This is a genomic window from Streptomyces zaehneri (assembly GCF_032248645.1).
Taxonomy (GTDB): Bacteria; Actinomycetota; Actinomycetes; order Streptomycetales; family Streptomycetaceae; genus Streptomyces; species Streptomyces coriariae.
The window spans coordinates 1-57671 of the sequence record NZ_JASTTJ010000026.1 but is presented as its reverse complement, the minus strand read 5'-3'; the positions used below and the strand labels follow the sequence as shown (position 1 = coordinate 57671).

At 69.8% G+C, this 57671-nt stretch carries 43 protein-coding genes (1 of these 43 running past the window's edge); 24 read left to right on the top strand and 19 right to left on the bottom strand.

The window, feature by feature from the left end:
- Positions 1 to 89: the 3' end of a lytic polysaccharide monooxygenase auxiliary activity family 9 protein gene (locus QQM72_RS33475; protein WP_314224585.1), read on the top strand. Its footprint begins 976 nt before the window's first position; the window shows 89 of its 1065 coding nt (coding positions 977–1065); its start codon lies beyond the left edge, outside the window; its stop codon occupies positions 87 to 89.
- Positions 90 to 473: 384 nt separating this feature from the next.
- Here the strand turns inward: QQM72_RS33475 and QQM72_RS33470 are convergent, their stop codons facing one another.
- Complete coding sequence (locus QQM72_RS33470) at positions 474 to 1466, bottom strand: acetylxylan esterase (RefSeq protein WP_314224584.1); 993 nt, start codon at positions 1464 to 1466, stop codon at positions 474 to 476.
- 270 nt (positions 1467 to 1736) lie between these two features.
- Between QQM72_RS33470 and QQM72_RS33465 the strand changes: the two genes are divergently transcribed.
- The 6 genes from QQM72_RS33465 (at position 1737) to QQM72_RS33440 (ending at position 9792) form a co-directional block, all read left to right on the top strand.
- Entirely contained in the window at positions 1737 to 2729 is a 993-nt protein-coding gene (locus QQM72_RS33465; RefSeq protein WP_314224583.1) for an ABC transporter permease, read from the top strand.
- On the top strand, positions 2726 to 3640 hold the full coding sequence (locus QQM72_RS33460; RefSeq protein WP_399079591.1) for an ABC transporter permease subunit: 915 nt from the start codon (positions 2726 to 2728) through the stop codon (positions 3638 to 3640). Before QQM72_RS33465 ends, QQM72_RS33460 begins: the two co-directional genes overlap by 4 nt.
- Before the next feature lie 33 nt (positions 3641 to 3673).
- The gene (locus QQM72_RS33455) at positions 3674 to 5329 is read left to right on the top strand and encodes an ABC transporter substrate-binding protein (protein ID WP_314224582.1); all 1656 of its coding nucleotides are present in this window, start codon (positions 3674 to 3676) and stop codon (positions 5327 to 5329) included.
- Entirely contained in the window at positions 5326 to 6834 is a 1509-nt protein-coding gene (locus tag QQM72_RS33450; protein ID WP_314224581.1) for a GH39 family glycosyl hydrolase, read from the top strand. The genes QQM72_RS33455 and QQM72_RS33450 overlap by 4 nt, the downstream gene beginning before the upstream one ends.
- A 205-nt stretch (positions 6835 to 7039) precedes the next feature.
- The gene (locus QQM72_RS33445; RefSeq protein WP_314224580.1) at positions 7040 to 7726 is read left to right on the top strand and encodes a hypothetical protein; all 687 of its coding nucleotides are present in this window, start codon (positions 7040 to 7042) and stop codon (positions 7724 to 7726) included.
- Positions 7723 to 9792: a beta-galactosidase gene (locus tag QQM72_RS33440; protein ID WP_314224579.1), complete on the top strand. Its 2070-nt coding sequence runs from the start codon at positions 7723 to 7725 to the stop codon at positions 9790 to 9792. The genes QQM72_RS33445 and QQM72_RS33440 overlap by 4 nt, the downstream gene beginning before the upstream one ends.
- Here the strand turns inward: QQM72_RS33440 and QQM72_RS33435 are convergent.
- The 3 genes from QQM72_RS33435 to QQM72_RS33425 all read right to left on the bottom strand — a co-directional run bounded on the left by QQM72_RS33435 (position 9786) and on the right by QQM72_RS33425 (position 16344).
- Positions 9786 to 11783: an alpha-glucuronidase gene (locus tag QQM72_RS33435; protein ID WP_399079585.1), complete on the bottom strand. Its 1998-nt coding sequence runs from the start codon at positions 11781 to 11783 to the stop codon at positions 9786 to 9788. The two genes, QQM72_RS33440 and QQM72_RS33435, sit on opposite strands and share 7 nt — an antisense overlap.
- A 97-nt stretch (positions 11784 to 11880) precedes the next feature.
- Complete coding sequence (locus QQM72_RS33430; protein ID WP_314224578.1) at positions 11881 to 12405, bottom strand: hypothetical protein; 525 nt, start codon at positions 12403 to 12405, stop codon at positions 11881 to 11883.
- Positions 12406 to 12513: 108 nt separating this feature from the next.
- Positions 12514 to 16344 (bottom strand): GH92 family glycosyl hydrolase, encoded by a 3831-nt coding sequence (locus QQM72_RS33425; RefSeq protein WP_314224649.1) that lies wholly within the window; start codon positions 16342 to 16344, stop codon positions 12514 to 12516.
- Between the two features lie 449 nt (positions 16345 to 16793).
- Here QQM72_RS33425 and ngcE point away from each other — a divergent pair, with 449 nt between their 5' ends.
- From ngcE to QQM72_RS33380, 9 genes are all read left to right on the top strand, one after another.
- A complete protein-coding gene (ngcE, locus tag QQM72_RS33420; RefSeq protein ID WP_314224577.1) occupies positions 16794 to 18257 on the top strand; it encodes an N-acetylglucosamine/diacetylchitobiose ABC transporter substrate-binding protein in 1464 nt (487 codons plus the stop codon).
- A 45-nt stretch (positions 18258 to 18302) separates the two neighbouring features.
- Positions 18303 to 19229, top strand: a complete 927-nt coding sequence (locus QQM72_RS33415) for a carbohydrate ABC transporter permease (protein WP_314224576.1) — start codon at positions 18303 to 18305, stop codon at positions 19227 to 19229.
- Positions 19230 to 19231: 2 nt separating this feature from the next.
- Entirely contained in the window at positions 19232 to 20164 is a 933-nt protein-coding gene (locus tag QQM72_RS33410; protein WP_314224575.1) for a carbohydrate ABC transporter permease, read from the top strand.
- A gap of 661 nt (positions 20165 to 20825) precedes the next feature.
- Complete coding sequence (locus QQM72_RS33405; protein ID WP_020125212.1) at positions 20826 to 22025, top strand: ROK family transcriptional regulator; 1200 nt, start codon at positions 20826 to 20828, stop codon at positions 22023 to 22025.
- Positions 22026 to 22159: 134 nt separating this feature from the next.
- A complete protein-coding gene (locus QQM72_RS33400) occupies positions 22160 to 23248 on the top strand; it encodes a sugar ABC transporter substrate-binding protein (protein ID WP_314224574.1) in 1089 nt (362 codons plus the stop codon).
- Positions 23249 to 23544: 296 nt separating this feature from the next.
- Positions 23545 to 24336, top strand: coding sequence for an ATP-binding cassette domain-containing protein (locus QQM72_RS33395; protein WP_082412952.1), 792 nt, complete (start codon positions 23545 to 23547; stop codon positions 24334 to 24336).
- Positions 24333 to 25688 (top strand): ABC transporter permease subunit, encoded by a 1356-nt coding sequence (locus tag QQM72_RS33390; protein ID WP_399079579.1) that lies wholly within the window; start codon positions 24333 to 24335, stop codon positions 25686 to 25688. Before QQM72_RS33395 ends, QQM72_RS33390 begins: the two co-directional genes overlap by 4 nt.
- Before the next feature lie 193 nt (positions 25689 to 25881).
- On the top strand, positions 25882 to 27807 hold the full coding sequence (gene dxs / locus QQM72_RS33385; RefSeq protein WP_314224647.1) for a 1-deoxy-D-xylulose-5-phosphate synthase: 1926 nt from the start codon (positions 25882 to 25884) through the stop codon (positions 27805 to 27807).
- Positions 27808 to 27978: 171 nt separating this feature from the next.
- On the top strand, positions 27979 to 29502 hold the full coding sequence (locus tag QQM72_RS33380) for an amino acid permease (protein ID WP_314224573.1): 1524 nt from the start codon (positions 27979 to 27981) through the stop codon (positions 29500 to 29502).
- Positions 29503 to 29580: 78 nt separating this feature from the next.
- Here the strand turns inward: QQM72_RS33380 and QQM72_RS33375 are convergent, their stop codons facing one another.
- The gene (locus tag QQM72_RS33375) at positions 29581 to 29952 is read right to left on the bottom strand and encodes an NTP pyrophosphohydrolase (RefSeq protein WP_314224572.1); all 372 of its coding nucleotides are present in this window, start codon (positions 29950 to 29952) and stop codon (positions 29581 to 29583) included.
- Between the two features lie 79 nt (positions 29953 to 30031).
- Here QQM72_RS33375 and QQM72_RS33370 point away from each other — a divergent pair, with 79 nt between their 5' ends.
- On the top strand, positions 30032 to 31048 hold the full coding sequence (locus QQM72_RS33370; protein ID WP_314224571.1) for a hypothetical protein: 1017 nt from the start codon (positions 30032 to 30034) through the stop codon (positions 31046 to 31048).
- A 178-nt stretch (positions 31049 to 31226) separates the two neighbouring features.
- Here QQM72_RS33370 and QQM72_RS33365 read toward each other — a convergent pair whose 3' ends face one another.
- From QQM72_RS33365 to QQM72_RS33350, 4 genes are all read right to left on the bottom strand, one after another.
- Positions 31227 to 33353, bottom strand: coding sequence for a 3-hydroxyacyl-CoA dehydrogenase NAD-binding domain-containing protein (locus QQM72_RS33365; RefSeq protein WP_314224570.1), 2127 nt, complete (start codon positions 33351 to 33353; stop codon positions 31227 to 31229).
- Complete coding sequence (locus tag QQM72_RS33360; protein WP_314224569.1) at positions 33350 to 34576, bottom strand: thiolase family protein; 1227 nt, start codon at positions 34574 to 34576, stop codon at positions 33350 to 33352. The genes QQM72_RS33365 and QQM72_RS33360 overlap by 4 nt, the downstream gene beginning before the upstream one ends.
- A 158-nt stretch (positions 34577 to 34734) precedes the next feature.
- A complete protein-coding gene (locus tag QQM72_RS33355; protein WP_314224567.1) occupies positions 34735 to 35772 on the bottom strand; it encodes a LacI family DNA-binding transcriptional regulator in 1038 nt (345 codons plus the stop codon).
- On the bottom strand, positions 35769 to 38177 hold the full coding sequence (locus QQM72_RS33350) for a glycoside hydrolase family 2 protein (RefSeq protein WP_314224566.1): 2409 nt from the start codon (positions 38175 to 38177) through the stop codon (positions 35769 to 35771). Before QQM72_RS33350 ends, QQM72_RS33355 begins: the two co-directional genes overlap by 4 nt.
- 182 nt (positions 38178 to 38359) lie before the next feature.
- Here QQM72_RS33350 and QQM72_RS33345 point away from each other — a divergent pair, with 182 nt between their 5' ends.
- The 3 genes from QQM72_RS33345 to QQM72_RS33335 are packed head-to-tail and all read left to right on the top strand — an operon-like array spanning position 38360 to position 41480.
- Positions 38360 to 39679 (top strand): ABC transporter substrate-binding protein, encoded by a 1320-nt coding sequence (locus tag QQM72_RS33345; RefSeq protein WP_314224565.1) that lies wholly within the window; start codon positions 38360 to 38362, stop codon positions 39677 to 39679.
- A complete protein-coding gene (locus QQM72_RS33340; RefSeq protein ID WP_314224564.1) occupies positions 39679 to 40653 on the top strand; it encodes a carbohydrate ABC transporter permease in 975 nt (324 codons plus the stop codon). Before QQM72_RS33345 ends, QQM72_RS33340 begins: the two co-directional genes overlap by 1 nt.
- On the top strand, positions 40650 to 41480 hold the full coding sequence (locus QQM72_RS33335; protein ID WP_314224563.1) for a carbohydrate ABC transporter permease: 831 nt from the start codon (positions 40650 to 40652) through the stop codon (positions 41478 to 41480). Before QQM72_RS33340 ends, QQM72_RS33335 begins: the two co-directional genes overlap by 4 nt.
- A 66-nt stretch (positions 41481 to 41546) precedes the next feature.
- Here the strand turns inward: QQM72_RS33335 and QQM72_RS33330 are convergent, their stop codons facing one another.
- From QQM72_RS33330 to QQM72_RS33320, 3 genes are all read right to left on the bottom strand, one after another.
- Positions 41547 to 42833 carry a ribonuclease D gene (locus QQM72_RS33330; protein ID WP_314224562.1) on the bottom strand — a complete coding sequence of 429 codons (1287 nt, stop codon included), beginning with the start codon at positions 42831 to 42833 and terminating at the stop codon, positions 41547 to 41549.
- 208 nt (positions 42834 to 43041) lie between these two features.
- Entirely contained in the window at positions 43042 to 43701 is a 660-nt protein-coding gene (locus tag QQM72_RS33325) for a helix-turn-helix transcriptional regulator (RefSeq protein WP_307165895.1), read from the bottom strand.
- A gap of 242 nt (positions 43702 to 43943) precedes the next feature.
- The gene (locus QQM72_RS33320; protein ID WP_314224561.1) at positions 43944 to 44570 is read right to left on the bottom strand and encodes a DUF3000 domain-containing protein; all 627 of its coding nucleotides are present in this window, start codon (positions 44568 to 44570) and stop codon (positions 43944 to 43946) included.
- 239 nt (positions 44571 to 44809) lie between these two features.
- Here QQM72_RS33320 and hemE point away from each other — a divergent pair, with 239 nt between their 5' ends.
- The gene (gene hemE / locus QQM72_RS33315; protein WP_314224560.1) at positions 44810 to 45877 is read left to right on the top strand and encodes a uroporphyrinogen decarboxylase; all 1068 of its coding nucleotides are present in this window, start codon (positions 44810 to 44812) and stop codon (positions 45875 to 45877) included.
- 16 nt (positions 45878 to 45893) lie between these two features.
- Here hemE and QQM72_RS33310 read toward each other — a convergent pair whose 3' ends face one another.
- Positions 45894 to 46706 (bottom strand): rhomboid family intramembrane serine protease, encoded by an 813-nt coding sequence (locus QQM72_RS33310; protein WP_314224559.1) that lies wholly within the window; start codon positions 46704 to 46706, stop codon positions 45894 to 45896.
- A 125-nt stretch (positions 46707 to 46831) separates the two neighbouring features.
- Between QQM72_RS33310 and QQM72_RS33305 the strand changes: the two genes are divergently transcribed.
- Entirely contained in the window at positions 46832 to 47101 is a 270-nt protein-coding gene (locus QQM72_RS33305; RefSeq protein ID WP_028806059.1) for a hypothetical protein, read from the top strand.
- A gap of 141 nt (positions 47102 to 47242) precedes the next feature.
- On the opposite strand, the gene QQM72_RS33300 is transcribed toward QQM72_RS33305, so the two are convergent.
- Together QQM72_RS33300 and QQM72_RS33295 are read right to left on the bottom strand one after the other, a co-directional pair.
- The gene (locus QQM72_RS33300; RefSeq protein ID WP_314224558.1) at positions 47243 to 48625 is read right to left on the bottom strand and encodes an FAD-dependent oxidoreductase; all 1383 of its coding nucleotides are present in this window, start codon (positions 48623 to 48625) and stop codon (positions 47243 to 47245) included.
- A gap of 27 nt (positions 48626 to 48652) precedes the next feature.
- The gene (locus tag QQM72_RS33295) at positions 48653 to 49675 is read right to left on the bottom strand and encodes a DUF4349 domain-containing protein (protein WP_314224557.1); all 1023 of its coding nucleotides are present in this window, start codon (positions 49673 to 49675) and stop codon (positions 48653 to 48655) included.
- Positions 49676 to 49835: 160 nt separating this feature from the next.
- Between QQM72_RS33295 and hemG the strand changes: the two genes are divergently transcribed.
- A complete protein-coding gene (hemG, locus tag QQM72_RS33290; RefSeq protein ID WP_314224556.1) occupies positions 49836 to 51311 on the top strand; it encodes a protoporphyrinogen oxidase in 1476 nt (491 codons plus the stop codon).
- Between the two features lie 5 nt (positions 51312 to 51316).
- Positions 51317 to 52048 carry a hydrogen peroxide-dependent heme synthase gene (gene hemQ / locus QQM72_RS33285; protein WP_314224555.1) on the top strand — a complete coding sequence of 244 codons (732 nt, stop codon included), beginning with the start codon at positions 51317 to 51319 and terminating at the stop codon, positions 52046 to 52048.
- Here hemQ and QQM72_RS33280 read toward each other — a convergent pair whose 3' ends face one another.
- From QQM72_RS33280 to QQM72_RS33265, 4 genes are all read right to left on the bottom strand, one after another.
- Positions 52049 to 53659, bottom strand: a complete 1611-nt coding sequence (locus QQM72_RS33280) for an alpha/beta hydrolase (protein ID WP_314224554.1) — start codon at positions 53657 to 53659, stop codon at positions 52049 to 52051.
- Positions 53660 to 53792: 133 nt separating this feature from the next.
- Positions 53793 to 54569: a TIGR04222 domain-containing membrane protein gene (locus QQM72_RS33275; protein ID WP_314224553.1), complete on the bottom strand. Its 777-nt coding sequence runs from the start codon at positions 54567 to 54569 to the stop codon at positions 53793 to 53795.
- A 202-nt stretch (positions 54570 to 54771) separates the two neighbouring features.
- Entirely contained in the window at positions 54772 to 55548 is a 777-nt protein-coding gene (locus tag QQM72_RS33270) for a DUF4142 domain-containing protein (protein ID WP_314224552.1), read from the bottom strand.
- 270 nt (positions 55549 to 55818) lie between these two features.
- Positions 55819 to 57306, bottom strand: coding sequence for a DUF692 domain-containing protein (locus QQM72_RS33265; protein WP_314224551.1), 1488 nt, complete (start codon positions 57304 to 57306; stop codon positions 55819 to 55821).
- Positions 57307 to 57671: the final 365 nt, after the last annotated feature.

Here is a 57671-nt window from a genome sequence, read left to right as displayed (position 1 = left end):
TGAGTCCGGGCCAGAGTGCGACGTTCGGATACGTCGTCTCCGGTTCGGGCGGCGACAGCGCGACGAGCCTTCCCTGCCGGGTCGGCTGAGCGGGAGCAGCTCAGGGCGGGCCCGGTGGGTGGTGAGCCGCACACCCACCGGGCCCGCGAGCCGGGCCTGCCCCAGGGGGGGGAGCGGGGCGGTCCGGGGTGTCCCCGCCCGGACGGTGTCACGGACGGGGATCGCGTTGCGACAACGTTGTCTGAACGTCGCTCGGAAGACCCTACCGGGTCAACGCGTGTAGGAGCCAGCTGAGTTGGAAGCAGGTTGGCCGGGACACGTCTGCCCGTGCCCAGGTGCCTTCGTACCTTCTCGCGCCGGGGTGCGTGATCGCTTCGGTCCCGAGCGTGGAGCCATTCATCGCGGCAGCACCCGGATTCCGGCGGGACGCGCAGCACCGGCTGTCGCGGGAGGGTGGTGGCGTGATGCGGACGTCAGCTGTTCAACGTCGCCACGAGCCAGTGGAGTTGGCGTGCCACCTGCTCTGCCTCGCCGCCCTCGTGACCGTTGAACGGATACGCGTGCATCTCCCGCCGGGGATCGGGACCGCCGCTCAGCTCCCCGTACCGGTTGAACGCGGCGTACGCCCCGCTCGGCGGGCAGACCGTGTCGCGCAGGCCGGTGCCGAAGTGGGCGGGAGCCTGGGCGCGGCGGGCGAAGGAAACGCCTTCCATGTAGGAGAGCGTGCGGTAGGCGGTTTCTTCGGCGCCCCGGTGAACAGAGAGAAAGGTGGCGATCTCGCCGTACGGACCTGTGTCGGTGAGGTCCAGGGCGCGCCGGATCCCGCACAGGAGCGGGGCCGTGACCACGAGGGCGGACAGGTCGGGGATCAGGCCCGCGACAGCGAGGGCGAGTCCGCCGCCCTGGCTGTTGCCGGCGGCGACCGTGCGGGTGGGGTCGACTCCGGGTAGCTCCCGAGCAGCCGTCACCGCTCGCACCGCGTCCGTGATCAGGCGGCGGTAGTGGTAGTCGTGCGGGGAGCGCAGGCCGTGAGCGGCCGGACCGGGGCCGCCGGGTGCGGTGGCGTGCGGGTCGGGGGTGGCGCCTCCGTTGCCGTACTGGTCGCCCTGGCCGCGGTTGTCCATCAGCAGGTGCGCGTAACCGGCGTTCACCCAGGTCAGGCGTTCGTGGGGGAGACCGCGACCTCGTCCGTAGCCGACGTATTCGACCACCACCGGAAGCGGTTGCCGAGCGCCTGCAGGCAGGCTGAACCAGGCGCGCACCGGATCCCCCGCGAAGCCCCGGAACGTCACGTCCCAGGTGTTCGTGAGGCGGAGACCGGTTTCGACGGGCTGCACCGCCACCAGGGGGGCCGGCTGCCCGGCCTCCCTCAGGGTGTCCCTCCAGAAGGCGTCGAAGTCGTCGGGCTCGTCGGGTTCGGGGCGGTGGCGTTCCAGCTCCGGCAGCGGCAGGTCGAACGCGGGCACGGGGCACCTCGCAGAGGTTGTGGGCGATCGATCGTTGCGTAGATCAGACAGAAATTTGCGGTGGACCGTAGCACTCAATTTCCCGGTTCTACCCTGCCGGTGACGGAATCCAACACCTTGCTCCGTCCCACCAGTCCGCCGTGCAGCACCCATTGACAGCGCTTTCCATGAGCCCTTACGTTGCCGCAGAGTTACCGGTAAGGGCACGAAAGTTTCGAGATCACGCGCTGCGAATCGAGCGTTTCGAACACCGCCCCGGGAGGCCCGAGCATGAGCACCTCCACCACATCGGCTCCACCCCCAGGAACGCAGGACCCGCCGCCCAAGACCCGGCACGGTCCAGAGCATCCGGTCACCGCGCGCCGCGGCTGGCGGCGGGCGCTGCGCCGGGACTGGCAGCTGTACTCGCTGGCCGTGCTGCCGCTGCTGTTCTTCCTGGTCTTCCGTTACCTGCCGATGATCGGAAACGTGATCGCGTTCCGCCGCTTCGAACCCGGCGGTTCGATCCTGGGGGAGCGGTGGGTGGGGCTGCGCTATGTGCGGATGTTCCTGACCGACCCCACCTTCTGGCAGGTCTTCCGCAACACCCTGTGGCTCGGCGGACTGACGCTCGTGTTCTGCTTCCCCATCCCGATCGTCCTGGCACTGCTGCTCAACGAGGTGCGCCGACGCTCGCTGAAACGGTTCGTGCAATCGGTTTCGTACCTTCCGCACTTCCTGTCGGTCGTGATCGTCGCGGGCATCACCATGCAGATGCTGGCCACGGACGGCCCGGTCAACCATGTGCTCGACTGGTTCGGCCACGATCCGGTCCGGTTCATCCAGGAACCCGGCTGGTTCCGTACGATCTACGTCGGCTCGGAGATCTGGCAGACCGCGGGATGGGGCACGATCCTCTACCTCGCCGCGCTCACCACGATCGACGAAGACCTCTACGAGGCTGCTCGGATCGACGGCGCGAGCCGCTGGCGGCAGATCTGGCACGTCACCCTGCCCGGTATCCGCCCCACCATGATCACGTTACTGATCCTGAACATCGGCACGTTCCTGGCGGTCGGCTTCGAGAAGGTCCTGCTGCTCTACAACCCGCTGACCTACCCGACGGCCGACGTGGTCTCGACCTACCTCTACCGAGCCGGCGTCGAGTCCAACAGTTTCAGTTACGCCGCCGCGATCGGTCTGTTCGAGGCGATCATCGGGCTGGTGCTGGTCACGGGCGCCAACCAACTGTCGCGTCGCGCGGTGGGGACGAGCCTGTGGTGAGCCTCCTGACGTCCCGTGCTCCGCGCCCGCGCACCTCCGTGAACCAGCCCACGCGTGGCTACCGCGTCTTCCAAGGCGTGAACGGCGTGATCCTCACCCTGGTCGTGCTGGTGACCCTCTATCCCTTCGTCAACATCATCGCCCGGTCGTTCAGCGGAGAACGTCAGATCCGCGCCGGTGAGGTGACCCTGTGGCCCGAGGGGTTCAACCTCACCACGTACAGAATCGTTTTCCACGACTCGATGTTCTGGCGAAACTACGGAAACACCGTGCTCTACACGGTCGTATCCACCGTCATCGCGATGGTTCTGACGACCTGTTACGCCTATGTCCTGTCGAAGAGGAGCCTCAAGGGGCGGGGTGTTCTCGTCGGCGTCGCCGTGTTCACCATGTTCTTCACCGGCGGGCTGATCCCGAACTACGTCCTGGTCACCAGCCTCGGCCTGAAGAACTCCGTCTGGGCGATCGCGCTGCCCAACGCGATCAGCGTGTTCAACCTGCTGGTGATGAAGGCGTTCTTCGAGAGCCTGCCGACCGAACTGGAGGAAGCCGCGGAGATCGACGGTCTGAGCACCTACGGCATTCTGCTCAGGGTCGTGCTGCCGCTGTCCAAGGCGGTCATCGCGACGATGGTGCTCTTCTACTCCGTGTCCTTCTGGAACTCCTGGTTCTCCGCATACCTCTACATGGACCGGACCGAACTCATGCCGGCCACCGTCTATCTGCGCAACCTCATCTCCGGTGCCACCACGGGTGGCAACGCGGGCGCCGGTACGGAGCAGCTGAGTCAGGTGGGGGCCAACATCCAGGCGGTCACGATCGTCCTGACGTCGCTGCCCATCCTCTGCGTCTACCCGTTCGTCCAGCGCTACTTCGTCTCGGGCGTGATGCTCGGCGCGGTCAAGGGCTGAGAGTCGTCCCTCTTACGGAACAAGGGAGTATCCGTGAAGAACGCCGGTCAGCTGTCCCGACGTCAGATCCTCACCGCCGCAGGTTTCATCGGCCTCGCCACCCTCACCGGGTGCGGCAGCGGCGACGACGCAGAGGACTCCAAAGACCTCTCCAAGAAGCAGAACGGCGCGATGAAGGAGTACCGGGCGGGCCAGCAGTTCAAGGCGTCGAAGCCGCTTTCCTTCTCGGTCCTGCACAACAACAACCCGGTCTACCCGTTGAAGGGCGGCTGGCTGTTCTGGAAGGAACTCACCAAGCGCACCGGTATCACGCTGAAACCCGTAGCGGTCCCGCTGAGCGACTACGAGAAGAAGCGCAGTGTCCTCATCGGCGCGGGCGACGCCCCGTTCCTGATTCCCAAGACGTATCACCCGTCGGAGGTCGCCTTCGTCTCCTCGGGCGCGATCCTTCCGGTCAGCGAGTACGTGCACCTCATGCCCAACTTCCAGGACAAGGTCAGAAAATGGAAGCTGGAACCGGAACTCGACTCCATCAGGCAGTCCGACGGCAAGTACTACCTTCTCCCCGGGCTGCACGAGAAGGCCAAGTCCGGCTACTCGCTGTCCTTGCGCACGGACGTCCTCGACCGGCTCGGCCTGAGCCTGCCCACCACCTGGGACGAGGTGTACGACGTCTTCAAGGCGATCAAGGGCGAGTACCCCGATCGATACCCGTTCACCGATCGCTGGAGCACCAACACCCCTTTTCCGGCGGCCGCGCTGCTCAGCTACCTCGGCCAGGCCTACGGCGTGAGGGCGGGCTGGACCTACGACAACATCAGTTTCGACGCGAAGGCCGGTGAGTTCGTCTTCACCGGCACCACGGACGGCTACCGCCAGATGATCGAGTACCTGCGGAAACTGGTCGCCGAGAAGCTGATAGACCCGGAGAGTTTCACCCAGACAGACGACGACGCCGTGCAGAAACTGCTGGGCGAGAAGTCCTTCGCGATCAGCGCCAATCCGCAGGAGCTGGTCCAGAACTACCGCTACAACCTGGAGAAACAGGTCAGCGGAGCGAAGATCGAGATGGTGCCGGTGCCGCTCGGTCCGGCCGGGCCGGTGGTGATGGGCGGCGCCCGGCTGGAAAACGGTGTCATGGTCTCCAGCAAGGCGCTCAAGAGCGACACCTTCGTCGCGATGATGCAGTTCGTCGACTGGCTGTGGTATTCGGACGAGGGGCAGCGGTTCGCCAAGTGGGGTGTCCAGGAAGTCACTTACACCCGCGCCGGCGACCAGTACAAGCTGGAGCCGGGCATCACCCTCATGGGCTCGGACCCGGATGCCCCGAAGGACCTGCAAAAGGACTACGGCTTCTTCAACGGTGTGTTCACCTACGGCGGCAGCTGGGCGCTGGTCTCCTCTTCCTTCAGCCCGGACGAGAAGAAGTTCCAGGACGCGATGGCCCGACGCGAGCAACTGCCGATCGGCCCGGCCCACCCGTTGCAGTCCGTGGAGCAGGAGCAGGCATCGCTGTGGGACACGCCCCTGAGGGACCACGTCACCCAGAACACGCTCAAGTTCGTCATGGGCAAGCGCTCGCTGTCCGAATGGGACGACTACGTGACCGAGTTGAAGGCCAAGAACATGGATCAGCTCGTCGGGTTGCACAACAAGGCGCGTGAACGCTTCAAGAAGGAGAACGGGTGAGCACTGTTCCCGCCGAGCCGACAGGCCGACTTTCCGAGGCCTGGCGATTCTGTGTGGGCACCGGACGGATCGAACTCGCCCTGCGTCGCGACTACCAGGACTCCCTCGCCCTGATCCAGCGCGAAATCGGCTTCCGATACATTCGCGGCCACGGCCTGCTCAGTGACGGTATGGGCGTGTACCGCCCGTACGACCATGAGGGAACCCGCCGCACCCATCACTCCTTCACCTACGTCGACCAGGTCGTCGACGCCCTTCTGGCGGCGGGCATCCGCCCCTTTCTCGAGCTCGGTTTCATGCCCGTGGAACTGGCCTCCGGAACCCGGACCGTCTTCTGGTGGCACGGCAATGTCACCCCGCCCCGCTCACACCGCGAGTGGGCCGACCTGGTGCGTTCCACCCTCGCTCACCTTGTCGACCGCTACGGCCTCGACGAGGTGAGCACCTGGCCGATCGAGGTGTGGAACGAGCCGAACCTGCCCGACTTCTGGCAGGACGCGGACGAAAAGGCGTATCACCGCCTGTACGAGGTCACCGCGCACACGGTGAAGGAGGTGGACGCCGGTTTCCAGGTCGGAGGCCCGGCCATCTCCCCGGGCGCCGACGACTGGCTGGAGCGGTTCGCCGAGTTCGCAGAGCTTCGGGACGTGCCCGTCGACTTCGTGTCGAAGCACGCCTACACTTCCGGCCCCGCGCAGCACGTGCCGTTCGGCGTCCACCAGACCCTGGCCCCGGCCTCCGGCCTGCTCGACCAGTTCGCCACACCCCGCGCACTCCTCAAGGGAACCCGGCTGGCCGGGCTACCGGTGCACATCACGGAGTTCAACTCCTCCTACCGCCCGGACAACCCGATCCACGACACCGCTTTCCACGCCGCATACCTGGCGCCGGTGCTCGCACACGGCGGTGACCTCGCCGACTCCTTCTCGTACTGGACATTCAGTGACATGTTCGAGGAAACCGGTGTCCCCACGTCTCTCTTCCACGGCGGGTTCGGACTGCTCACCCACCGGCAGATCAGGAAACCGACGTACCACCTGTACGCGTTCATGGCGCGGATGGGCCCCGCCCTGCTCGCGCGCGGCGACGACCACTTGGCCACCCGCCACCCCGACGGCAGGATCACGGTCCTGGCCTGGGCGCCCGTCGACCCGACCGGCGAGACCCCCGGCCCCGGGCGGCATGCGCTGCGGCTGTCCCTTCCGGTCGTGGCGCGTGAGGTCTTCGTCCGCCGGTCCACCGTCGACGACGAGCACGGAAACGCTTACAGCGCCTGGCGCCACATGGGCAGCCCACGGTCACCACGGCCCGGGCAACTCGACATCCTGCACGAGGCCGCCGAACCCGCCCGCAGCCACCGGCGGCTCACCACCTTGGAGGGCCGCGCCGAACTGGACCTCACCCTGTCCCGCCACGAGATCACCCTCGTCGAACTCACCCCTGTCACCGACGAGACCCCGCCCTGGTGGGACGAACGACGGCTGCTCGGCGAGGCGGCGGCATGAGCGCGGTAAGCGCTTCGACACCGATTTCCGCCCCCGCCGCGTATCCGGCGGAGAGACCTCACGAAGCGCCCCGCGCGGGATTTCGATACCGGTTACCCGCCCTGCTGTCGCCGACCACCGCGCAGCAGGGCCGCCCGGGCCGCGGGCCGAAGGATTCCGGAACCGGTTACCCCCGCCGCAGCCCGCCGACGGCAAGGAAATCCTCATGAGCACCGCGACCACCGCCGGCGGATTCGGCACCGGACCTCTGTCCCGGGCCGCCGCCCTCCTGCACACCCTCCTCACCGTCGAGGCCCTGCTCCTCGCGACGGCCGCCCCCGGACTCGTCGGCCTGCTCCTCCTCGACCCCGAACCGGCGAACCTGCCCCTCGCCGCCTGCTGCCTGCTGCCGCTCGGCCCGGCCCTGTCCGCCGCGCTGTACGCCCTGCACCACCGCAGCCGCGACCTCACCGACCTCCACCCGGCCCGCTGCTACCTGCGCGGCTGGCGCCTCAACGCCTTGCCCGCGCTGAAGCTCTGGGCACCGCTGCTGGCCTGGCTCACCATGATCGTGTTCACCCTCACCCACTTCGCCGCCACCGGGCTGCCCCGCTGGTGGGCGGTGCTCCTCACAGTGATCGGCGTGGCCGCGCTCCTCTGGGGCGCCCACGCGCTCGTGCTCACCTCGCTGTTCGCCTTCCGCGCCCGTGACACCGCCCGGCTCGCCGCGTACTTCCTGCTCCGGCGGGGCCGCGCCACCCTCGCCGCAGCCTCCCTGCTCGTCCTGGCCGGAGCTCTGACCGCCCTGCTCACGGAAGCCCTGCCCGCTCTGCTGGCCGCACCCCTGCTGCTCTCTCTGCTGAGGTCGAGCGGCCCGGTGATCGTCGAGACCCAGGAGGACTTCACCGTATGACCGACCCCGGCACCGGCCCCGAGACCCGACCCGACACCGGAAACGACGGCCGGCTCCCACGCACCGACAGGATCCCGTACGGCGGCGACTACAACCCCGAGCAGTGGCCGCAGGACGTCCGGGACGAGGACCACCGCCTGTTCACCCGGGCCGGAGTGGACACCCTGACCGTCGGCGTCTTCATCTGGTCGCTCACTCAACCTGACGAAAACGCTTACGACTTCACGATCCTCGATGACATCCTCGACCGCGCCGCCGCCGAGGGCCGGCAGGTCTGCCTGGCCACCGGGACCGCCGCCCTCCCGCCCTGGCTCGCCAGGAAGTACCCCGAGGTGAACCGCACCGACTTCGAGGGCCGTCGGCACCGCTACGGTCAACGGCACAACTTCTGCCCCAGTTCGCCCGCGTACCGTCGACTCGCCGCGGCTCTGGCCGGCCGCCTCGCCGAACGGTACGCCGATCACTGCGCGTTGCTGGCCTGGCACATCAACAACGAGTACGGCGGCGCCTGTTACTGCGACCTGTGCGCCGACGCCTTTCGCGGCTGGCTGCGCGAGCGGCACGGCACGCTCGACGCGCTCAACGACGCATGGTGGACGACCTTTTGGTCGCACCGCTACACCGACTGGGACCAGATCGAGCCGCCGAGCGCTCTGACCGAACACTGGCGCGGCCCCGACCACACCGCCTTCCAGGGCATCACCCTCGACTACCAGCGCTTCATGACGGAGGCCCTGCTCGGCTGCTTCACCGGCGAGAAGGAGGCGATCCGCGCCCGTGACCCCGACACCCCCGTCACCACCAACCTCATGGGCACCTACCGCCCGCTCGACTACCACCGCTGGGCGCCCCACCTCGACTTCGCCTCCTGGGACAACTACCCGCCCCTCGACGCCCCGCCCACCCGGCCTGCCCTCGCCCACGACCTGATGCGCGGCCTCAAGGACGGCGCCCCCTTCTGGCTGATGGAGCAGACCCCGTCCACCACCGCCTGCCGCGACGTCAACCCCCTGCGCCGACCGGGCGAACTCCGCCTCGCCACCTGGCAGGCCATCGCTCACGGGGCGGACGCCGCCCTCTACTTCCAGATGCGCGCCTCACGCGGCGCCTGCGAGAAGTACCACGGTGCGGTCATCGGCCACGCGGGCCGCGACGACACCCGCGTGTTCCGTGAAGTCGCCGCCCTCGGCCGGGAACTGGGAGAGCTCGGCGCGGCCACTCTGGGCGCCCGGACCCCGGCCCGCACCGCGCTCCTCTTCGACTGGGACAGCTGGTGGGCGCTGGAGATCTCCGACGGCCCCTCGCGGCTGGTCCGTTACCAGGACGTCGTACACGCATACTACCGAGCCGCCCGCGAGGCAGGAGCCGACGTCGATGTCGTGGCGGTGACCGCCGATCTCACGCCGTACGACGTGGTCCTGGCCCCCGTACTCCACCTCGTCAAGGGAGACCTGGCGCAACGCCTGGAGGCGGTGGCCCGACGAGGCGGAACCGTCCTCGCCACCTTCCTCACCGCCCGCTGCGACGAACACGACCGCGCCTTCCTCGCCGACGTCCCCGGTCCGCTGGCCCCCCTCATGGGTATCCGCATCGACGAATGGGACGCCCGGCCCGACGACGTCGAACAGCCCCTCCAGCTCGGAGATTTGGTGGTGCGGGCCCGGCTCGTCTTCGAGCTCGTCCAGCTCCGCGGCGCCGAAGCGGTCGCCACCTACGGCGCCGACTTCTACGCCGGCACCCCGGCCGTCACCCGTCACCACTTCGGCGCTGGACAGGCCTGGTACGTGGCGACCGCCCTCGACCAGCCCGGCGTCGCCCACGTCGTCCGCCGGATACTCGCCCGCCACGACCTGATCGGCCCCTACGCCGACCACCACACCGTGGAGACCACCACCCGCGTCGCACCCGACGGAACCCGTCTCCTCTTCCTCCTCAACCACGCCGCGGAGCCGTCCTCGTTGCCCGCCCACTCCGCCGCGACCGACCTCCTCACCGGCAAACGGCTCGAGCCGGGCGATGTGCTCACCCTGGACCCGCTGGGCGTGGCAGTCCTGCGGCTTCAGTAGATCGTGCGTCCCCGGGCGTCCGGGATTCCTGACTTCCGCAGGAAGTAGCTGTTCACCTGGTCCCGCCACTCGCGTGCGCCGCGCACCTGCTCCTCGTACCGTTCCGCCACGCGCGCGTGCCACGCCGGCTCCACCAGGTCCGCGAGGCCCGCCCACACCCGGCGGGCCTCCTCGGCTTCCTCCACGCCCTCGAAGTGCGTGTCGTAGATATGCTGCACAACCGTTTTCCCGCTGCTCAGCACATGCCCGTACGGCACATGGTGGAAGAACAGCAGAAGCTCGTCGGGACACGACGCGGCCGACTCGTACAGTTCGGCCCAGGGCCTGGCGTACTGCGCCGTGTACCCCGTGCCGGTGGCCGCGCTCCGGTCGACGCCGATCCCGTCCCGGTCGGCGAAGTGGTACGTCCCCCACGGGCTGTACTCGTAGCCGTCGACACTCGGTCCGTAGTGGTGGCCCGGCTGCACCATGAAGCCGACGCCGAGCGGAGCGGTGTACCTCTCGTACGTCCGCCAGGAGCCGTGGAGCACCGCCCGCAGCCCGGCGGCCAGCCGCTCCGAGGCCGAGGGGAAGGTGAGCGCGATCCACTCGTCCAGGACCCGATGAGGGTCGGCGGCCGGTTGCCAGGCGAGCCGGCCGAAGGTGTAGAGGTTCGCCTGTGCCAGTGGATGCCCGGTCCAGAACGGGTCGTCCCCGACGTTGGCCACCGCGACCAACCCGCCCAAGGCCAAATCCCCTACGCTCGGGTGCTGTTCTCCATCGGGCCGGAAGCGCAGGGCCTCACTCCACATGGGCCCCAGCCAACACGCGTGCCGTTGCTGCCCGGTGTACTCCTGAGTGGCCTGCACCTCCACAGCGACCCGGGTGCGCGGCAGGGCTCCCAGCACCGGCGAGACCGGCTCACGCACCTGGAAGTCCATCGGCCCGTGCTTCACCTGGAGCACGGCGTTGTCGGCGAACTTCCCGTCCAACGGGGCGAAATGGTCGTACGCGGCCCGCGCCCGGTCCGTCGAGCGGTCCCGCCAGTCCTGGTGGTGGTCGTACACGAACGCCCGCCAGTGCACGGTGCCACCGTGCGGCGCGAGCGCCGCGGCCAGCATGTTCGCGCCGTCCGCGTGCGAGCGGCCGTAGGTGAACGGGCCCGGCTGGCCCTCGGAGTCGGCCTTCACCACGAACCCGCCGAAGTCGGGGATCACCGAGTACACCTCCCGCACGGCCTGCGCCCACCAGCCGCACACCGTCTCGTCCAGCGGGTCGGCGGTGGTCAGGCCGCCGAGCACGATCGGCGCGGCGAAGGTCACGGACAGATGGGTGCGGATCCCGTACGGACGCAGCGTTTCTGCGATCTCGGCGACTTCCGCGATCCGGTCGGTCAGCAGGTGCGCCTCGGTCTCGTGCACGTTGACGTTGTTGACCGAGACGGCGTTGATCCCGCAGGCCGCAAGAAGTCTGGCGTACGCCCGTACCCGCTCCGAGTGCTGCCGGGCCCGCCCGTTCTCCCAGAAGAGCGAGCCGCCCGCGTACCCGCGCTCCACCTGGCCCATCACCGGATGCACGGCCACGTTGTCCCAGTGGTCCAGCATCCGCAGCGCTGTCGACGGACGGTGTGCCTCACGCGCTCGAGTGCCCCGGAAAGCGTTCTCACCGAGCCGTATGACATGGAACAGGCCGTACAGCAGGCCGCGTTGACCGATCGCCGTGACGAAGGTGGTTTCGTCGGCGCGCTCGATCACGAACCCCTCTGCCCCGAGTTCACCGACATCCGCCGGGCCACCGAGGTCACCGACACCACCGTGACCCGGACCGATGCCGCCGGAGTCACCGGCCACCGCCACCCGCAGCACAAGGTCGTACGAGGACCGGGCGCCCGACTCGCCTCGATCTCGTACGACCACCTCGCCACCGAACTGTGCGCAGGCGTGGACCAGTTCACCGTGCACCGTGCCCACCACAGGGCCCGAGCCGCCGACCAGCGTTCGCCGGCTGCCCACCGGCCGGAAGGCCTCCGGTGGCAGCCAGGCGGGGTCGATTCCCTCGGGCAGGACGGCACGGTGAGCGGCATGGTCCCTCCGGGTGGTCCGGGCCTGCCTAGGCGATCGCCGAGCCGGTGCCGCGGGCGGCGCCGATGAGGTCGGTGAGGGCCGCGTCGTCGTAGACGGAGATGTCGACGTAAGCGCCTTCGGGCAGATCGAAGTCGATGACCTGGTAGTCCAGCACCGCCGTGGTCCCGGGCGGGCTGAAGGTGCCCAGGTTGTGGCTCACGCCGCCAGAGGTGTAGCCGACCTTGACGTAGTACGTGTCACCGTCGTTGGCGGTGTCGTACACCCACAGCTTCTCGTCGTTGGGGTGGAACTCCACCTTGCCGACGAACGCCCCCGAGTTGGTCAGCTCCATCTTCACGGCTTGGCCGCCGGCGTCGTTCGCGAAGTACGTGTTGTCGAACGGGTCGGTGAGGTTGCCCCCGCTGCACGGGCAGTTGTCGGTGTCGTAGTAGTAGGCCTGGAACACCGGGTTGGGGCTGTACGCCTGCGCCGGAGCCGCCGTCGCGAACAGGGCCCCCGCTCCCAGCGCCGCACCCGCGAGCAGTCCTGTGAACCGTCTGATGATGCTCATGTTCCGTTTCCCCCTCCATGACGGGCCGCCCGGTGTCCGCGGGCGGCCTGATCATTCTGGAAGACGAGTGACGCCCGGTACAGCACGCCATCGCTGTTGGTTACCAGATCAGGACAACAACTCCACTTCGGCGAGGCTGACTTGACCCGCGCCGGCATTGGCGGGCGTGTTGTTCGTCGCGCTCTCGGTGCCAGGACCTCCCGGTTCGCCCTCGGCGCCCGTCCCTCCCGTGCCGCTGTCGAGGACCAGCCGGTAGTGCGCGTACGTGCCCGGCCGCTCGAGCGTGAAGGCGCGTGTCTGCCGGTCCCACGGGAAGGTCTCGCCGGCGCGCCGGTCCAGGTCGGTCCACGTCAGGCCGTCAGCGGAACCCTGGAGTACCCAACCCGTCGGTGCCTGAGTGTGGTCGGCCGACGTGAGGGTGTACTGCACCGCTCTGGTGCCGGTGGTGACCGGCAGGGCGAGCGCGCCCGACACCGTTTCCTGCGTCGCCGACGTGTCGTCGAACAGCGCGCCCGCTCCCTTCAGCGCGTCCGTGCGCGGCGCCGGCGCCTTGTCGTCCTGCGTGATCGAAACCGGCCCCGCGTTCTTTCCGGACCCCCACGACGAGGGCCGCGGTCCCATGTCGAACTCCAGGACACCGCCGTTGGCAAGCAGCGCGTGGGGCAGAGAAGTCGTCTTCCAGGCACGGCCGTTGACCTTCAGGTCCTGTACGTACACGTTCTCGGCGCTGTTCTTCGGCGCCTTGACCACCAGGTCCTTGCCGTTCTCCAGGTGCACGGTCGCCTTGGTGAACAGCGGGGACCCGACGGCGTATTCGCCGCTTCCCATCACCAGCGGGTAGAAGCCGAGTGCGGAGAACAGGTACCAGGCCGACTGCTCGCCGTTGTCCTCGTCGCCGTGATACCCCTGCCCGATCGAGCTGCCTGTGTAGAGCCGTGCGAGCACCTCGCGGGCCTTCGCCTGCGCCTTCCACGGCTGCCCGGCCGCGTCGTACATGTAGATCGCGTGGTGGGCGACCTGGTTGGAGTGCCCGTACATGCCCATCCGCACGTCCCGCGCCTCCGTCATCTCGTGGATGACGCCGCCGTACGAGCCCACAAACTCTGGGGAAGCGGTTTCCGGTGTGGCGAAGTAGGCGTCGAGCTTCTTCGCCAGACCGTCCCGGCCGCCGTACAGGTTGGCAAGGCCACGGCTGTCCTGCGGGGCGGTGAAGGCGTAGCCCCAGCCGTTGGTCTCGGTGTAGTCGTAACCCCACACGCGCGGGTCGTAGGTCGGCGACGGCACCCGCCAGTCGCCCTTCTCGTCCTTCCCCTGGAAGAACCCGGCCTTCGTGTCGAAGAGGTGCACATAGCCCTGCGCGCGGTTCAGGAAGTAGTCGGCTTCCTCCCGGTAGTGCTTCTCACCGGTCTGCCGGTACAGGCCCTGGCCCATGCGGGCGATGCCGTAGTCGTTGAGGTAGCCCTCCAGCGCCCACGACAGGCCCTCGTGCGTGGCCGTGCCGGTGTAGCCGAGGAAGGGCGAGGTGGCCATGCCCTTGCGGCCCACTCCCGACGCGGGGGGCACGACCGTCGCGTTCTTCAGGGCCGCCTCGTACGCGGCCTTGGCGTCGAAGCCGACTCCCTTGACGAACGCGTCCGCGAAGGCGACGTCGGACGAGGTGCCGGTCATCAGGTCGGCGTACCCGGGCGAGGACCAGCGCGAGGTCCAGCCGCCGTCCTTGTACTGCTGGACGAACCCGTCGGTCAGCGCCCCGGCCTGAGTGGGTGTCAGCAGGGAGTAGGCCGGCCAGGTCGTCCGGTAGGTGTCCCAGAAACCGTTGTTCACGTACACCTTGCCGTCCACGATCTTCGCACCGGTGTGCGTCGGGGTGTCCGGGCCCGGCATGGGAGAGAAGGGCGACGCGTACTTGTACGTCGAACCGACCTTCTCGAAACCGGAGTTGGGGTACAGGTAGAGCCGGTACAGGCTGGAGTACAGCGTGCTGAGCTGGTCCTGGCTCGCGCCCTCGACCTCCACGGTGCCGAGGAGCTTGTCCCACTGCTGCCGGGCGCGCTGCTTGACCGTGTCGAAGTCGGTGTCCTGCGGGATCTCCTGTCGGAGGTTGTCACGGGCCTGGTCGACACTGATGAGGGACGTCGCCAGGCGCAGGGTGACCGTGCGGTCGGCGCCCGCGTCGAAACGCAGGTATCCCTTGACCCCGCTCGATGAACCCTCCGTCACCGGGGCGTCGAACTCGCCGTACACGAACAGCCGGGTCGCACCCGTCGACAGTCCCGACTTCACGTCCGAGTAACCGGTGACGACCCCTGCTTCCTTGTCCAGGGTCAACCCCGCCTGGTCGGTCACGTTGTCGAAGACGACGCTCGCGTCCGAGCCCGGGTAGGTGAAGCGCAGGGCGGCCGCATGGTCGGTAGGCGTCATCTCCGCTGTGAGACCGTTCTCGAAACGGACTCCGTAGTAGTACGGGCGGGCGGTCTCGTTCACATGCCGGAAGGGCAGGGCCCGTGCCGTCCGCCCGGTGTCCGGGACGCCTGCCGCGGCCGACGGCATCAGCTGGAAGGTCTGCCGGTCGCCCATCCACGGACTCGGCTCGTGACTCGCGCTGAACGCCTGGATCGTCGGCAGGTTGTCCGCGTTGTTGGCCCGCGCGTAGTCGTACAGCCAGCCGAGCGAGGACGCGTTGGTCACCGGCGTCCAGAAGTTGAAGCCGTGTGGCACGGCCGTGGCGGGAAACGTGTTTCCGCGCGAGAAGCTTCCGCTCGAGTTGGTGCCGCGGGTGGTCACCGCGTAGTCCGACAGATGCGCCTTCGCCGCCTCAGGGGCGGGGGTGCGCAGCGCGATGTCGTCCACCCAGCCCCTGAACCGGGACGGCCCGCCGGGGGAGTCGTAGGCGATGAGAATCCGGTCGACGGTCTTCCCGGCCGCCACCGTCCCGATCGCCGACTTCACGTCGTTCCACTGGTTGACGTACAGCACCTTCGCGGCGCCCTGCCCGCGAGGCGACAACGGGAAGCCGTACTGATCGCTCGCCCCGAGTCCGCTCAGGTACGTGCCGTCCGTGAAAGCAAGGTCCACGGAAACGTTTGTCGCGGCGTAGTCACGGTCGCCGTCCGCCATCCCGGGAAAGATCCGGTACGCCAGTTGTGTGCGGGCACCGACCCGGACATTCACGTCGAAAACCTTGTTGTACGAGTACGCGTGGCCGGAAGCGGTGTGCCGACCCGCGTAACGCAGCGCACGTCGCCCGCTGAACCCGGCGCCCGCCTTCGCGGTCGGTGAGCCGCTCGGGCCCCGGTCGACGACGGTGAGCATGTCCGGCGGGACGGGCCCGTCGCTGCCGCCCGTGCCGAACCGCACGTCGGCGAGCTGGAGGATCCCGGCGCCGTGGTTGCGGGTGACCTCCAGCCGGAAGTGCCGGTACTCGGCCGGGGCCGCGAGGGTGTACGTACGGGTCTGGAACCGTCCGGTGAAGGACTCCCCGGAGCGGGTGTCGAGGGGTGTCCAGGCGGTGCCGTCCGCCGAGCCCGAGAGGGTCCAGTCGGCGGGGTCGCGCTCGGCGGAGTCATTGGCCGAGGTGAGTGCGTAAGCGTTTACCCGCGCGGGCTCGGCGAGGTCGAACTCGACCCACCCGGTGGACGCGAACGCCAGCCACTTGGTGCTCGCCTCGCCGTCGACGAGGTTCTCCTTCACCTCGCCGCCGGCCGTGTTCTCGGCGCTCGCCCGGACGTCCGTGACCCGGTCGGTCACATCGCCGGGGAGCCCGCCGCCGTAGCCGCCGTCCACCCCCGAGGCCCGCTTGGCGCCGCCCGGCGTGGTGTCGACGGTGCTCTGCCAGTCGGGGGCGTGTTCACCCGCCTCGAAGGACGAGGCGAACCCCCGGCCCGGTACCGGCACCGGGGAAGGCAGCGCGACCGCCGTCCCCTGTGCGCCGACCGTCATGACCAGAGCAGCCGTGATCACGACTGCCCGCAACCGTCTCAACCGTCGCATGCGAGAGCACCCTCCCCGCGCCGGACAACGCCCCGGACAACGTTGTCTTCCTATGGCGCAGGAATCAGTAGGTGGCCAAGTGGACAGTGATGTCAAGGATGTTGATTGCGTCAGGCGGGGCCCATGTCATGCAATTTTCCGGCAAGCCACCCACCGGCCGGTCATATTTCCGGGAGGTCTCAACTCGGAAAAGACCAACGGCCAACCTTGCATTCGATCTTGCTCCGTTGGCAAGAAGTGGACTATACCTGTCGGCGATTCACTGTCGAATCCGGCGATGGCGTCCGACCGCATGATCCGTACGACCGCATGATCCGTACGACCCTGCTTGACCTGACCGCGGTGCCGGGAAGGATCCGGTGCACCGCCTGAGTCCTGGAGAAGGCGAGGACTTGAGCATGGGATCCCACTCCGAGAACATCGGCTCCGACAAGAACGGCTCCGTAGGGGTCGGCCGCCGAGACCTGATCAGGAGATCCGCGGCGCTCGGCCTGATCTCCGTCCCCACGATGAGCTTTCTGTCCGCCTGTGCCAGCAGCGGCGGGGGCGACGAGGACAAGGCCAAGGCCGGCAAGAAGACCGCGAAGAATCCCCTCGCGGTCAACGAAACCGCCCAGCTGGAATTCGTCCTGTTCGACGGCGGTTTCGGCAAGGAGTACGCCGAGGACGCGGTCAAGATCTACGAGAAGAACTTCCCCGACGCGAAGGTGAAGTTCTCGGCCACCCAGAAGATCCAGTCGACCCTCCAGCCCCGCTTCAACCAGGGCACGCCGCCCGACCTCATCGACAACTCCGGCGCCGAGCAGATGGACATGGGCGTGCTGGTCGGCAAGAAACAGCTTGCCGACCTCACTCCGCTCCTGGACGCCGCGTCCTACGACGACCCGAACAAGAAGGTGCGCGACACCCTGCGGCCCGGCATCGTCGAGATGGGCCAGTTCGACGGCGACCCGGTCTGGATCATGTACTACGCCTACACCGTCTACGGCGTCTGGTATTCGCAGAAGGCCCTGGACTCGCTCGACGCCACGTACCCCGAGACCTGGGACGAGATGCTCGCGGTCTGTGAGAAGGCCAGGAAGAAGGGCATCGCGGGTTGGACGTACGCGGGCAAATACCCGTACTACCTCCCCTTCTCGCTGTACCCGATGATCGGCAAGGTGGGTGGTCGCGAGGTCCTCGACGCCATCGACAACCTGGAGCCGAACGCCTGGAAACACCCGGCGGTAAAGGCTTGCTTCGACGCCTACTACGAGCTGTTCGCGAAGGGTTACGTCCTCAAGGGCACCCCGGGCCTGGACCACATCCAGTCGCAGACGGCGTGGGCCAAGGGCAAGGCCCTGTTCATCCCCAACGGCTCCTGGGTGGAGAACGAGTCGGCGAACGTCATCCCCGCCGACTTCGACCTGGCCGTCTCCGCGCCCACCGGCATCGACTCCTCCGACAAGATGCCCTTCGGCACCATCTGGGCCTCGGGCGGCGAGCCGTTCGTCGTACCGGCCAAGGCGAAGAACACGGCGGGAGGCATGGAACAGCTGCGCATCATGCTCAGTGAGGCGTCCTCCAAGAACTTCACCTCGAAGGTCAAGTCGCTCACCGCGTACAACGGAGGCACCGACGGCATCACCCTCACGCCCGGCCTCAAGTCGGGCGTGGCGGCTCTGGACAAGGCCGGCGAGAACGTGGTGAATCCGCGGCTTCAGGACTGGTATGTCCAGCTGCAGAAGGAGAAGATCGGGGTGTCCGGCCTCGGCGAGATGATGGCCGGCCGGCTCACTCCGGCCGAGGCGATCAAGAAGATCCAGGGCTACGCCGACGAGGCCGCCAAAGACACCTCGATCAAGCATTACAAGCACCAGTGACGGTGGGAATCACGGCGAAGTATCCATAAAAGCACCGGAGTGGCGATGCAGCACGGCAAGTACCGGTTCATCGTGGGGTTCCTGGCGCTCCCCCTGGGACTGTACGCGCTCTTCGTGGTGTGGCCGTTCATCCAGTCCATCTACTACTCGTTCACGGACTGGACCGGCCTGAGCCCCGAATTCAAGATGGTCGGCCTGGACAATTACCGGAGGATGCTGGACGACGAGATCTTCTGGAAGTCCTTGCAGCACAGCTTGATGTTCGCGGTCGCGCTGCCGGTGGTGACGATCGGCCTGGCGCTGTTCTTCGCCTTCATGATCAATGTCGGTGGACGGCGAAGGAAGGGCGGCCCCGTGATCTCCGGGGTCCGGGGCTCTTCCTTCTACAAGATCGTGTACTTCTTTCCGCAGGTGTTGTCGATCGCCATCGTGGCGCTGCTGTTCGCCTTCGCCTACAACCCGGACAGCGGCGCGATCAACTCCTTCTTCCGGGGGATCGGGCTGGACGGCCTCCAGCCGCTCTGGCTCGGCGACCCGGATCTCGCGCTGTGGTGCGTGATGGCGGTGCTGGTCTGGTCCACGGTCGGTTTCTTCGTGGTCCTGTTCTCGGCGGGCATGGCCTCCATCCCGGCGGACCTGTACGAGGCCGCACTGCTCGACGGCGCGGGCCGGGCCGCGACGTTCTTCCGCATCACCCTGCCCCTGCTCTGGGACACCGTGCAGTCGGGCTGGGTCTACATGGGGATCCTCGCGCTCGGCGCCGAGTCGTTCGCGGTCGTGCAGATCATGACGACCGGACCGGGCGGCCCCGACTACTCGACCACCGTCATGGTCCTGTACGTGTACCAGAAGGCCTTCCGTGACGGTCAGGCCGCCTACGCCACCACCATCGGCGTCGCCCTGCTCGTCGTGACGCTGGCGTTCGCCGCGGTCGTGATGCGGCTGGGACGGCGCGAGCGGCTGGAGTACTGACGATGAAGACGACCGAAACCCCCGCGCCTCCGCCGGCCGAGTCCGGCTCGGCTGTTCCTGTCACGAAGGTCGACCTGGCCGCCAAGAAACCGCCTACGAAGAAGAAAACGGAAGGAAACGTCCTCAACGCCTTCTCGCACGGCATCCTGGTCATTTGGGCGATCATGGTCGTACTGCCTTTGCTGTGGGCGGTGATGACCTCCTTCAAGGACGACAGCTCCATCTTCGGTTCACCCTGGTCTCTGCCGGACAGGCTGCACTTCGACAACTGGTCACGGGCCTGGACCGAGGCCAACATGGGCGACTACTTCCTCAACACCATTCTGGTGGTGGGCGGTTCACTCGTCGGGACGCTGGTCCTCGGCTCCATGGCGGCCTACGTCCTCGCGCGTTTCGACTTCCCGGGCAACCGTTTCATCTACTACCTCTTCATCGGCGGCATGAGCTTCCCGATCATGCTGGCGCTGGTCCCGTTGTTCTACGTCGTGAACAACATGGGCCTGCTCAACTCCATCCACGGCCTGATCCTCGTCTACATCGCCTACTCGCTGCCGTTCACGGTGTTCTTCCTGACGGCCTTCTTCCGCACGCTGCCGACCTCGGTGGCGGAGGCGGCCTTCGTGGACGGCGCCTCACACAGCCGTACGTTCTTCCAGATCATGGTGCCGATGGCCAAGCCGGGCCTGATCAGCGTCGGTATCTTCAACTTCCTGGGCCAGTGGAACCAGTACATGCTGCCCACGGTCCTCAACACCGATCCGGACAAACGCGTCCTCACCCAGGGACTGGTCCAACTGGCCGTGAGCCAGGGCTACAAGGGTGACTGGTCGGGGCTCTTCGCGGGCCTCGTGATGGCGATGCTGCCGGTACTCGCCGCATACATCGTCTTCCAGCGGCAGGTGGTGCAGGGGCTGACCGCGGGGGCGCTCAAGTAGGAGCGCGGAAGCAGGAGCGCGTCCGGAGGGCGGCCGGCGCCCGCGTCGAGACACCCCCTCAGGTCTGCGCGGCCGCCCGCTGCACGGCCGCCCGCTGCACGGAACCGCCCGCGCAGACCCGGCCAGACCCGGCCGCTACGGTTTGCCGTCGCTCCTGCCCCTCCCGCCGCGGTTTCGACGCGAGCCCGCGCCCCCTGACTCTTTGCCGGGCATCGGCTTCCGCCCCGGCTCCGGGTCGGCGCGGCCCGCGAGCTTCGATCTCGATCGTGGCTGCGGGCCGCGGCATACGGGTCGGCGGCAGAAGATGAGACGAAACCGGCTTCGCCTTCATTACCTGGCCCCCTGGCGTCCACCGTCACACCCACCGGGCCGCCTTCCCCAGGCGCTCACCGGGAGCCCACGCAGCGCTCACGCCGTCCCACCCCCTGTCACCACCTGTTCCCAAGCCGACCCCGCCCCGGTCGAGGCCCTGGTCGCAACGCCCCGCAGCCGCTCCCGTACGCCCCGCAACCCCGGATCCGCCACCCTCCGTGTCGCTTCGCACGCATGCGGATACTGTTCAACCTCTTGACGGGAGGCGACCCGAACGGCTCAGCTTAGAGTTCACTAGTTGGACATAGACGGGGCCTCATCGAAGCGGTCCCGCGCGCAGGAGGTCGTCGTGGAGACTCCGGGGTCGCAGTCGTCGCTGCACCGAGCCAACCTGGAGCGAGTCGTACGCGCCGTGCGTCTGGCCGGGTCCCTGACACAAGCGGAGATCGCCCGGAGCACGGGCCTGTCCGCCGCGACCGTCTCCAACATCGTGCGCGAGCTCAAGGACGGCGGAACCGTCGAGGTGACGCCCACCTCGGCCGGCGGGCGCAGGGCGCGCAGCGTCAGTCTGAGCGGCGACGCGGGCATCGTCATCGGGGTGGATTTCGGACATACCCACCTGCGTGTCGCGGTGGGCAATCTGGCCCACCAGGTCCTGGCCGAGGAGTCCGAGCCGCTGGATGTGGACGCCTCCTCGACGCAGGGCTTCGACCGGGCGGAACAGCTGGTCACCCGGCTGATCGAGGCCACCGGGGTGGACCGTACGAAGGTCGCGGGAGTCGGTCTCGGCGTGCCCGGGCCGATCGATCTGGAGTCCGGATCGCTCGGTTCGTCCGCCATCCTGCCCGGCTGGATCGGCACCAGACCGGCCGAGGAGATGAAGGACCGGCTCGGCGTGCCCGTGCACGTGGACAACGACGCCAACCTGGGCGCCCTCGGCGAGATGGTCTGGGGCAGCGGCCGAGGTGTTCGTGATCTTGCTTACATCAAGGTCGCGAGCGGTGTCGGCGCCGGCCTGGTGATCGAGGGGAAGATCTACCGGGGGCCCGGTGGCACTGCGGGAGAAATCGGACATATTACACTTGACGAGTCCGGCCCCGTCTGCCGCTGCGGAAACCGCGGCTGCCTGGAGACCTTCGCGGCGGCGCGCTACGTGCTCCCGCTCCTCCAGTCCAGCCACGGCACGGATCTGACGATGGAAGGCGTCGTGCGGCTGGCGAGGGACGGTGATCCGGGCTGCCGTCGGGTGATCGCCGACGTCGGCCGACACATCGGCAGTGGAGTCGCCAATCTCTGCAACCTGCTGAACCCGAGCCGGGTGGTGCTGGGCGGTGATCTCGCCGAAGCCGGTGAGCTGGTGCTCGGGCCGATCAGGGAGTCTGTCGGCCGCTACGCGATCCCGAGTGCGGCGCGCCAACTTTCCGTTCTCCCAGGGGCACTTGGGGGCCGCGCGGAGGTGCTCGGAGCGCTCGCTCTCGCACTCAGCGAGATGGGCGATTCAACCCTTTTGGACGGCACGCTGACCGCGGCGACACCTGTCTTCACTTAGAGAACGAATGAGGCCGTTGCCATCTCGTTAAGTATTTACTTCTTGACGTCGAACTTGCGGCCGAGTTGACTTCGAGCCACCTCGGCCGCAGCGTTGCGGCCCTGTCAGGGAGGCACACCCCAATGAACGCAACGATGCGTAGAGTCGTGATCGGCGCCACCGCCGTGTCCATGGCGCTGTCGATTGCCGCGTGCGGCAAGGCGGGCGACGACAAGGACAGCGACTCCGGCAGCAGCAGCTCGGGCAACAAGTCCATCGGCCTGCTGCTCCCCGACAGCGTCACCGCGCGGTACGAGAAGTTCGACAAGCCGTACTTCGACGCCAAGGTCAAGGCGCTCTGCTCCGACTGCAAGCTCGAGTACGCGAACGCCGCGGCCGACTCGGCCAAGCAGGCCCAGCAGGTCAGCAGCATGGTGACCAAGGGTGTCAAGGTCATCGTGATCTCCGCCCAGGACTCCGCCGCGATCAAGTCCTCGATCCAGTCCGCGGTGGACAAGGGCGTCAAGGTCGTCGCGTACGACCGCCTCGCCCAGGGCCCCGTCTCGGCCTACGTCTCCTTCGACAACGTCAAGGTCGGCGAGCTCCAGGGCCAGGCCCTGCTCGACTCCCTCGGCGCCAAGGCCACGCCCAAGGCGAAGGTCGTCATGATCAACGGTGACGACGCCGACCCGAACGCCGGCCAGTTCAAGGAAGGCGCGCACAAGGCCCTCGACGGCAAGGTCGACATCGCCTACGAGCAGTCCGGCCTCTGGAAGGACACGGTCGCCGCGCAGAAGATGTCCGCGGCCATCACCCAGCTCGGCGCCAAGAACATCGCGGGCGTCTACGCCGCCAACGACGGCATGGCCGGTGGCATCGCCAACACCCTCAAGGGTGCGAAGATCAGCGGCATCCCGCTGACCGGTCAGGACGCGGAGCTCGCGGGTATCCAGCGCATCGTCGCCGGCACCCAGTCCTCCACCGTCTACAAGGCCTTCAAGCCCGAGGCCGAGGCGGCCGCCCAGCTCGCCGTCGACCTGCTGGAGGGCAAGGACATCAAGTCCCTGGCCACCGAGACGCTGACCAGCGGCTCCGGCGACAAGGTCCCCTCGCAGCTGCTGACCCCGGTGTCGGTCACCAAGGCCAACATCAAGGACACGGTGGTCAAGGACGGTCTGTACACCGTCGCCGACATCTGCGCCGGCGAGTACGCCGCCGCCTGCAAGACCGCCGGTCTCCAGTAGCCCAGCCGGTCCAGCCGTAGTCACCCGGTCCCGAGGGCCCCTCTCGAGTCGCATCTCGAGCCGGCCCTCGGGTCCCACCGACCGCCCGGCGGTCCCGTGAGACCTGTCCGACGCCCGCCCCACCTCACACCCCGCTGCCGGGGCGGGCGTCGGACGGAACCGTTGCCAAGCGCAGCGGATTCACGCATGTTCATCTTGTAAACCTCGTGCGTCGGCATGCGTACCCCGCCTGTCGCGCACATCCCTCCGCGCCTGTCTATGAGCGCGGCATCCCCGCCGGTCAGGCGGCGAAGGAGATGGTTCACGTGTCCGCTACGCCCGTGCTGGCGTTGCGCGGAGTCTCCAAGCGATTCGGTGCGGTGCAGGCACTCACCGACGTCGAGCTGGAGGTCCACGCCGGAGAAGTGGTCGCCCTGGTGGGCGACAACGGCGCAGGAAAGTCCACCCTGGTCAAGACGATCGCGGGTGTCCACCCCATCGATGAGGGCGTCATCGAGTGGGAGGGGAAGCCGGTCAGCATCAACCGGCCGCACGACGCGCAGGGACTCGGCGTCGCGACCGTCTACCAGGACCTCGCCCTGTGCGACAACCTCGACGTGGTCGGCAACCTCTACCTCGGACGCGAGCTGCTGCACCGCGGCGTCATCGACGAGGTGACGATGGAGAAGAACGCGCGGGAGCTGCTGTCCACGCTCTCCATCCGCATCCCGAGCGTGCGCATCCCGATCGCCAGCCTCTCCGGCGGTCAGCGCCAGGTCGTCGCCATCGCGCGCGCCCTGATCGGTGAGCCGAAGGTCGTCATCCTCGACGAGCCCACCGCCGCCCTCGGCGTCGAGCAGACGGCGCAGGTCCTCGACCTGGTCGAGCGGCTGCGCGAGCGCAACCTCGGTGTCATCCTCATCAGCCACAACATGGCCGACGTCAAGGCGGTCGCGGACACCGTCGCCGTCCTGCGCCTGGGCAAGAACAACGGCTCCTTCCCCGTGAAGGACACCAGCCACGAAGAGATCATCGCCGCGATCACCGGGGCCACGGACAACGCCGTGACCCGTCGTGCGGGGCGTCGCACCGCGGAGGCGGCAAAGTGAGCGACACGTCCAAGACCGTGAAGAGCGACTCCTCGGAGCCCCGGAAGGTCGGGAAGACCGGGGGCGTCATCGAGGACCAGACCACCGTCGCCCCCGCCGACGACCCGACGGCAGCGCCGGTTTCCGTCGTCGACCCGCGCCTGCTGGTGCGGGAAGAGGGCTTCAAGGGCTACATCACCGAGTTCAAGCGCAAGGTCAAGGGCGGCGAACTCGGCCAGATCCCGGTCGTCATCGGCCTGATCGTCATCTGGACGATCTTCCAGGTGAAGAACGACCTGTTCCTGAGCGCGGACAACCTCTCGAACATCAGCTACTTCATGTCGGCCACCGGCATGCTGGCCATCGGCCTGGTGTTCGTCCTGCTGCTGGGCGAGATCGACCTGTCGGTCGGTTCCGTCAGTGGTCTGGCGTCCACGCTGTTCGCCGTGTTCGTGGTGGACCACACCATGAACCCCTGGCTGTCGCTGACCCTGACGGTCCTCACCGGTGCCGTCATCGGCGCACTGCAGGGCTGGTTCTTCGCGAAGATCGGCGTACCGGCCTTCGTGGTCACCCTGGCCGGCTTCCTCGGCTGGAACGGTCTGATGCTGTGGCTGCTGGGCTCCAGCGGCACGATCAACATCCCGTCGGACTCCGGCCCGGTGCACCTGCTCGGCCAGAACTCCTTCTTCATGGACCAGGCCATCATCGGCGCCTACCTGCTGGCCGGTCTCGCGGTCGTGCTGACCGCCGTCGGCAACTTCGGTGAGCAGCGTCGCCGCCGGGCCGCCGGTGTGCCGTTCCGGCCGACCACGGAGATCCTGCTGCGCGTCGGCGCGCTGGCCGTCGCGTCCTTCCTGGCGGCGAGCGTGCTGAACAACGCCTCCGGTGTCTCCAACGCGCTGGTGATCTTCCTGGCCGCGCTGGTGATCGTCGACTTCGTGCTCCGTCGCACCACGTACGGCCGTAAGGTCTTCGCGGTCGGCGGCGGCATCGAGGCGGCGCGTCGTGCCGGCATCAACGTGCCGATGGTCCGCATCACCGTGTTCGCCATCTCCGGTGGCTTCGCGGCGGTCGGCGGCATGTTCTTCGCGGGTCAGACGGCGTCCGCGACGCTGAACGCCGGTGGCGGCAACACCCTGATGCTCGCCATCGCGGCGGCGGTCATCGGTGGTACGAGCCTCTTCGGCGGCCGCGGCACGGTGTGGTCCGCCCTCCTGGGCATGCTGGTCATCCAGTCCATCCAGACCGGCCTCGACCTGCTGAACATGAACACCTCGATCCAGTACATGATCACCGGTGGTGTTCTGCTGGGCGCGGTCGTCATCGACTCCATCTCCCGCAAGAGCCAGAAGGCCGCCGGTCGCGGCTGACGCTCCGTGTGACCCGCTGTGCCCGGCATCCGTATCGATGCCGGGCACAGTCGTGTCATAGGAAAGGCTCATTCTGGGTACGGCCGTTCGCGTGACCTATGACGCATGGGCCGGAGTCGATCCGCCCGGGCGGAACATTAGACTCGACAAGCCCGGCAACAGCTCGATCAGCTTTTACTGCAAGGAGGCACGGGTGCCGCTGCTGACCCGCATCAGGGGACCGCGCGATCTGGACCGGCTCAGCCTGGAGGAGCTGGACCAGCTGGCAGGGGAGATCCGGACCTTCCTCGTCGACGCCGTCTCCAAGACCGGTGGCCACCTCGGCCCCAACCTCGGCGTGGTCGAGCTCACGATCGCCCTGCACCGGGTCTTCGAGTCCCCGAAGGACAAGGTGCTCTGGGACACGGGCCACCAGTCCTATGTCCACAAGCTGCTCACGGGCCGGCAGGACTTCTCCCGGCTGAAGATGAAGGGCGGCCTGTCCGGCTACCCCTCGCAGGCCGAGTCCGAGCACGACGTCATCGAGAACAGCCACGCCTCCACGGTGCTCGGCTGGGCCGACGGCCTCGCGAAGGCCAACCAGATCCTCGACCGCGACGACCACGTCGTCGCCGTCATCGGTGACGGCGCCCTCACCGGCGGCATGGCCTGGGAGGCGCTGAACAACATCGCCGACGGGGACCGCCCGCTGGTCATCGTCGTCAACGACAACGAGCGCTCGTACGCGCCGACCATCGGCGGCCTGGCCAACCACCTCGCCACCCTGCGCACGACGGACGGCTACGAGCGCTTCCTCGCCCGCACCAAGGAGGTGCTGGAGCGCACCCCCGTCGTCGGCAGACCCCTCTACGAGACGCTGCACGGCGCCAAGAAGGGCCTGAAGGACTTCATCGCCCCCCAGGGCATGTTCGAGGACCTCGGCCTGAAGTACGTCGGCCCGATCGACGGCCACGACATCGAGGCCCTGGAGTCCGCGCTGGCCCGCGCCAAGCGCTTCGGCGGCCCGGTCATCGTGCACTGCCTCACCGAGAAGGGCCGCGGCTACCAGCCCGCCCTCCAGGACGAGGCCGACCGCTTCCACGGCATCGGCCCCATCCACCCCGACACCGGTCTGCCGGTCAAGGCATCGGGCGCCGACTGGACCTCGGTCTTCGGCGACGAGATGGTCGAGCTCGGCAAGGAGCGCGAGGACATCGTCGCGATCACGGCGGCGATGCTTCAGCCGGTCGGACTGAAGAAGTTCGCGGACACCTTCCCGAACCGCATCTACGACGTCGGCATCGCCGAGCAGCACGCCGCGGTCTCCGCCGCGGGCCTGGCGGCGGGCGGGGTGCATCCGGTGTTCGCGGTGTACGCCACATTCCTCAATCGTGCCTTCGACCAGGTCCTGATGGATGTCGCCCTCCACAAGTGCGGTGTGACGTTCGTACTGGACCGGGCCGGGGTGACCGGCACCGACGGCGCCTCCCACAACGGCATGTGGGACATGTCGATCCTCCAGGTCGTCCCGGGCCTGCGACTCGCGGCCCCCCGCGACGCCGACCAGGTCCGCGCCCAGCTGCGCGAGGCGGTCGAGGTCGAGGACGCGCCGACCGTCGTCCGCTTCTCCAAGGGCGCCGTGGGCCCCGCCGTACCCGCCGTGGGACGCGTCGGCGGCATGGACGTGCTCCGCGAGAGCGGCACCGACACCCCGGACGTGCTGCTGGTCTCCGTCGGCGCCCTCGCGCCGATGTGCCTGGAGATCGCGACCCTCCTCGACCGGCAGGGCATCACCACCACGGTCGTCGACCCGCGCTGGGTCAAGCCCGTCGACGAGGCCATGGCCCCGCTCGCCGAGCGGCACCGCGTGGTCGTCACCGTCGAGGACAACTCCCGTGTCGCAGGCGTCGGCTCGGCGATCGCGCAGGCCCTGCGCGACGCGGGCGTCGACGTCCCGCTGCGCGACTTCGGCATCCCGCCCCGTTTCCTCGACCACGCCTCCCGTGCCGAGGTCATGGCCGAGATCGGGCTGACCGCCCCCGACATCGCCCGTCAGGTCACCGGCCTGGTCTCCAGGCTCGACGGAAAGTACGGCAGCACGGCCGCCGAGGTCGACTCCGTGGAGTCCGCGCGCGACTGACGCCGACGCGATCGACGTCGTCCCGGCCACGCCGACACACCCGGATGGGCCGGTTTCACCACTGTGAAGAGTGGTGAAACCGGCCCATTCGCGTTAACCCGCCCGCGTCGGGGCATACGGTCTACGCCCCCTCTCGATCATGTCGAGGACGACACAGCGTGGGAGGTCCCCGTGAGCAGCACCCTCTTCCGGACGAAGAAGGTCGAGCAGTCCATCCTCGATACCGAGGAACCCGAGCACGCGCTCAAGAAATCCTTGTCCGCGCTCGATCTCACCGTCTTCGGCGTCGGCGTCATCATCGGCACCGGCATCTTCGTCCTGACCGGCACGGTGGCCAAGAACAACGCCGGTCCCGCCGTCGCCCTGGCCTTCGTCGCGGCCGGGGTGGCCTGCGCGCTCGCCGCGCTCTGCTACGCCGAGTTCGCCTCGACCGTGCCGGTGGCCGGCTCGGCGTACACCTTCTCGTACGCATCCCTCGGGGAGCTTCCCGCCTGGATCATCGGCTGGGACCTGGTCCTGGAGTTCGCGCTCGGCACGGCGGTGGTGGCCGTCGGCTGGTCGGGGTACATCGCCTCGCTGCTCGACAACGCGGGCTGGCACCTGCCGGCGGCGCTCAGCGGCAGAGAGGGAGCCGACGGCTTCGGCTTCGACATCCTCGCCGCCGCCCTGGTCCTGGTGCTGACGGCCATCCTCGTGATCGGCACGAAGCTCTCCGCGCGGGTCACCACCGTCGTGGTCGCCATCAAGGTGACCGTCGTCCTGACCGTGATCATCGCGGGCGCCTTCCTCATCGACGGCAAGAACTACGACCCGTTCGTCCCGAAGGCGCAGCCCGTGCCGGCCGGCGACAGCCTGCAGTCCCCGCTCATCCAGCTGATGTTCGGCTGGGCGCCGTCCAACTTCGGTGTGATGGGCATCTTCACCGCCGCCTCCGTGGTCTTCTTCGCGTTCATCGGCTTCGACGTCGTCGCCACGGCCGCCGAGGAGACCAAGAACCCGCAGCGCGACATGCCCCGCGGCATCATCGGCTCGCTGATCATCTGCACGGTCCTGTACGTCGCCGTGTCGATCGTCGTCACCGGCATGCAGCACTACACGAAGCTGTCCGTGAGCGCCCCGCTCGCCGACGCCTTCAAGGCCACCGGGCATCCCTGGTTCGCGGGCTTCATCAGCTTCGGCGCCGCCGTGGGCCTGACGACGGTCTGCATGATCCTGCTCCTCGGCCAGACCCGGGTCTTCTTCGCGATGAGCCGTGACGGACTGCTGCCGCGCTTCTTCTCCCACGTCCACCCGCGGTTCAAGACCCCGCACCGGCCGACCATCCTGCTCGGCGTCCTGATCGCGATCCTGGCCGGCTTCACCAGCCTCAGCGAGCTGGCCGAGCTGGTGAACATCGGCACCCTGTTCGCCTTCGTGGTCGTGGCGATCGGGGTGATCATCCTGCGCAGGTCCCGCCCCGAACTGCCCCGGGCGTTCCGCACCCCGTGGGTGCCGTTCCTGCCGATCCTGTCGGTGTGCGCCTCGCTGTGGCTGATGCTCAACCTGCCCGCCGAGACCTGGCTGCGGTTCGGCATCTGGATGGTCATCGGGTTCGTCGTGTACTTCCTCTACGGCCGCTCGCACAGTCTTCTCGGACGACGCCAGGCGGCATCCGCCGACGGGTCCCACGAGCCGGGCCGCGGCGACACGGCGTAACGGTCGCGCGGGCCTGCCCCGCCCGGTCCACGGGGCCGGCCCGCGCGATCGCACGGGCCGGCTCCGGTGCCGTCCGCCTCAGTCCCGTACCGAGCGCGGGCCGGTCACGTCCGCGCCCAGTTCCGTCACCCGGCGGCGCAGCTCGCGGTCGGCCGTGACGACCAGGCGGGAGCGTTGCGCCGCCCCGGCCACCAGCTCGACGATGCGGTCGTCCCCGCTGCCGGGAGCCGCCTCCACCCGTACGCCGGGCACCGGCTCCACCCCGCGGGCCGCGCCCTCCACGACGAGGACGATCTCCTGGGCCCCGTAGTGCCCCGGCAGCCCGTCGGCGGCCAGCCGGTCGCGCAGCCGCTCCGCGGCCCCGCGCCGGTCCCGCCACCAACCGTCGGGCACCGACCCGACGACGTTCGCGGCGTCGACGATCACGAGCAGCGCGGCGTTGTCGTCCATGGGCCCAGAGTCGCACGGACGGCTCCCCGGGTGTGACCCTCGCGCAGGCGACGTGAAGGGTCCGGCATAAAGTGATCGGGTGAACGGCGACTGGCTCATACGCGGCCGCGACGGGCGGCTCGGTGTCTATCTGGTGTCGGACGACGCCGTCCTGTGCCGGGCGGAACGTACCCCGGGCGGGACCTGGGAGGCCCCACGCAGGGTGGGCGGCGACCAGAAGGTGTACCCGGCTCCGGCCGTCGGCCAGGGCGCCGACGGCTACGCCCACCTGGCGTCCTGGCGGCCCACGGTGAAGGGGGAGGCGGGGCTGGTGCACTCCGCGCACTTCCGGCCGCACCTCTCCGCCCTCGACTGGACACCCATCGGTCATCCCAACAAGAAGGGCGACCGCACCGGCACGCCCGCCGTCGCGGTGGACGCCCAGGGACGGGCGCACGTCTTCGCCCGCAACATCGGCACGGGACTGTGCATGGTCGCCCAGAAGGAGAAGGGCGGCTGGGACCCGTGGCGCGACCTGAAGGGTCAGGGGGTCGAGGGGCCGCCGATCGCGGTGACGGGGGAGTCCGGCCGCGTCCAGGTCTACGCGGCCGTCTCCGGTGGGATCCTGCACTGGCGCCAGGAGGCGCCGGGCACCCAGCCGGTGCTGCAGGAGCCCCTCAAGACACCGGTCAGGCCCCGCACCCTCCGGGCGCTGGCCACCTCCCCGGAGCACACCACCCTCTTCTACACCGACGACTGCGGTGACGTGTGCGCGTGGCGTCCCGGCACCGACCCCGTGCCCGTGCTCGCCGCCGCCGGACCCGGTCCGGTCGCCGCGATCCGTACCGAACTCGACGGTCACGACTGCACGTTGCTCGCCCAGCGCTCCGCGAGCGGCCGGGTCGCCTTCGCGGCGTATCCGACCGAACGGGAGTCGGCCGGCGCCTGGTGGGCCGAGTCGGGCCCCCAACTCCCCGACGACGCCGTGGTGGCGCTCGCCAAGGACCACGAGGACCGGGTGGTCGCGGCGGCCCTGTCCCCGTCGACCGGCCTGCTCCAGCTCACCCGCCGCAAGGACGAGCCCGGCCTGGCCCTGATGGCCTGGCGGACGGTCTGACGCCGAACAGCGCAGGCAGTCGAACGACCCGCCGAGGAAGGCGACCGCCGCGCCGGACGGAAGGCGCGGCTCGCCGGGGCCGGGCAGAGCGACGCAATCGCAGGAAAGAGGGCCTCCGCCGGTGGCGGAGGCCCTCTTCACGTCCGCAGACGCAGGACGGCTACAGCGGTGACGACGGTTACGCCGGAACCGAGGCCACGCCCGGTGCCAGGAACTTCTTGCCGTTCACCCGCTCGGAGACACCCTCGCGGTCCAGGTACGGCGTGATGCCGCCCAGGTGGAAGGGCCAGCCGGCGCCCGTGATCAGGCAGAGGTCGATGTCCTGCGCCTCGGCGACGACACCCTCGTCGAGCATGAGCCCGATCTCCTGCGCCACCGCGTCCAGGACGCGCGCCCGCACCTGCTCCTCGGTCAGGACGGTGTCGCCCTGCTGCAGAAGCGCGGAGACCTCGGGGTCGAGCTCGGGCTTGCCGCTGTCGTAGACGTAGAAACCGCGCTTGCCCGCCTTGACGACGGCCGCGAGGTTCGCGGAGACCGTGAAACGGTCCGGGAACGCCCGGTTGAGTGTTTCCGAGACGTGCAGACCGATCGCCGGACCGACCAGCTCGAGGAGCACCAGCGGGGACATCGGCAGGCCGAGCGGTTCCACCGCCTTTTCCGCCACCTCGACCGGGGTGCCCTCGTCGATGACGTTCTGCACCTCGCCCATGAAACGGGTGAGAATGCGGTTCACGACGAACGCCGGGGCGTCCTTCACCAGAACGGCCGTCTTCTTCAGCTTCTTGGCGACGGCGAAGGCGGTGGCCAGCGAGGCGTCGTCGGTCTGCTCGCCCCGGACGATCTCGAGGAGCGGCAGGATCGCGACCGGGTTGAAGAAGTGGAAGCCCACGACCCGCTCGGGGTTCTTCAGCTTCGACGCCATCTCGGAGACCGACAGCGAGGAGGTGTTCGTGGCGAGGATCGCGTGCGCCGGGGCGACCGCCTCGACCTCCGCGAACACCTGCTGCTTGACGCCGATCTCCTCGAACACGGCCTCGATGATGAAGTCCGCGTCGGCGAAGCCCTCGGCCTTGTCCAGGACACCGCTCACCAGGGCCTTCAGGCGGTTGGCCTTGTCCTGGTTGACGCGGCCCTTGCCGAGCAGCTTCTCGATCTCGGCGTGGACGTAGCCCACACCCTTGTCGACGCGCTCCTGGTCGATGTCGGTCAGCACGACCGGCACCTCGAGACGGCGCAGGAACAGCAGCGCGAGCTGCGAGGCCATCAGGCCGGCGCCCACGACGCCGACCTTGGTGACCGGACGCGCCAGGGACTTGTCCGGGGCGCCGGCCGGGCGCTTGCCACGCTTTTGCACCAGGTTGAACGCGTAGATGCCGGCGCGCAGTTCGCCACCCATGATCAGGTCGGCGAGCGCGACGTCCTCGGCGTCGTAGCCCTGCTGAAGGTCGCCGTTCTTGGCGGCGGCGATGATGTCGAGGGCGCGGTAGGCGGCCGGGGCCGCGCCGTGCACCTTGCCGTCCGCGACGAACCGGCCGCGCGCGACGGCCTGGTCCCAGGCCTCACCGCGGTCGATCACCGGGCGGTCGACGACGATCTCGCCCTTGAGGACGGACGCCGTCCAGAGCAGCGACTGCTCCAGGAAGTCCGCACCCTCGAACAGGGCGTCGGCGATGCCCAGTTCGTAGACCTGCACACCCTTGAGCTGCTTGTTCTGGTTGAGCGAGTTCTCGATGATCACCGAGACGGCCTTGTCGGCGCCGATCAGGTTCGGCAGCAGCGTGCAGCCGCCCCAGCCCGGGACCAGACCGAGGAAGACCTCGGGCAGCGAGAAGGCCGGCAGCGCCGCGGACACCGTGCGGTACTTGCAGTGCAGGCCGACCTCGACGCCGCCGCCCATCGCCGCGCCGTTGTAGTACGCGAAGGTCGGGACCGCGAGGCCGGACAGGCGCTTGAAGACCTCGTGGCCGCCCTTGCCGATGGCGAGCGCGTCCTTGTGCTCCTTGAGGAGCTCGACGCCCTTGAGGTCCGCGCCGACGGCGAAGATGAACGGCTTGCCGGTGACGCCGACACCGACGATCTCGCCGGCCGCCGCCTCCTTCTCGACCTGGTCGATCGCGGAGTCGAGGTTCGCGAGGGACTGCGGGCCGAAGGTGGTCGGCTTGGTGTGGTCGAAACCGTTGTCCAGCGTGATCAGGGCGAAGCGCCCGGCGCCGAACGGCAGGTCCAGGTGACGGACGTGCGCCTGGGTGACGACCTCGTCCGGGAACAGCTCGGCCGCGCCCTTCAGGAGTTCGGTGGTGCTCACTTGTCGCCTCCGGCGGACTCGAAGTGCGGGTTCTCCCAGATGACGGTGGCGCCCATGCCGAAGCCGACACACATGGTGGTCAGGCCGTAGCGGACGTCCGGCTGCTCCTCGAACTGGCGGGCCAGCTGCGTCATCAGACGGACGCCGGAGGAGGCCAGCGGGTGGCCGAAGGCGATCGCGCCGCCGTACTGGTTGACGCGCTCGTCGTCGTCCGCGATGCCGTAGTGGTCGAGGAAGGCCAGCACCTGGACGGCGAAGGCCTCGTTGATCTCGAAGAGACCGATGTCGGAGATGGACAGGCCGGCCTGCGCCAGAGCCTTCTCCGTGGCCGGGATCGGGCCGTAGCCCATGACCTCCGGCTCGACACCCGCGAAGGAGTACGCGACGAGGCGCATCTTGACCGGCAGGCCGTGCTCGCGGGCGAAGTCCTCGGACGCGATGAGGGAAGCGGTTGCACCGTCGTTCAGACCGGCCGCGTTACCGGCCGTTACCCGGCCGTGGACACGGAACGGGGTCTTGAGACCGGAAAGGTTTTCCAGCGTCGTTCCCGGGCGCATCGGCTCGTCGGCGGTGACCAGGCCCCAGCCCGTCTCACCGGCGTCCGGGTTGGTGCGGCGGACCGAGACCGGCACCAGGTCGGCCTGGATCTTGCCGTTCGCGTAGGCCTTGGCGGCCTTCTCCTGCGAGCGCACGGCGTACTCGTCGGCACGCTGCTTGGTGATCTGCGGGTAGCGGTCGTGCAGGTTCTCCGCGGTCATGCCCATGAACAGGGCGGACTCGTCGACCAGCTTCTCGCTGACGAACCGCGGGTTGGGGTCCACGCCCTCGCCCATCGGGTGGCGGCCCATGTGCTCGACACCGCCGGCGATGGCGACGTCGTAGGCGCCGAAGGCGACGGAGCCGGCGACCGCGGTGACGGCCGTCAGAGCGCCCGCGCACATGCGGTCGATGGAGTAGCCGGGTACGGAGGTCGGCAGACCGGCCAGGATGCCGGCGGTACGGCCGAGGGTCAGGCCCTGGTCGCCGATCTGCGTGGTCGCGGCGATGGCGACCTCGTCGATCTTCTTCGGGTCGAGACCGGGGTTGCGGCGCAGCAGCTCCCGGATCGCCTTCACGACGAGGTCGTCGGCCCGGGTCTCGTGGTAGATGCCCTTCGGGCCCGCCTTGCCGAACGGGGTACGGACGCCGTCGACGAAGACGACGTCCCTGACGGTACGAGGCACGATGGCTCTCCTCCAGGTGCGGGATGGCACTGCTGCGACACGCAAGCGCTGAGCGCGCGCTCAGGACCCATGCTACTTGTGGGTAACGTGGCTGCCCAGTCCCGGAGGGCCAAGCGGCGAACGTCACACCCGGGACGGGGTCGAGGTCACCCTCGCGCTCAGCCCCGCGGCGGCGCCGTCGAGCCCCGTGGTGTCAGCACCGGCGTCGGCACCGGATGCGATCCGGGACCCGGCCCGGTGATCACGCCGAACAGCGTCCGCGCCGCCTCCGCGCCGAAACCGTGCACGTCATGGCTCATCGCGGAGAGCGTCGGATGGGTGAGCCGGCACAGCTGGGAGTCGTCCCAGGCGAGGAGCGAGACATCGCCCGGCACACCGAGCCCCATCTCGGCCGCCACGGCCAGTCCGGCCACCGCCATGATGTCGTTGTCGTAAACGATTGCCGTCGGCCGGTCCGCCGGAGCTGCGGTCAGCATCGACCGGGTCGCCCGCGCCCCCGCCTCCCCGGAGTAGTCCGTGGCGACCTGCCACGCCCCGGCCAGCCCCAGCGTCCGCGCCGCCGCGTCGAAGGCAGCGGTCCGCATCACCGTGTGCCCGAGCGCCGCCGCGCCTCCCACCCGTGCGATCCGCCGGTGCCCGAGCGCCGCGAGATAGCGCACCGCCTCCGTCACCGCCGTCGCGTCGTCGGTCCACACGGACGTCAGGCTCCCGGTCAGCGTGGGGTGCCCCACCGCGACCACGGGCATCCCGAGCCGCTCGGCCGCCGCCACCCGGGGATCGTCGGCCCGGAAGTCGACCAGGATCGAGCCGCCGATCTGCCGCCCCCGCCACCAGGACTCCAGGAGCCCCGCCTCCTCCTCCACGGTGCGCACCAGCCTGAGCAGCAGCGAACAGGAGTGCTCGGTCAGCACGCTCTCCACCCCGGAGACGAACTCCATGTAGAACGGCTCCAGGCCCAGCATCCGGGCGGGCCGGCAGATCGCGAGCCCCACCACGTCCACGCGCGAACTCGACAGCGAGCGTGCCGTGAGGTTCGGTTCCCAGCCGAGCTCCCGTGCCGCCGCGAAGATCCGGTCCCGGGTGGCCTCGGACAGTCCCGGCTTGCGGTTGAAGGCGAGCGACACGGCGCCCTTGGACACGCCGGCGCGCGCCGCCACGTCCTTTATGGTGACGCGGGACGACGGGGAGGCTGTCATCGAGCGGGCTCCTGGCAGTACAGCGCGGCCCGGGCGGCGGCGGCATCGGGAGTCTCCCAGCCCTCGACCCCGATGGTCACCCGTTCCCCGGGCAGCAGGGTCACGAGCCCCCGATCGGCCCGAGCCCCCGGCCCCAGCCGGTCGGCCTGGAGCAGCAGATCCCGTACGAGGGTGCGGGCCGTGACCGTGACGCTCCCCGGGGCCACGGTCACCTCGAACTGCGGTCGCGGATAAGGGATTTCACGGTCGGGCGCGGGGAAGTGCGCGGCCCGCAGCCCTTCCTCGCGCGCGGCCTCGCCCGACCCTGGGGACCCCCACGCGTCGGCCACCAGGAACTCCTTCGCCCCGGCCGGCTCCAGGTCCGTCGGCACCCGCACCTCGTCCACCAGCCGCGCTCCGACCGCCAGTTCCACGCTCGCCGTGCCGAGCACCTCCCCCTCCACGGACATCCGCCGCAACGACAGCGTGCCCGCCCATGGCTCGACCGACTGGTTGACGGCGGCCAACACCAGTTCTCCGCCGCGTACTTGGAAGGTGAGCAGGCGGTCCGCGTAGAGCCGCCGCAACTCGTGGTACAGCGGTTTCTCCCGCCCGTCCCCGTCGATGGCGGCCCAGGACGTCACCGGCCAGCAGTCGTTGAGCTGCCAGACGATCGTCCCCGCGCACACCGGCCAGTGCGACCGCCAGTGCTCGATCCCGGTCGCCACGGCGCGCGCCTGGTTGACCTGCGTGAGGTAGTGCCAGCGGTCGAAATCGTCCCGCGGCAGGGCGAAGTGGCGGGCGAGGCCGCGCTCCAGCTTGCCGTTGCCGTCCTCGGCCTTCTGGTGGTGCAGCATGCCGGGGGAGTCCGCCGCGAGTTCCTCGCCGGGCAGCGCCCGCAGCACAGTCGCGTGGGCGGGCGGTGCCTGCCAGCCGAACTCGGCCACGAATCGCGGCACTTCACTTTGGTACTCGGCGTAGTCCTGCCGGTTCCACACGTCCCACGAGTGATGCGTCCCGTGCGCCGGATCATTGGGATGGTGCTCCCACGAACCCGACCACGGGCTTCCCGCCGTGTACGGCCGTGTCGGATCCAGCTCGGCCACGACACGCGGCAGCACACCCAGGTAGTACCCCTCGCCCCAGGAGTCCCCGCCCAGCCGCTCCTCCCAGCCCCAGTCCCTGAACCCCCACAGATTCTCGTTGTTGCCGTTCCACAACACGAGCGACGGATGCGGCATCAGCCGGACGACGTTCTCGCGGGCCTCCGCCTCCACCTCGCCCCGCAACGGCTGTTCCTCGGGGTAGGCCGCGCACGCGAACGGGAAGTCCTGCCACACCAGCAGCCCCAGTTCGTCGCAGGCGTCGTAGAAGTCCTCACTCTCGTAGATGCCGCCGCCCCAGACCCGGACCAGGTCGACGCCGGCGTCGGCCGCCTGTCGCAACCGCTTCCGGTAACGCTCCCGCGTCACCCGGGACGGAAACACGTCGTCCGGGATCCAGTTCACGCCCCGGGCGAAGAGCCGCTCCCCGTTCACCACAAGGGTGAAACCGGTTCCGTGAGCGTCCGCGGAGGTGTCCAGCACGACGCTGCGGAACCCGACGCGCCGCCGCCAGACATCGAGCGGCGCGCTCCCGTGATGCAGGGTCAACTCGACCTCGTACAACGGTTGCCCGCCGTATCCGCGCGGCCACCACAGCTCGGCGTCCGGCACCTCGACGCGCACGACACCGCTGGTGCCCGTCACCTCGGCGCGCGCCGACCGTCCCGCCACCCGGGCCTCCAGCGTGAGCCCGGCCTCCACCCGGGTCCGCTCCACCTCCACCCGCAACTCGACGACCCCGGCACCCTCTTCGACGGTCACCAGCGGGCGCACCCGGGCGAGCCGCGCCGTCGACCAGCGCTCCACCCGCACCGGCCGCCAGATCCCGGCCGTCACCAGGGTGGGCCCCCAGTCCCAGCCGAACGAGCACGCCATCTTGCGCAGGTACTGGTACGGCTCGGTGTAGGGCGACGGACGGTCACCGACCCTGCCGCGCACGGCCTCCGCCTCGGCGTAGGCCGAGACGAACCGGACCGCCAGCGGCCCCTCGAGCCCCGTCACGTCGAAGCGGTACGAGCGGTGCATGTTCCGCACCCGGCCGAGGCGCTGACCGCTCAGGGTGATCTCCGCGACCGTGTCGAGTCCGTCGAAGACCAGGTCGGTCTGCTCGTGTCCGGACGGGCCGGCCGGCAGCTCCCGCTCGTACGTCCACTCGCGCCGCCCCACCCACGCGACCTCCTTCTCTCCCAGGCCGATGAACGGATCCGGGATCACCCCGGCGGCGAGCAGATCGGTGTGCACACAGCCCGGCACCACGGCCGGGAACGGCTTTCCCTCGTGTCGCAGGTGCCATCCGTCGTCGAGCGGTGAGGCCTCCAGCATGCGCACTCCCTAAACCGGTCAAGCCCACAACTGAGCGCCACTTCTTCATCGTTGGCGGGAATCGGACTTTACCGGTTGAGGAAAGCGCTGCCAGAGTGCCGAATCAGCCAACCCGCTCGTGTTCGACCAACCCGCACGTGCTCGTCCGTCCCGAGAACATCCCGAGAACGGAAGTGATGCACATGAACCGCCGTACAGTCACGGTCCTCGCCACGGCCGCCGCAGGCGCCCTGCTGCTCGCGGGCTGCACCGGCACCGGAGGCAGCGCGAAAGGCGCGGACGCCAAGGCGCCCGACGACCCCGCCGAGGTCAGCGGAACCATCACGGTCCTCACCGTGCGCACCGACCTCGTCCAGGACGGCACGATGAAGAAGTACGCCGCCGAGTTCAACAAGACCTATCCCAAGGTCAAGGTGGAGTTCCAGGCCCTCACCAACTACGAGGCCGAGATCAAGATCCGGATGAACACGGACGACTACGGCGACGTCCTGCTGATCCCGGCGGTCATCAAGAAGAACGACTACCCGAAGTTCTTCGCCTCCCTCGGCACCGCCGCCGAGCGCGGCAAGAAGTACCGCTTCACCGACTTCACCACCGTCGACGGCAAGGTCTACGGCCAGAGCCCGGTCGGTGTGATGCCCGGCTTCGTCTACAACAAGCGGGTCTGGAAGGAGGCGGGGGTCACCGAGTGGCCCACCACCCCGGCCGAGTTCCTCGCCGACCTGAAGGCGATCAAGGCGAGGACCGACGCGATCCCCTACTACACCAACTTCGCCGCGCAGTGGCCTCTCACCTCGTGGACGTACGTCGACGGCTCCGTCCACTGCGACCCGCAGGCGACCACGAAGCTCGCGGAGGACGACCCCTGGGCCGAGAACTCCGACCTGCGCGTCGGGGACACCCTGCTGTACGACATCGTCGAGCAGGGCCTCGCCGAGAAGGACCCGACGACCAGCAACTGGGAAGAGTCCAAACCCCGGACGGCCAAGGGCCAGATCGCCACCCAGTGGCTCGGCACCTGGGCGATCATCCAGTTCCAGGACGCCGCGAAGAAGGCCGGCGTGAACCCGGACGACATCGGTTTCATGCCGTTTCCCGCCCAGACGGACGGCACCTTCTGCGCGACGGTCGGCCCCGACTACAACCAGGCCGTGAACGTCCACTCCCCGCACAAGGAGGCGGCCCGCGCCTGGATCGACTGGTTCACCGACAAGTCCGGCTACGACCAGGACAACCTGGCGATCTCCCCGCTCAAGGACGCGCCCATGCCCGAGGTGCTGAAGCCGTACGAGGAGGCCGGCGTCAAGCTCATCGAGCTGGACGACGCGGCGGGCGCGAAGGTCAAGCTGATCGACGACGAGTCCGAGGTCGGCATCTACAAGCCCGAGTACCGCCAGGATCTGGTCGACCTGGCCCGCGGCGCCAAGAAGGGCAGTCTGGACGACTTCCTCGGCGGACTCGGCAAGAAGTGGACCGAGACGCAAGCGACCGTGAGCGACTGATGGCGCACGCGCACACGCACCTCCCGGCGCCCCGCGCCGAGCAGACGAACCCCAAGGCCGCGAAACCGCTGTCGAAACGCGGCGCGCCCGCCCCGGCCCCACGCCGGGCGCGCACCTGGCGGCTGTTGACCCCCTGGCTGTTCCTGCTCGCCCCGCTCGCCCTGCTGATCACCTTCACCTACGCGCCGATCGCCAACATGGTCGCCTACAGCTTCACCGACTGGGACGGCGTGAGCCCCGAACTGCACTACACGGGCGCCGAGAACTACACGGAGATCTTCACCAGGGAGGACCTCTTCCAGGTGTTCTGGGTAAGCGGCTACTACCTGGTTGCCTCGGTGATCCAGATCGTCGCCGCGCTCTACTTCGCGACGATCCTGAGTTTCAGCATCCGTTTCCGGAACTTCTTCAAAGGCGTGCTCTTCTTCCCGTCCCTGGTGAACGGCGTGGCCATCGGTTTCGTCTTCCTCTACTTCTTCCAGGACGGCGGCACCTTCGACACGGTCCTCGGCCTCTTCGGCTATCACACCGACCATGCCTGGCTGGGCACCCCGGCCTCGGCGAACACCTCGCTGGCCGGCGTCTCGATCTGGCGCTACCTCGGCATGAACTTCGTCCTGTTCCTCGGCGCGATCCAGTCGATCCCGGGGGAACTGTACGAGGCGTCCGAACTGGACGGCGCCGGCCGCTGGCACCAGTTCCGCTACGTCATCCTGCCCGGCATCAAGCCGGTGCTGACCCTGACGGTGATCCTGTCCGTCTCCGGTTCCCTCTCGGCCTTCGAGATCCCGTACATCATGACCGGCGGGGCGACCGGTACCGAGACCTTCGTGATCCAGACCGTGAAACTGGCCTTCCAGTTCAACAAGACGGGGCTCGCCTCGGCGGCGGCGGTCGTGCTGCTGCTGATCATCCTGCTGGTGACCTGGGTGCAGCGACGTCTCGTCCCCGACGACAGGGTGGACCTCGTATGACACGCCGTGCCCTGGCCCGTGCCCTCGTGTACCTGTCGCTGATCGCCGCGACGCTGGTCGTCCTGCTCCCGCTGGGCGTCGTACTCCTGACCTCGCTGAAGACCGAGAAGGAGACGGCGAACGGCAGCGGGGCGCTCACACCGCCGCACGACCCGCTCAACTTCCACAACTACGTGACGGCGTTCCAGGACGGCGGCATGCTCACGGCGTTCGGCAACACCGCCTTCATCCTCGTCGTCTCGGTCGGCGGAACCGTGCTCATCGGATCGATGACGGCGTACGCGATCGACCGGTTCACCTTCCGTTTCCGGAAACTGGTGATCGCCCTGTTCCTGGTCGCCGCGCTGGTCCCCGGGGTGACCACCCAGGTGGCCACCTTCCAGATCGTCCACAGCCTCGGCATGTTCGACACCCGCTGGGCCCCGATCGCCCTCTACATGGGTACGGACATCGTCTCGATCTACATTTTCCTGCAGTTCGTGCGGTCGATCCCGATCTCCCTGGACGAGGCCGCCCGCCTCGACGGCGCCAACGCGTTCACGATCTACCGGAAAATCATCTTTCCGCTGCTGAAACCGGCGATCGCGACGGTCGTGATCGTGAAGGGGATCGCCGTCTACAACGACTTCTACATCCCCTTCCTCTACATGCCCTCACAAGATCTTGGCGTGATCTCGACGTCCCTGTTCCGCTTCAAGGGCCCCTACGCCGCCCACTGGGAAACGATCTCGGCAGGAGCGGTGCTGGTCATCCTGCCGACACTGATCGTCTTCCTCGCACTCCAGAAATACATCTACAACGGTTTCATGAGAGGAGCGACGAGGTAACCGCTTGCGCCTCGCACGCCTCCTGCGGCTCGTACTCGGGAACCCCGGTCGGCGGGTCCGTGGCGGTCAGGCACCCTGCCCGGCCAGCGCCGCAGCGAGCACCGGAGCGACCTGCTCCACCTGCCACGGCCGCGCCCCGTACGACGTGAGCGCGTCGGCAACCGCTTCCTCGTCGGCCGCCGGAGGCTCCCAGCAGACCCGGCGCACCGCGTCCGGGGCGATCAGGTTCTCCTGCGGCATGTTCAGCTCCTCGGCCAGCGCGGAGACAGCGGCCCGCGCCGCGGACAGCCGCGCCGCGGCCACGGGGTCCTTGTCCGCCCAGGCCCGCGGCGGCGGCGGGCCCGCCACCGGCTGCCCCGGCTGCGGCAGCTGCGCCTCGCTCAGCGCCTTCGCCCGGTCGACCGCCGCCTGCCACTGCTCCAGCTGCCGCCGGCCCATCCGGTGCCCGAAGCCGTTGAGCGCGGCCAGCGCCTGCACGTTCATCGGAAGCGACAGCGCCGCCTCCACGATGGCCGCGTCCGAAAGCACCTTCCCCGGGGACACGTCCCGCCGCTGCGCGATCCGGTCCCGCGTCTGCCACAGCTCCCGCACGACACCCAGCTGCCGCCGCCGGCGCACCTTGTGCATGCCGGACGTGCGGCGCCACGGGTCCTTGCGGGGCTCGGCCGGCGGGGCCGACGCGATGGCGTCGAACTCCTGGCGGGCCCAGTCCAGCTTGCCCTGCCGGTCCAGCTCCTTCTCCAGCGCGTCGCGCAGGTCGACCAGGAGCTCGACGTCGAGAGCCGCGTACCGCAGCCAGGGGTCGGGCAGCGGCCGGGTGGACCAGTCCACCGCGGAATGGCCCTTCTCGAGGACGAAGCCCAGTACTCCCTCGACCATCGCGCCGAGGCCGACCCGCGGGAATCCGGCGAGCCGTCCGGCCAGCTCGGTGTCGAACAGCCGCGTCGGCACCATGCCTATCTCGCGCAGACACGGCAGGTCCTGGGTGGCCGCGTGCAGCACCCATTCCACGCCGGACAGGGCCTCGCCGAGCGCGGAGAGGTCGGGGCAGCCGACCGGGTCGATCAGCGCGGTGCCGGCGCCCTCGCGACGCAGCTGCACCAGATAGGCGCGCTGTCCGTAGCGGTAGCCGGAGGCACGCTCGGCGTCCACGGCGACGGGGCCGCTGCCGGCGGCGAAGGCGGCGATCACCTCCGCGAGGGCGGCCTCGTCGGCGATCACGGGAGGGATGCCCTCGCGCGGTTCGAGCAAAGGTGTCGGCGCCCCGGAATCAGCTGATCCGCCGTCGTCCGGAGGGGCGCCTCCGGTGGTTCGCAGTGAACTGGCTGCTGCGGTTTCTTGGGCGTCGGTCACCTGTCAAGGGTATCTGTGTATCGACGGCGGCCGCCCACCGAACGATACGTCGGCCGGGGGGGGGGGGGGGGGGGCGCCGGGGGGTCGTAAACCAGTCAGGACGGTGAACGAAGGGGAAGAGGTCGGGAAGAAACCGGGCAGAGACGGGAGAAGCCGGGCCGGGGGTGGTCGGAGTTCCCGGGGGCGACCCCGGGGGCCGGGTGGGGTCTCAGTGGATGATGCCGGTCCGCAGGGCCACCGCGACCATCCCGGCGCGGTCGCCCGTGCCGAGCTTGCGGGCGATGCGGGCGAGGTGGCTCTTGACGGTCAGCGCGGACAGTCCCATCGAGACGCCGATGGCCTTGTTGGACTGGCCTTCGGCGACCAGTCGCAGCACCTCGACCTCGCGGCCGGAGAGCTCGCGGTAGCCGCCCGGGTGACTCGGGGCACCCGGGGGGCGGCGGTGCAGACGGGCGGCGGAGCCCATGGGGACGGCACCGGGCCGGCTGGGGAGGCCGAGGTTGGTGCGGGTGCCGGTGACGACGTAGCCCTTGACACCGCCCGCGAGGGCGTTGCGCACGGCGCCGATGTCGTCGGCGGCGGAGAGGGCGAGCCCGTTGGGCCAGCCCGCGGCGCGGGTCTCCGACAGCAGGGTGAGGCCGGAGCCGTCGGGCAGGTGGACGTCGGCGACGCAGATGTCGCGGGGGTTGCCGATGCGGGGACGAGCCTCCGCGATGGACGAGGCCTCGATGACGTCGCGCACACCGAGCGCCCACAGATGGCGGGTGACGGTGGAGCGGACGCGCGGGTCGGCCACGACCACCATGGCGGTGGGCTTGTTCGGGCGGTAGGCGACCAGGCTTGCGGGCTGCTCGAGGAGAACGGACACCAGGCCTCCTGGGTGGGGGACGGGGGCCGGCTCGCGGGGCTTGTGGGGAGGAAGCCGGGACGAACCGTGCTTTCAAGGTCACAGTCGTCTTCGGCAGCGAACCCGGGGTCCTTTAGAGAATGATCACGATCTAGTGAGTAACAATACGTGCAATTCGGACAAGCGATCGATCATCCGAAGATCGAGTCGGTTTAAGTGGGTGTCTTACGGGATCGAAAATGGCCGTATCGACAAAGAGATGGTCAACGTGACTGGGGCCCCCTGCGCTGCGGCAGCGTCACCACCGACGCGTCCCCCGGACCGGCCGGCGGCAGCCCGGCCACCTGGGCCAGCAGATCGCACCAGGCCGCCAGGTGCGCCCCCGCCTCCGGGACCCCGCCCAGCCCCTCGCGCGGTGTCCAGGAGGCCCTGATCTCGATCTGTGAGGTCGCCGGGCGCTCCGCCAGGCCACCGAAGTAGTGCGAGCTCGCGCGCGTGACGGTCCCGCTCGGCTCGCCGTACGTCAGCCCGCGCGCCTGGAGCGCGCCGGTCAGCCACGACCAGCACACCTCCGGCAGCAGCGGGTCCGCGGCCATCTCCGGCTCCAGTTCGGCCCGGACGAGGGTCACCAGCCGGAACGTTCCGCGCCAGGCGTCGTGTCCGGCCGGGTCGTGCAGCAGCACCAGCCGGCCGTCGGCCAGGTCCTGGTCGCCGTCCACGACCGTCGCCTCCAGCGCGTACGCGAACGGGGCGAGCCGCTTCGGGGCCGGCGTCGGCTCCGCCTCGATCTGCGGCCGCAGCCGGGCCGTCCTCAGCTGGTCGACGGCCGCCCGGAACGGCGGTGGAGCCGACCTGGTCCCATCCGGGTCCCCCTCGTTCGCGTCATCCATCCCGCCAGCGCCGTCCGACAGTCGTCCCTGAGCCGCAGCCATGCGGGGAAGATTAAGGGGAACGGGGCCTTCGCGCAGGGCAAGACACCCGTGCGGGGCTCGCGGACGGGTGCGCGCTGGGCGAACAGGCGCACGGACCGCGCACGGCCGAGGCACACGACGAAGGCGGGGCGCGGGCAGAGCGTGGGCGCGGCAGGGGGCGGCCTCACGGCCTCCGGAGCCGTGCGAGACTTGCCGTCGTGAGTGCGAACGAGAGCCCGGCGGGCCGGAAGCCGACAGCGACCTACGACAGTGCCTTCCTGAAGGCGTGCAGGCGTGAACCGGTGCCGCACACGCCCGTGTGGTTCATGCGACAGGCCGGGCGCTCCCTGCCGGAGTACCGCAAGGTCCGCGAGGGCATTCCGATGCTCGAGTCCTGCATGCGGCCCGAGCTGGTCACCGAGATCACCCTCCAGCCGGTGCGCCGGCACGACGTGGACGCGGCGATCTACTTCAGCGACATCGTCGTCCCGCTCAAGGCCATCGGAATCGACCTCGACATCAAGCCGGGCGTCGGCCCGGTCGTCGAGCGCCCGGTCCGCACCCGCGCCGACCTCGCCCAGCTGCGCGACCTCACCCCCGAGGACGTCTCCTACGTGACCGAGGCCATCGGTCTGCTGACCGCCGAACTCGGCGCCACCCCCCTCATCGGATTCGCGGGCGCTCCTTTCACCCTCGCGAGCTACCTCGTCGAGGGCGGACCGTCCCGCACGTACGAGAACGCCAAGGCGATGATGTACGGCGACCCCGAGCTCTGGGCCGACCTGCTCGACCGCCTCGCGGAGATCACCTCCGCCTTCCTGAAGGTGCAGATCGAGGCCGGCGCCAGCGCCGTCCAGCTCTTCGACTCCTGGGCCGGCGCGCTCGCCCCGACCGACTACCGCCGCTCCGTGCTGCCCGCCTCCGCGAAGGTCTTCCGCGCGGTCGAGGGGTACGGCGTCCCGCGCATCCACTTCGGAGTGGGCACCGGCGAGCTGCTCCAGCTGATGGGCGAGGCCGGGGCGGACGTCGTCGGCGTCGACTGGCGCGTCCCGCTCGACGAGGCCGCCCGCCGGGTCGGCCCCGGCAAGGCGCTCCAGGGCAACCTCGACCCGACCGTCCTGTTCGCCGGCGCCGAGGCCGTCGAGGCCAAGGCCCGCGAGGTCCTCGACACGGCGGCCGGCCTCGAGGGCCACGTCTTCAACCTCGGCCACGGCGTCATGCCGTCCACCGACCCGGACGCGCTCACCCGCCTCGTCGAGTACGTCCACACGCAGACCGCGCGCTGACCCCTCTCACCAGATCTCACCAGGTGTGCCGGGGGCGCGCCCGTCTGCCGAACAGCAGACCGCGCGGCTCCGGCGGCGGGGGCGTGCCCGGCTTGAGCGGCCAGGCGAGCACCATGCCGGCGAGGAAGCCGACGACGTGCGCCGCGTACGCCACGGTGCCCGCGCCGGAGACGCCCTCCCCGGAGGAGTACACCGCCTGCAGCACGAACCAGAAGCCCAGCACCAGCCAGGCCGGCAGCCGCAGCGGCAGAAACACCAGAAACGGCACGAGCACCCACACCCTGGCCTTCGGATACAGCACCAGATAGGCGCCCAGCACCCCGGCTATCGCCCCCGAAGCGCCGATCAGCGGATCGGTCGAGTCGGCGTTGACCAGGGCGAACCCGTACGACGCCGCGTACCCGCAGGCGGCGTAGAAGAGCGCGAAGCGGACGTGCCCCATGCGGTCCTCGATGTTGTTGCCGAAGATCAGCAGGAACAGCATGTTGCCCAGCAGGTGCAGCCAGCCGCCGTGCAGGAACATCGCGCTCAGCACGCTCAGCGCGGGCGACTTCTCGTAGCCCGGCGGAGCCAGCGCACAGCCCGCGCCGCGCACGTCGCCGGTGGGGACGAGCTGGGGGAGCTGATGGTGGATCAACTCCCTCGGCACGGCGGCGTAATGCTCCAGGAAGGCGTGCAGGTGACACGTCTGGGCCAGGCTGCTGTCGCCCGCCGTGGAGCCGGACAGGCCGGGCATGAACAGGAAGACGAAGACGTTCGCCGCGATGAGGGCGTACGTCACCACCGGGGTGCGGCGTACGGGATTCACGTCATGGACGGGGATGACCACAAGGAAGTTCTGCCCCCGATCCGTTCGACGAACCGGTGAACGGGGATCCCCACGGGCGCGTATGAACCGTCAACTGCTCGCGGCACGAGGAAGGCGGGCCGCGGGGACGACGTGAGGAACAGGCGATGAACGACAGAGTTACTCCCCCCATGCACGCCACTCCCGACGGCGAGGCGGAGATTTCCCTGGTGATCCGGCTGCCCTGGGAGGACGTGGCACGGCTCGGACAGGAGGCCGGGCGGCTCGCCGCGCAGATGCAGCGGCCGGTGACGCTGGACGAGGCTGTCAGCAGCCGTCTGCGGTCGCGGCCGGCACCCGCGGCGCACGCGAAGCCCGCGGAGCAGCCGGCCGCGGCGGCGGTCTCCGCGCTGCCGCGACTGAGTGGAACCGCTTGAGCAACATTGCGGGATCCGGTTGAGCTGCGGGAACCGGTTGAGCAACATTGCGGAGTCCGGGCGCGCGAGGCCCGGGTGCGCGGGGGCCGGTGGCGCGGCTCCCCGCGCCGCTCGGGCCGGTCGCCCCGGCACCGGGCCCGGCTAGAAGCCGCGAACCTTCGCCGAGGCCTTCCTCGCCGCCACCAGTACGGGATCCCACACCGGTGAGAACGGCGGCGCGTACCCGAGGTCCAGGGCCGTCATCTGTTCCACCGTCATCCCGGCCGTCAACGCCACCGCCGCGATGTCGACGCGTTTGCCCGCGCCCTCCCGCCCGACGATCTGGAGGCCCAGCAGACGGCCCGTCCTTCGCTCGGCGAGCATCTTGACCGTCATGGGGGAGGCACCGGGGTAGTAGCCGGCCCGGCTGGTCGACTCGATGGTGACCGCTTCGAACCGGAGGCCGACGCGACGGGCGTCCTTCTCACGGAGCCCCGTGCGGGCGATCTCCAGATCGCACACCTTGCTGACGGCCGTGCCGACCACCCCGGGGAACGTGGCGTACCCGCCCCCGACGTTGGTGCCGATGACCTGGCCGTGCTTGTTCGCATGCGTGCCCAGGGCGACATGGCGCTCCTGGCCGGAGACCAGGTCCAGGACCTCGACGCAGTCACCGCCGGCCCAGACGGTCCCGTCGGCGAGGGGCCCGCGCACCCGCATCGCCAGGTCCGTGAGGAGCCCGCCGTGCGTGCCCAGGGGCAGGCCCGCGGCCTTCGCGAGCCCGGTCTCCGGGCGGACCCCGATGCCCAGCACCACCACGTCCGCCGGATACTCGGCGTCCTCGGTGACCACCGCCCGTACGTGACCGTCCCCGGCGGTGCGCAGCGCGGTGACCTCGGTGTCGTTCACCATGGTGATGCCCAGGCCCTCCATGGCCCGGCGCACCAGCCGCCCCATGTCCGGGTCGAGGGTCGACATCGGCTCGCTGCCCCGGTTGACGACCGTCACCTCGAAGCCGCGCTTGATGAGCGCCTCGGCCATCTCCACGCCGATGTAGCCCGCCCCCACGACCACGGCCCGCTTCCCCCGCGCGCGTGCCAGCGCGTCGATCAGCGCCTGACCGTCGTCCAGGGTCTGCACCCCGTGCACGCCCTCCGCGTCCACGCCCGGCAGGTCCGGCCGGATCGGGCGGGCCCCGGTCGCGATGACGAGCTTGTCGTACGACGTCCAGGACTGGGCCCCGCGATCCAGCGCACGCGCGCGTACCCGCCGCCCCGCGACGTCGATCTCCGTGACCTCCGTGCGCAGCCGCAGGTCGATCCCCCGCGCGCGGTGTTCCTCGGGTGTGCGGGCGATCAGATCGTCCCGCCCGGTGACGTCACCGCCCACCCAGTACGGGATGCCGCATGCCGAGAAGGACGTGAAGTGACCGCGCTCGAAGGCCACGATCTCCAGCTCCCCGGGGCCCTTGAGACGGCGGGCCTGGGACGCCGCGGACATACCCGCGGCGTCCCCGCCGATCACCACCAGTCGCTCGATGCTCATACGAACACGCTACGGGGGACTCGCAGTTCAGCGCTGCTCGGGCTCGCCCGTCCCGGCCTCGGTCTGCCCGGCTCCGGTCTGCCCGGCTCCGGTCTGCCGGGCCTGCGCCTGCGCGGCCCCGGTCTGCCCGGGCACGCCCAACCGGGCCCAGCTCGCCTCCGCCGCCCTGCGGCGCGGTCGCACCAGCCGCAGCCACGCCAGCACGAGCAGGACCCCCACCGCGAGGAACGGCAGCACCGCACCGAACACGACGGCGATCCAGCGCAGCATCGTCACGAACGCGTCCCAGCCGCCCGCCAGCGCGTCCACGAACCCGGGATCGTCGTCCTCGGCGGCCGGGACGACCGGCTTCTCCGACAGGGTCAGCGTGACGGTCGCCAGGCTCGTGCGGTCCTTCAGCGAGGCCTGCTGGGCGAGCAGCGCCTCCAGGTCGGACTCCCGGCTGCTCAACTCGCCCTCCAGGGTGACCACGTCGCTCAGCTTGGTGGCCCGGTCCATCAGCTCGCGGACCCGGGCGACGCTGGCGCGCTGCGAGGTGATGCGGCTCTCGACGTCGACGACCTGGTCGGTGACGTCCTGGGCCTTCGCCGTGCGCTCCAGGAGCTTGCCCGCGCCCTGCAGGGCGGCCAGGACGTCGTCGTACTTCCCGACGGGCACCCGCAGCACCACCCGGGTCCGCTCGGCGCCGTCCCCGTCCCGGACGGTCGTCTCGTCGCCGACGTAGCCGCCCGCGTTCTCGGTGGTCGCGCGCGCCTCGTCCAGGGCCTTCGGCACGTCCTTGACCTGCACGGTCAGGGAGGCGGTGCGGATGATGCGGTTGACGGTGAGGTCGGGTGCCGAGGTGGCCTTCGAGCCGCTCGCGCCCGCGCCCTCCTTGGCGTCCTGCGCGGCGTCCACGTCACCGGCGCCGGCCTCCCCGACGGCGGCCTTGTCGGCCGTGCTGTCCGCGCCCGAGTCGGCGGCGCCGCTGCATCCGGCGAGCGCGAGGGCCGCGGCCAGCAGGATCCCGGCCAGGGCGTGGGAGGGCCGTGCTGAACGTCGTGTGCGCATGTGGGTGTACCCCCGAGACGGTGACAACTCTGACGCTCCTACGACGCCCGGGCGGGCCGGGAAGTTGGCGCGGGTCGGTTCCGAACAGGTCACGGTCGGGACGCGGGGAGGACACCGGGCCGCGACGGGGGGTGTCAGTGTGGTCTGAGAGAGTGGACACATGAGCTCAACGGGTACGGGTACGGGCACGGGTACGGGCCGGCATGTCGTCGTCGTCGGAGCCGGGATCGCCGGGCTGGCCGCCGCCCACCGGCTGCTGGAGCGCGGGGCGCGGGTGACCGTCCTCGAGGCCTCAGACCGGGTGGGAGGCAAGCTGCTGCCCGGTGAGATCGCGGGCGTGCGCGTGGACTTCGGCGCCGAGTCGATGCTCGCCCGCCGGCCCGAGGCGGTCGCCCTCGCGCGCGAGGTGGGCCTCTCCGACCGCCTCCAGCCGCCGGCCACCGCGACGGCCTCGATCTGGACCCGCGGCGCGCTGCGCCCCATGCCCAAGGGACACGTCATGGGCGTGCCCGGCACGGCGGCCGCCCTCGCCGGAGTCCTCTCCGACGAGGGACTCGCCCGCATCGAGCGCGACGCCGACCTGCCCCGCACCGAGGTCGGGGACGACGTGGCCGTCGGGGAGTACGTGGCGGCGCGCCTGGGCCGCGAGGTCGTCGACCGCATCGTCGAACCGCTCCTCGGCGGGGTGTACGCCGGTGACGCCTACCGGATCTCGATGCGCTCCGCCGTCCCGCAGCTCTACCAGGCGGCCCTCACCCACACCTCTTTGACGGAGGCCGTTCGCGAGATCCAGGCCAAGGCCGCCGCCGACCAGCAGACCGGCCCGGTGTTCATGGGCCTCGAAGGCGGTGTGGGGTCCCTGCCGCTCGCGGTCGCCGAGTCCGTTCAGGCCCGCGGCGGCGAGATCCACACGCGCGTACCCGTGACCGGACTCCGCCGCGCGCCCGGCGGAGGCTGGCAGGTCATCACGGGGGAGCGGGTGCTGCCCGCCGACGCCGTGGTCGTCGCCGTGCCCGCGCCGGCCGCCGCCGCGCTGCTGGCCGCCGAGTCCCCCGGGGCCGCCGCCGCACTGCGCACGGTGGAGTACGCATCCATGGCCCTGGTCACCCTCGCCTACCGGCGCGCCGACACCGCCGACGCCCTGCCCGACGGCAGCGGTTTCCTCGTCCCGCCGGTCGACGGACGCACCATCAAGGCGTCCACCTTCGCCTCCCGGAAGTGGGGCTGGATCGCCGACGAGGCCCCGGACACGGTCGTGCTGCGCACCTCCGTGGGGCGATACGGCGAGACGGAGATCCTGGGCCGCGAGGACGCCGACCTCGTCGACGTCTCCCGGCACGACCTGCGCGCGGCCACGGGCCTGGACGCCACGCCCCTCGAAACCCGCGTAACCCGCTGGACGGACGGTCTGCCGCAGTACCCGGTCGGCCACCACGCGCGCGTGGCCCGCATCCGCGAGCACGTCGCCGAACTCCCCGGCCTCGCGGTCTGCGGCGCCCCCTACGACGGCGTGGGTATCCCGGCCTGCGTCGCGAGCGCGTACGCGGCGGTCGACCAGCTCGGCGGGGACCTGAGCGCCGCACGGGAGCTCGCGGCCCACCCGGTGCAGAGTCTGCACGGCGGAGCGGGAGAATGAGAGCCATGAGTGACGACGCCCCCACCACCGAGTCCGGCAGGGTCCCGAACAAGGGCAAGCTGGCCAAGGACCTCAACGAGGTCATCCGCTACACGCTGTGGTCCGTCTTCAAGCTGAAGGACGTGCTGCCCGAGGACCGCGCGGGTTACGCCGAAGAGGTCCAGGAGCTGTTCGACCAGCTCGCCGCCAAGGACGTGACGATCCGCGGCACCTACGACGTGTCCGGCCTGCGCGCCGACGCCGACGTCATGATCTGGTGGCACGCCGAGACCGCCGACCAGCTCCAGGAGGCGTACAACCTCTTCCGCCGTACGAAGCTGGGCCGCGCCCTGGAGCCGGTCTGGTCGAACATGGCGCTGCACCGCCCCGCCGAGTTCAACCGCTCGCACGTCCCGGCGTTCCTCGCCGACGAGACGCCCCGCAACTACGTGAGCGTCTACCCCTTCGTGCGCTCCTACGACTGGTACCTGCTGCCCGACGAGGACCGTCGGCGCATGCTCGCCGACCACGGCAAGATGGCCCGCGGCTACCCGGACGTCCGCGCCAACACCGTCGCCTCGTTCTCGCTGGGCGACTACGAGTGGATCCTGGCCTTCGAGGCCGACGAGCTGTACCGCATCGTCGACCTCATGCGCCACCTGCGCGCCTCGGAGGCCCGCATGCACGTCCGCGAGGAGGTCCCGTTCTACACGGGCCGTCGCAAGGACCTCACGGAACTCGTCGCGGGCCTCGCCTGATCAGCGCCCCGGCCGGGCGGCGCGCTCCGCGGGAGCGACGGCCGGCTCGGGTTCCGGGTGCGGTGCGCAGGCCGCGCGCCGCACCGGGAGCCTGCCCTCCAGCAGGTACGCCTCCAGGTGGCCGTTGACGCACCGGTTCGGGCCGCCCGCGATGCCGTGCGTGCCGGCGTCCCGCTCGGTCACCAGCACCGAGCCCGTCAGCCGCCGGTGCATCTCCAGCGCCCCGGCATAGGGCGCCGCCGCGTCCCGCTCGGCGGCCAGGATCAGCGTCGGCGGCAGCTCGCCCGGACCGGTCCGCACGTCGACCGGCTGCTGCCGGGGCGCGGGCCAGTACGCGCACGGCAGGTTCGCCCACACGTTGTCCCACGTCTCGAACGGCGCGACGCGCGCCAGCCGCGTGTTGTCGCGGTCCCAGACCCTCCAGTCCGTCGGCCAGGGCCCGTCGTTGCACTCCACGGCCGTGTACACGGCATTGGCGTTCTCCGCCTCCGCGGCGGCCTCCCGCACCGGCCCGGCCTGCGCGATCAGCTGCTTGGGATCACCCTTCAGGTAATCCGACAGCGCCTGTGCCCGGGCGGGCCAGTAGTCGTCGTAGTACCCGGCCTGCAGGAACGAGCCCTGGAGCTGTCCAGGACCCACCTTCCCGCCGGCCGGCTCCGCGGCCAGCCGGCCGCGCGCCCGCTCGTAGCTGGTCAGCACCGCCTCCGCCGTCTTGCCGAGGCCGTACACGTCGTCGTGCCGCGCGATCCACTCCCGGAAGTCCGCCCAGCGGCTCTCGAACGCCGCCGACTGGTCGAGGTTGTTGCGGTACCAGATCTGCGCCGGGTCCGGGTTCACGGCCGCGTCGAACACCATCCGCCGTACGTGGGAGGGGAACAGCGTCGCGTAGACCGCACCGAAGTAGGTGCCGTACGACGCCCCCATGAACGTCAGCCGCTCCTCGCCGAGCGCGGCGCGCAGCACGTCGAGGTCGCGGGCGTTGTTGAGCGAGTTGTAGTGCCGCAGGGCGCTGCCCGACCGCTTCGCACAGCCCAGTGCGTACGCCTTCGCCTGCGCGACGCGCTCCCGCTTGTACGACTCCGAGGGGTGGTCCGGGGCGGGCACGGGGCCCTTGAAGAAGCGCTTGGGATCCTGACAGGACAGCGGCGCCGAACGGCCGACCCCGCGCGGCTCGTAGCCGACGAGGTCGTAGGCCGCCCCGATGCGCTTCCACTCCGGCAGCAGCCCGATCAGCGGGAAGTACAGGCCCGAGCCGCCGGGACCGCCCGGATTGAAGACCAGCGCGCCCTGGCGGGGCACCCGGCGCTTGCTGTTGTGCGGGTCCCGGTGGGTGGCCCGCACCCGGCTGACGGTGAGCTCGATCAGCCTGCCGTTCGGGGCCGCGTAGTCGAGCGGGACGGAGACCGTGCCGCACTGCATGCTGCCGGGCAGGTCCTGCGCCTTGGAGCACTTCCCGAAGTCGACGCCCTTCGCCGCGGCCCGCGCGGCGGTCAGCGCGACACCGGGCGAGCCGGACAGGCCGCCGGTGTTCGGGGCGCCGCCCGCCGGGACGGCGGAGAGGGCGGTCAGCAGGAGGGCTCCTGCGGCCGAGTGGAGGGCTGCGGCTCTCATCAGGGTGTCCCTTCGGTGCACGGCGGCGACACAAGGGATGGTTGGTTCGACCGTGGGGGAAGGCAAGCACCATCGACGGGTGTCGGCGCCAATGCCCCTTGTGCGCCCCCCCGGTGGTCGAGCGCGCCCTGCCTCAGTCCCGCCCGTACTGCTCACGATGAGCGAAGGCCGCCCGCAGGTCCGGCTCGCCCACCGCGCGGATCCCGCGTACCGCGACGGAGGTCAGATAGGTACGGTCGTCCCCCGTGCCGCCGGTGTGCCGCGCCAGTGCGCCCAGCAGCCGCTGCCCGGCCGGGGAGGCCCAGCGCGAGTACGGATGCACCTCAACCCGCGCTACGGCGAGGCAGCTCAGCGTGAGCGCCAGGGGCAGCGCGAACCAGAGCGCGACGAGGTTGCGGGGCAGGTCCGGGGTGGCGGGGACCAGCAGTGCGGCGGCGCCCAGTACGAGGACGGCCACGGCGGCGGCCCGTACCTGCCGCACCCCGGCCGCGACCGTCGTACGGGCCCCGTCGGGCACCGCGAGACCGGCGCGGACCAGCCGGTCGGCGAGACCGCCCACCGCCTCCGCGGCGGCCGCGGCCGCCCGCGCCGGGGCGATCCGGGACTGGCCCTCGGGCCCGATGGCCCCTATGACCGACCGCTCCATATCGTCCCGCCCGCGCGGGTCCACCACAGTCGCCCAGCCCGTGCGGGCGAGCACCAGCCGCCGCTGCCGCGCCATGGAGACCATGGTCAGGTCGGCGACCCTGCCCGGACCGCCGGACAGGAAGGCCGCCTCGTAGAGCGTCAGATCATGTCCCCGGCCCGCGTTCTCGTCGACGTCCGCCGCCCGGACGGCGGCCAGGCACAGCCGTGTGCACGCCGCACCCGCGACGGCCCATGCCAGCAGCAGGAGAAGCACCCAGACCATGTGGCGTTTCTATGCCATGTGCACCGAGAAACACCATGCCCTGTTCACCATCCGGACCGAGCGTTGTGGGTATGTGACGTTCCGCTTGCCCGGCCCCGTCCTCGGAAACTCGCCCCGTCCTCGAAAGCTCGCCCGGTCCTCGGAAACTCGCCCCGTCCTCGGAAACTTGCCCGGTCCTTGGGAAACGGTCTCGCAACCGGTGTCAGTCGCCGGACGGCGGTCTGGCCGCGGCCGGCGGGAGCGTGTAGGTGGGATACGCCGACGGGGCCACCGGCACGGCCGACCCGGGGTCGGCCGTCGGGCCCGCCGGGCCGGGGGAGCGGGTGATCGACGGCGTGCTGCCGGCGGCCATGTCCCGGGCGAGGGCGTCGAAGTCGACGAACCCGGTGGCCTCCAGGATCTTGATGTGGTCCAGCACGGTGGTGTTCGCGTCGTCGGCGAGCTCGCGCACCAGCGAGTTGCGGGTACTGGCCCGCACCTGGGCGACTACGGAGAACACCCGTCCGTGCGCGAGACGCAGGATGTTGGCGAACTTCCAGTCGTACTGCTCGCCCCGCGCCGCGTCGAGCTCGCCCAGCCAGCCCTGCTGCTGCTCGCTGGGCTCGTTCGGCAGCGCCAGGCCCAGCTGGGAGGCGACGGTACGCACCCGCTCGTCCAGGAAGGTGTGTCCCTCGACCAAGTGCCGGCCCGCCGTCCGTACGGCCTCGGTCGTGCCCTTCGTCTGCGCCTGCTGACCTGCGGGCAGCTCCCACAGTCCCGCCAGCCGGACCTTCGTGACGAACTCCCGGTCCAGCGCGGACAACGGCCCGTACTGCGTCGACACCGTCTGCGCGTTCAGGACGTCCACTCCGGTGCCCGACCGGTCGGCGTACGACCAGATCGGGAAGACCAGGGCTGCCAGGGTCGCCGCCAGGCCCGTGATGATGAGCCCGGTTCCGCTGAAGATGCCTCTGCCCTGGATGGGGGGTCGCGGCCGCATCGGTGCCTCCTGCTCGCGGCACTGCACGCTAGTGCGCTTCGGTTGCGGGACTGGCTGGCATATTACTGCGCCCGCGCCGCCAACTGCCGTACAGGGGTGAACGGTTACAACGGGGAGCATCGCGGTCGAAACGGTAGATTCTGACCGGGTTCCAAAGCGGAGAAAAGCTGCGGAAACAGTGCAGGAACGGTGCGTAACGGTTGTGGTGCGCGTCGCGGGCTGTGGGGTGTTAGCCCCGGCACATTCGCGCGGCCCGCGGCACCGAGTCCCTCACCGTCGAATCAACGTCCGCCCCACTCGGCCCACCTGCCCCAACCGTGACTTCGGCCTGGGTGCGGGGCCCGAGCGGTCCAGCCACCAGCGCCGCAGTTCGCGGCGGGCCCGGCCCTCCGTCAGCCGTCCCCCCAGGAGCGTCTCCTCGGCGAAGTCGAGGGCGTCCCGCCGGTAGCCGCCGTGCATCGGGCGGCCTTGGGCGTATGCGATGAACGCGGTGCGGTAACCGTTTCCGAGGATCAGCGGCAGCTCCGGGGCCACCTTCGCCACCACGTCCGCCCGCTTGGCCGCCAGCGCCCGGGCCTGTACGCCGAGTCGCACCCGGTCGAAACCCTCGGGAACCGGCGTCCCGGCGACCAGTGCGGACAACAACGCCGCCTGCGCGAGGCCGAGACGCTGACGAGTGGCCTCGTCGAGGGCGGTCGGGCCCGACCCGGAGGTGGCCGGGACGGATTCGGTCCCGACACCGGTCCCGGCCCCGGTTCTCGTCCCGACTTCGGCCCCGATTTCGGCCCCACCCCCGGTTCTCGTCCTGACTTCGACCCCGACCCCGACCTCGGCCCCGCCCCCGGTCGCGGCCTTGGTCCCGATCCCCGTTACCGTCTCCGTCTCGCCGTGCTCCCCTGTGGTCGAAGAAGCTCGCGCGAGGGCACCCTCTTGCCCGCCGGCTTCGACGGCCGCCCTGATGGCGCCCAACTCCCGCTCCAGCTCAGCCGGTTCGGGGAAGTTCTCGTCCCGTTCCAGCAGCACCCCCGGCGGCGACACCCGGGACGCGAGGTCGGTGAGGATGTCGAGGACCGGCCGGGGCACCGGGTGTGCGTGACTGTCGTGCCAGACGCCTTCCCGCTCGAAACCGCCCGCCACATGGACGTAGGCGATGGCCTCCAGGGGCAGTTCGGCGAGCGCCTTGGCAGGGTCCTCGCCCCGGTTGACGTGGTTGGTGTGCAGGTTGGCCACGTCGATGAGCAGCCGTACGCCCGTGCGGTCGGCCAGCTCGTACAGGAACTGTCCCTCGGTCATCTCCTCGCCGGGCCACGCGATGAGCGCGGCGATGTTCTCGACGGCGAGCGGCACGGGCAGCGCGTCCTGCGCGATGCGCACGTTCTCGCACAGCACGTCGAGAGCGTCGCGGGTGCGCGGCACCGGCAGCAGATGCCCGGCCTCGAGCCGCGGGGACGCCGTCAGGGGGCCGCCCGCGCGGACGAACGCGATGTGCTCGGTGACCAGCGGCGAACCCAGTGCCTCGGCCCGCTCGGCGAGTGCGGCGAGCCGACCCGTGTCGGGCCGCTCCGCATCGCCGAGCCCGAGCGAGACGCCGTGCGGGATCACGGTGACCCCGCGTTCGCGCAGTCGGAGCAGCGAGTCGGGCAGGTGCCCGGGGCACACGTTCTCGGCGACGGCCTCGACCCAGTCGATGCCCGGCATGCGCTCCACGGCGTCCGCGATCTCCGGCCGCCAGCCGATCCCCGTCCCCAGTCGCCTCATGGTCCCCGCCTCCTTCGTGCCCCCTGCGTGGTGACGGTGGTATGGCCCCGCCACCGACTCCCGAACCGCACGCCACCCTCCTTCAGAGCAACATTTGAGGTTCAGGCCGGAGCGCTGGGGAGCCGGAGGGCCGGGGAGCCGGGGAGCCGCGAGGGCGTCGGCCGGCATGGCGGGGCGGTGGGCTGCGGGGAGCTTCGGGACTACGGGACTACGGACTACGGGACTACGGACTACGGGACTAGTACTCCAGCAGGATTTCGCTGTCTGACCTGGTCTTTTCGTCGGGTGGCGGGAGTGTAGCGGGACTTCGATCGTGCGGGGGTGGTCTCACGGAGACCGCCCCTCGATCGTGCGACAACGCCGCA

Bases quoted from the DNA above. Each gene is read 5' to 3' on its own strand.
- QQM72_RS33465 (WP_314224583.1), top strand. From the start codon at position 1,737: ATGAGCACCTCCACCACATCGGCTCCACCCCCAGGAACGCAGGACCCG.
- QQM72_RS33345 (WP_314224565.1), top strand. From the start codon at position 38,360: ATGAACCGCCGTACAGTCACGGTCCTCGCCACGGCCGCCGCAGGCGCC.
- hemG (WP_314224556.1), top strand. From the start codon at position 49,836: ATGAGCTCAACGGGTACGGGTACGGGCACGGGTACGGGCCGGCATGTC.
- QQM72_RS33400 (WP_314224574.1), top strand. From the start codon at position 22,160: ATGCGTAGAGTCGTGATCGGCGCCACCGCCGTGTCCATGGCGCTGTCG.
- QQM72_RS33350 (WP_314224566.1), bottom strand. From the start codon at position 38,177: ATGCTGGAGGCCTCACCGCTCGACGACGGATGGCACCTGCGACACGAG.
- QQM72_RS33375 (WP_314224572.1), bottom strand. From the start codon at position 29,952: ATGGACGACAACGCCGCGCTGCTCGTGATCGTCGACGCCGCGAACGTC.
- QQM72_RS33355 (WP_314224567.1), bottom strand. From the start codon at position 35,772: ATGACAGCCTCCCCGTCGTCCCGCGTCACCATAAAGGACGTGGCGGCG.
- QQM72_RS33300 (WP_314224558.1), bottom strand. From the start codon at position 48,625: ATGAGCATCGAGCGACTGGTGGTGATCGGCGGGGACGCCGCGGGTATG.
- QQM72_RS33280 (WP_314224554.1), bottom strand. From the start codon at position 53,659: ATGAGAGCCGCAGCCCTCCACTCGGCCGCAGGAGCCCTCCTGCTGACC.
- QQM72_RS33295 (WP_314224557.1), bottom strand. From the start codon at position 49,675: ATGCGCACACGACGTTCAGCACGGCCCTCCCACGCCCTGGCCGGGATC.
- QQM72_RS33275 (WP_314224553.1), bottom strand. From the start codon at position 54,569: ATGGTCTGGGTGCTTCTCCTGCTGCTGGCATGGGCCGTCGCGGGTGCG.
- QQM72_RS33395 (WP_082412952.1), top strand. From the start codon at position 23,545: ATGGTTCACGTGTCCGCTACGCCCGTGCTGGCGTTGCGCGGAGTCTCC.
- QQM72_RS33430 (WP_314224578.1), bottom strand. From the start codon at position 12,405: ATGAGCATCATCAGACGGTTCACAGGACTGCTCGCGGGTGCGGCGCTG.
- QQM72_RS33305 (WP_028806059.1), top strand. From the start codon at position 46,832: ATGAACGACAGAGTTACTCCCCCCATGCACGCCACTCCCGACGGCGAG.
- QQM72_RS33410 (WP_314224575.1), top strand. From the start codon at position 19,232: ATGAAGACGACCGAAACCCCCGCGCCTCCGCCGGCCGAGTCCGGCTCG.
- QQM72_RS33425 (WP_314224649.1), bottom strand. From the start codon at position 16,344: ATGACGGTCGGCGCACAGGGGACGGCGGTCGCGCTGCCTTCCCCGGTG.
- QQM72_RS33445 (WP_314224580.1), top strand. From the start codon at position 7,040: ATGAGCACCGCGACCACCGCCGGCGGATTCGGCACCGGACCTCTGTCC.
- QQM72_RS33320 (WP_314224561.1), bottom strand. From the start codon at position 44,570: ATGGATGACGCGAACGAGGGGGACCCGGATGGGACCAGGTCGGCTCCA.
- QQM72_RS33440 (WP_314224579.1), top strand. From the start codon at position 7,723: ATGACCGACCCCGGCACCGGCCCCGAGACCCGACCCGACACCGGAAAC.
- QQM72_RS33335 (WP_314224563.1), top strand. From the start codon at position 40,650: ATGACACGCCGTGCCCTGGCCCGTGCCCTCGTGTACCTGTCGCTGATC.
- QQM72_RS33270 (WP_314224552.1), bottom strand. From the start codon at position 55,548: ATGCGGCCGCGACCCCCCATCCAGGGCAGAGGCATCTTCAGCGGAACC.
- ngcE (WP_314224577.1), top strand. From the start codon at position 16,794: ATGGGATCCCACTCCGAGAACATCGGCTCCGACAAGAACGGCTCCGTA.
- QQM72_RS33415 (WP_314224576.1), top strand. From the start codon at position 18,303: ATGCAGCACGGCAAGTACCGGTTCATCGTGGGGTTCCTGGCGCTCCCC.
- hemQ (WP_314224555.1), top strand. From the start codon at position 51,317: ATGAGTGACGACGCCCCCACCACCGAGTCCGGCAGGGTCCCGAACAAG.
- QQM72_RS33265 (WP_314224551.1), bottom strand. From the start codon at position 57,306: ATGAGGCGACTGGGGACGGGGATCGGCTGGCGGCCGGAGATCGCGGAC.
- QQM72_RS33340 (WP_314224564.1), top strand. From the start codon at position 39,679: ATGGCGCACGCGCACACGCACCTCCCGGCGCCCCGCGCCGAGCAGACG.